Source organism: Gemmatimonadota bacterium (assembly GCA_016720805.1).
Taxonomy (GTDB): Bacteria; Gemmatimonadota; Gemmatimonadetes; order Gemmatimonadales; family GWC2-71-9; genus Palsa-1233.
This window is the reverse complement of sequence record JADKJZ010000012.1, coordinates 1-56,661: the sequence shown is the minus strand read 5'-3', so window position 1 is coordinate 56,661 and position 56,661 is coordinate 1. Positions and strand designations below refer to the sequence as shown.

Here is a 56,661-nt window from a genome sequence, read left to right as displayed (position 1 = left end):
CCCCGCGCTTGATCTCCACAGCGACGCGGCTGTCACCACGGTGCTGGCGAGTGCCGGCTACCCGGAGTCGAGCCGGAAGGGCGACGCGATCACCATCCCTGCCGACCTCGGCGAGGGCGTCACCGTCTATCACGCCGGCACGGCGCAGCAGGGCAACGGCACGCTCGTCACCAACGGCGGTCGGGTGCTCGCGGTCACCGCCGTCGCGCCGACATTCGCCGAGGCGCAGGCGCGGAGCCGCGCGGCCGCCGAGGCGATCCAGTTTGCAGGGAAACAGTACCGACGCGACATCGGCTGGCGCGAGGCGAATCGATGATCGATCATCGATCATCGATCATCGATTCAGATGCCTGAACTGCCAGAAGTCGAAACCCTCGTTCGCCAGCTGCGCGCCCGCCTCGTCGGGCGACGCATCGAGTCGGTGGCGCTCCGCCACGACAACGTCCTCGACGGGGTGACGAAGGGCGTGCTGCTTCGCGGCCTCGCGGGGCGCACGATCAGCGACGTGACCCGCCGCGCGAAGCACGCCCTCCTCCACACCGACACCAAGCTGCTCGCCGTGCAACCGGGGATGACCGGCTCCCTGCTCGTGTACGACCGGCCAATGTCGGAGGATGAGGATCACTACGCCGTGCTGGTGTGCACGCTCGACGACGGCTCGCTGCTGGTCTACCGCGACGTGCGCCGCATCGGGACGCTGCGCTGGTGCGATGCCGCCGCGTGGGCCGCCTACGAGGCGCGCCTCGGCCCCGAGCCGCTCGACCCGGCGTTCACGCCAGCGTTGTTTGCCGCTCGGCTCGCGAAGTCGCGCGCGGCGATCAAGAAGGTGCTGATGGACCAGCGCGTCGTGGTTGGGGTCGGCAACATCTACGCGACCGAGGCGCTCTTCGCGGCCGGGATCGATCCATCGAAGCCCGCGAACAAGGTCCCGGTCGAGAAGCTGCGCGCCCTCCACGGCCACGTCGTCCGGATTCTCGACGCCGCCATCGCCAGCGAGGGGACCACCTTCCGCGACTACGTCTCCTCCACCGGCGCCCCGGGCAACTTCCAGTTGGAGCTCTACGTGTACGGCCGTGAAGGGGAGCCGTGCAAGGTCTGCGGCACCCGGCTCGTGATGACCCACGACATCGATGCCCGGGGGACGGTGTTGTGTTGGAGGTGTCAGACGTAGGCGGCGAACGGCGACCAGCGAGCGGCGAGCGGCGGAGGGGCCCGGTTCGCGGTTCGCAGTTCGCTGTTCGCTATCTTCAGGCATGCGCTCCCTCGCGCTTCCCCTCCCCGCCACCGACCTCGAGGCGCTGCGCTTCCGGGTCAAGCGGCTTGCCGACGATCGTCCGGGCACTTACCGGATGCTCGGCGCCGATGGCCGCGTGTTGTACGTCGGCAAGGCGAAAGCGCTGCGCACCAGGCTGCTGTCGTACTTTCGGGCATCCTACCCCGAAGACAAGGGGGCCCGCATTCTCCATGCGGCGAGTGATATCCGGATCGATCCCACCCCGAGCGAATTCGCCGCCGCGCTGACGGAACTGGAGCTGATCCGGAAATTCCGGCCGCCCTTCAACGTGGCGATGAATCGCAACAAGGCCGCCGGCTTCCTGGTGGTCACCGACGAACGGGCACCGCGGCTGGTCTCCACGGCGGCTCCCGAGCGCTATCGCGGCCGCATCTACGGCCCCTTCCCGTCGCGCGCCCGCACCCTCGACGCGGCGCGAGTCCTGACAGACCTCCTCGGCATTCGCGACTGCCGCGCCGACATGCCGGTCCACTATGCCGACCAGCAGGATCTCTTCACCGATCCGATTCGCGCCGCGTGCCCGCGCTTCGATTTTGGCACCTGCCTCGGGCCCTGCGCAGGGCTCGTCTCGGAGCCGGCGTATCGGACGCGGGCGGACCTGGCGGCGGCGTTCTGTGAGGGGCGCAGCATCCAGCCGATCGATCGGGTGGTCGTCTCGATGACGGAGCGCGCCGACGATGGCGACTTCGAGCGGGCGGCGTACTGGCGTGGGAAGTTCGAATCGCTGGAGTGGTTGATGGCGGCGGTGGCGCGCAGCCGAGCGTCGCTCGAGGCGCTGTCGTTCGTCTATCGCGACCCGGGTGCGCGCGGCGATGCCCGGGCCTTCGTGATCGTCCGCGGCGAAGTCCGTGCCTGCTACCCCGACCCGGTCTCCCCGATCGAGCGGGAGGCTTTTGCCGGAGTGGTGACGACGGAACTCGCCAAGCCGCCGGAACCGATCGGCCGAGTGTCGCCTGAACGCCTGCATCAGCGGCTACTGGTGATGTCCTGGTTCCGGAACCGACCGAATGCGTGGCGATGGACGGTGCCACTTGGTGAATGGGGAGGAATGGCGATCGATGATCGATGATCGATCATCGATGATCGTATCAGTTTCAGGATGAAACCGGAGTCGGCCCCCACTCGTCGTGGGACCACCTTCAACCGGACCGACCCTGATGCGCTTCCTCGCCCCCGCCCTGCTGCTCCTCGCCGCCGCCCACTCGCCGCCGCTCCACTCGCAGCCCAGACCCCGGCCCCGGTCGCAGCGGTCGCCGCTCCGGCCCCGAAGCTCACCGCTGAGCAGGAAGCCAGGCTCACGGCGCTCGGGAAGACCTACACGCGCTGGTTTTTTGCCGGACTGGCCGACTCCTTGGCCGGCGCCTTTGACGCTGGCATGCTCGCCAAGGCAGAGGGCGTGGCCGGTATCACCGCCATGATGCAGCAGATCTCCGAACGTGCCGGTTTCCCGACCAAGGTGCTGGTCGAGAAGCTCACCTACCGGAACGGCATGCCGCAGTACTGGTACGAGGCGGAATTCAGCGAGTTCGCCAATGAGCCGGTGGTGGTCCGCTGGGTCATGAACGCCGAGGGAAAGGTCATCGGGAGCGGGCTGAACCCGAAGAGCAACGCGCCCAAGCCGGATGGAATGTGAAACCCACGACTGGCGCTATTTGACGCCCGATTGACGACTGGCGGGGCATATTGAGTGGTCTGATGTCATGGACCCGACCACTCGAGGCTCTCCCTGCCCAGCCAGCCGTCCGTCAATCTCGCGTCACTGCGACTCCGCTGCTTCGGGACGCCTTCACTCATCGTCGAGGGCGATCGTGGCGAGTCGCAACTCCTCCTCCCCGCTGGCAAGCCACTCCTGATCCTGGTCTACCTGACGGCTCACCTTGAGCGCGGCGCGAGTCGTGAGACCCTGACGGCCCTTGGGTGGGGTGAGCGGGACGATGCGAACGCGAAGGCTTCGCTGCGGCAGACCCTCTATCGGCTGCGCCAATTCTTCGGCCCGCGGAGAGGGGACAACGATCCGCCTGCTCGCGATGCAGTGATTGGGCGACGTGGCGATGGCGAGGGTGCCACGGTGGCTCCTTGGGCTGGGACCACGGGCAAGAGTTGGCGGCGGGGGTGAATCGGCGGTGCCCCGGCCCCCGGGCCCGACGATGAGGGCGCTCGCTGGCCGAACGCTCGCGGCGTCTGCCCCCCCTCTCGCCCCCCCCCCCCCCCGCCCCCCCCCCCCCCCCCCCCCCCCCCCCCCGCCCGCCGGGGGGCGCCCGGCGGGCCGGGCCCCGCCCGGGGGCCCCCCCCCCCGGCCCCCCCCCGGCCCCCGCCCCCCCGGGGCTGGCGCCTGCTGGCCGCGGCTCCGCCGCTTCGAGCACGGCGACCCGCCGAGGCCCTCCGCCCCCCCCCCCCTCAGCAACCTGTTGCGCCTGCCTCCTCAGGAGCCTCGACGGATCATCGCCGTGGGGCAGGCTTCGGCAGAGTCGACTGCTGCGCGAGTCGACGGCGGCAGACCAGCCCGTGATGGTGTCGGTCGACGAGGCCACGACGCCGTCACCCTGCTGAACCGGATCGTCGATGCGTTGACGGAACTCCCCGAGGCACTCGGGATCGACCCGGCGGAGGCCGAGGTGCTGGTCGCGGCGAATCCACGGCTCGCCACGCGATTCGGCAGGCACGACCGCACGGCACCGGAGGCCCCCACCCGCGCTGCGCTCGCCGACGCGCTCGACGAGCTGGTCAGTGCCGTGAGTGAACGCCAACCGCTCCAGCTCGTGGTGGACGACGCGCAGTGGGGCGATGAAGCCTCGCTCACGCTGCTTGCCACGGCCTCGGGCGGGCACGGGACAAGCCGTCTGCCTGTTCGCGACGCGAGACCTGACCGCCGCGATGTCCTCCCAGTGGTTCACGCTCCACCTTTCCTCCCTGACGGCCGACGACATCGCGACGCTGCTGGCCACGGAGTTGCCCTCGTTGCCGGCCACGGTCCACCCCAAGGCGGCGGAGGCCGTGCTCCTCGTCACGGGCGGTGTGCCGATCTACGTCATGCGTGCGCTGCAGCGACTCAATGTCCTCGCGGCCGAAGGAACCCGCGGCGATGACCTCCTCGCCGTCATTCCCTCGCTGGTGCTGCATCGTGACCCGGCATTCCCCTCGGGCGATCTCGATCGCCGGGTGCTCGGCTACCTCGCGATTGCGGGAGGGACGGTGGTGGAGGCTGAACTCGCGGCTCTCGCCGATGTCGGCTCGCCGTCCGCCGCGCGGGACCGTCTGGCCCGGTTGGAACGATCGGGATGGGTCGAACGAAACAGCATCGGCTTTCAGCTGAGCCACGATCTCGTGCGGCAGCAGGCGATCGAGGGCCTCTCGCCCGACGAACGGCGCGACCTCTCGCTCCAGCACGCCCGCTGGCTCGGCCTGCACGGCGACGGCCTCCACGACCTGCAGCGCGCGGTTCGCATCTCTCTCGCACAGGGGGACGAGGCCGAGGCGGTCCGAGCTGTGCGCCATTGGCGACGTCGCGTCCGCGGCGGACCACGTGGCCGTGCCCTCGCCACGATCGTCCTCCCCGCCGATGCCCCGCGCGGGATGCGCTGGCGCGTCAGCGCGGCGGCGACGCCGGCCTTGCTCCGACTCATGCTGGGGATGGCGGTCCTGCTGGCGCTCGGCGGATGGGGCGTCGTGGAATGGTTGCGTCAACCGGCTCGGCTCAGCCTGGACAACACGCCGAGTGTTCCCGGCATCGACGTCCTGCACCCCGGGCGCGTCAGGCGCAACAGATCCCACCGTCCTTCACCGTCCGCGACCGACTCGGGCGCATCAGCACGGCGCTCGACGGCATGCCGCTCGACATCGCCGGCTGGTCGGGCCCCGTCGACTCGGCACGACTGGAAGCGCCCACGCGCGTCACCAACGGGCAGATCACGGCCACCACCCTGGTGGTCCATGCTGGCCTGCAGGATTCACTCGAGGTCTCGTTCCGCGTGGGGCGACTGCCAGCGCTCCGAGTGACCGTGTTCCGAGGGTTCGACACGCAGTCGCTTGCCATCGTCGGGGGAATGCTCAACGGCCAGCCGATCACGCCGCACCAGCCGGAAGTGGTCGTCGCACCGGGCGATTCACTCGTCGGCTTCGTGCAGCTGCGCTATACGACCCCGAGCCAGGCGGCGCTCTGGATGCTGGCGGGGAGTTCCACGATGCGACCGGCAATCGAAGACACACTGACGGTGATCACCTTGCACACTCGCGCGCGCGATGCGATCACCGAACCCTTTGTCGACCGCCGGGCACCGCTCACGCCAGGGTCTATTGGCTGGTCTGGACCTTTGCCCCGGAGCGCGACGCGGTCTCGATCCTTTCACTCACCAATTGGAACTGCGGCGCACCGCGCTGGAACGACGGCAACGACCTTGCCACCGTGCCCGATAGCGCGCTGCGAAGCGTCTGGGGCGGCGGCGTACTCTGGCTCGCCCGGGACGTCTGCGACGAGGGAGGGCCACCGAAACGGCTGCAAACCATGTATCCGGCGGCGACGGTGCGGGTGGTGGTCGAGAGTCGCTAGGTGGTGGTCGATGATCGATGATCGATGATCGATGATCGACGATCGACGATCGATGATCGATGATCGTTAGGGTCGCAGGATATAGGTGAAACGTGAGAGGTAAAACGTGAGAGGTGAAACGTCTGCCTCACTATGGCACGTTTCACCTCTCACGTTTCACGTCTCACCTTTCATGACTTACGACTTACGACTTACGACTTACGACTTACGACCGCTTCGCCTTCCGCCGCCGCGCCGCCGCCATCCCGGCCAGCCCGGTCGCCAGCAGTGTCATCGTCGCCGGCTCGGGGACGACGTCCTGCTGCCCGCCGACCGTCTGGAAGTCGAAGGAGCCGCTGAACCCCGACGTGAAGGCGAACTGGACCCCGTCGACGGCACCGAGAAAGTTGTCATTCCAGCCACTGCCGATGCCGAAATTGACACCATAGATCAGGGTGCTTGCGCTGAGCGACTTGGTGGTGGCGTTGTCGCAGCCGACGCTGGCGCCTCCGGCATAGCCCTGAATGGTGGGCAGGTTGCCGATGTTGTTGTTGTAGCAGCTCGCGCCCTGCAACCGGAGCCAGAGCGACCCGGAGGTGGCGGAGAAGGCGGACGTCGTCCAGATGTCTTCCGGTGCCGCGTTCGGACCGTTGATATACGGCTCATAGATCAGGAAGCCGGTCGCCGCGAGGACGGGATCGTAAATCATCAGCCGCATCGACGGGGCCGGGGCGACGTCGGGCCCCGACGCGGACGACTTGAGCCAGGAGTACTGGCCGGTCGAGAAGCTCGACAACAGCTGATAGTTGTTGGCGGAGAACAGATAGGTGAGATCGGCCTTGCTGGTCCCGTTCGTCCCTGAGAGGTACACCGATCCCGGCGCACCGTAGGTGAAGGTGCCATCGATACCGATGCTCGACCCGGCGCGCACGTCAGTGCGGTGCCAGGTCTCGATCGCCGCGGGATCGCTCATGCTCCCCGGGCCCGGGTTGACCAGTACGCCGGGGGAGGTCACGGCGGTCTGTGCGGCGAGGGACATGGCGGGCATTGCCAAGGCGAGCGACAGGAGCAAGCGCTTCATGGGGGTATCCTGGAACAGGGTGATGGACTTCCGACGCATGACCTGAGACCTGAGACCTACGACCGCTTCGCCTTCCGCCGCCGCGCCGCCGCCATTCCGGCCAGCCCGGTCGCCAGCAGCGTCATCGTCGCCGGCTCGGGAACGACGTCCTGGCCGCCACTGCCCGGGGAGACGATCCGAAACTCCGCCAACGTCGAGTAGCCGTAGCTGCCGTCATCCACCGTCATCCCGCCGGTGGTCATGTCGTACAGCGCGTTGATCGTCGAGCCGACGGTCGTGCCGCCGAGGCCGGCGAGCAGGCCGACGTTGATCGAGTTCATCGGGGTCGGAGTGCCGGTCGGATTGTAGCCCACGGTCTGCGTGTTGTAGGACAGCACGTAACCGATGTCCTGCGGGAGCAGCCACCCGATCGGTGCGAAGGCGATCTCGAACGCCATGCCGTTGAAGCAGGCCCCTGTCTGATCGCGCCACGCCGTGCCACCCGGGCAGGTCGCGTCCGCCTCGGGGCGGTACGGGATGTACTGGCTGCTGGTGGTCGTGAACAGCTGGGCGCCGAGCGTGCCGCCGGTGCCGTCGAAGATCGTCAGGGTGATCGGGGCCGTGAAGCCGGCGCCGGTGTTCCCCCCGAAGCCGACCCAGTCGCTGGCCTTGGCCCAGCTGCTCATTCCGAAACGGGCCACCTCGAGCGTCCCGCCCGAGCTCATGCTGATCAGGCCGCCGACGGCCTGCACCTGGCAACACTCGAAGCCCTGGCTGACGTAATTCCCCGGCGCGGGATTGTACATGTTGTTGTACACGGTGGTCTGCGCCGCGAGCGGTGTGGCAACGGCGACGAGAACAGCGGAGAGCGCGAAACGCTTCATCGGTAAACTTCCTTGAGGAGAGGAGCGTCCAACATGGCGACGGGGTGTGACAATCACCTCGCGCTACACGCGGGAGTTGTTCCGCTGCAGATGGCCAGCGTCAATTGGCCGTCAACTCACGACCAGCGAACCGCTTGCCGCGCCCACCGCGCCGCGCAATGTGAGCGCCTCCTGATTCGTCGGACCAACACCTGACGACCAGGCGCAACAGCGCGACTCGCCAACGCGCAATCGGCCGGCTCCCCGTACGGGAACCGGCCGCTCTCGACCTCCATCCTCCGATCCCCATCCTCCGACCTACGACCTGCGACCTACGACCTGCGACTTACGACGTACGACCCTCGCGACTCACCACTCACTCCTCATCCGCTCCCGTCAATGGCACCAACCGTCCACGCGGCGGAATCCCTGCCTCCAGTTCCATGATTCCGACCGACGCCGGAATGTCGAAGCGACGCGGACCCGCCCCGCCGGGGTTCATCACCGTCACTACCACGTCGACCAGCTCGAGCTTGGGGATGTGGGTGTGCCCGTGAATCAGGATGTCCGCGGTCGGGTACGCCGCCTGGAATTCCTCGCTCGGCACCCCGCGCCCGAACTGGTCGCCGTGGGTGACGACGATATCGAAGCCGTCCAGCTCGACCCGCGCCACGCGCGGCAGCCGGGCCCGCACGTCGAAGCCGTCGGTATTGCCGAAGACGGCGGTGACCGGCGCGATTGCCTCGAGCTCGGTGATGATGTCGAGCGGGCCGACATCGCCGGCGTGGAGAATGTGATCGACGCCGGCGAAGACCTCGAAGACCTCGGGGCGGAGCAGGCCGTGGGTGTCGGCGATGATGCCGAGGCGCATCTCAGCCTCCCCAGCGCGGCGCGAGGGCGATGTCGACGCCCAGGTGGTCGAGCATCCGCTGCACCATGAAGTCGACCAGCTCGCTGATGGTGGTCGGCTGATGGTAGAAGCCCGGCGCCGCCGGCATCACGGTGGCTCCCGCCTCGGTGACAGCGGTCAGGTTGCGGAGGTGGATCAGCGACAGCGGCGTCTCGCGCGGCACCAGCAGCAGCGGCCGCCGCTCCTTGAGCATCACGTCGGCGGCGCGCTCCACCAGCGACCGCGAGGTCCCGCCGGCAATCGCGGCCACGGTCCCCATCGAGCAGGGGCAGATCACCATCCCGCGCGTCCGGTACGACCCCGAGGCCGGCTTCGCCCCCCGGTCACCATCGTCGTACACCGTGATGCTCGACCAGTCACCACCCGTCGCGGCCTGCAACGCGGCGAGGTCGGCGACCCCCGACTCCGTCTGGAGCAACCGCCAGCCGTGCGACGACACGATCAAGTCCACCGGCACTCGCGCCCGCGCGAGCACGTCGAGCAGCCGCACGGCGTAAGGAGCGCCAGAGGCGCCGGTGATGGCGAGGACGACGGGAAGGGCGGTCATTGCAGAACTCGCATCGAGAGGGGATGATGGATGATGGATGATGGATATGCATGACGGGGCCTCCGGATCTTCATCCACGACCATCCATCATCCATCATCCATCATCCAACAACGACATCGATCAACGCAAACACGAACACCGTCACGCTCATCACCCCATTCATCGTGAAGAACGCCGCGTCGAGGCGGGAGAGGTCGCCTGGCTTCACCAGCTGATGCTCGTAAGTCAGGATGGCGGCCGCCGCGGCGACGCCGACATAGTACCAGACGCCGAAGCCGGCGCCCCAGCCGAAGACGGCGAGCGCGGGGATGGTGATGCCGTGCAGCAGCTTGCCGAAGAAGATCGCGCGCGTCTGGCCCAGGCGCACCACGGCGCTCCGGAGCCCCTGGTCGCGGTCGAAGCCCTCGTCGGGAAGCGCATAGAAGACATCGAAGCCGGCGACCCAGGTCATCACGCCGAGCGTGATCACCAGCAGCAGCCACCAGGGCGTGCTCCACGCCCCGGTCACTGCGAGCCAGCCGCCGACCGGCGCGATCGCCAGCGACAGCCCGAGCCAGAGGTGCGGCCACGAGGTGAAGCGCTTGGCGTACGAGTAGCCCAGCACCCACGCGAGCGCGACCGGCGAGAGATAGAGGCAGAGCGGATTCAGTTGCCAGCTCGCCACCATGAAGAGCATCGCCGCCACCACCACCGCCACCTTCGCCGTGCCGACCGCGATCGCCCCGCTCGGCAGCTCGCGCGCCTTGGTGCGCGGGTTCTCGGCGTCGAAGGCGCGGTCGACGATCCGGTTGAAGCCCATCGCCGCGAAGCGCGCCGAGGAGAAGGCCACCGCCACCCACGCCACCGTCCCCCACGTCACCGGCGCCACGCGGCTCGCGGCGAGCACGCCAAGCAGCGCGAACGGCAATGCGAAGAGGGTATGGGGCAACTTCACGAACGACGCCCAGCGGGCGAGGGCGGAGGGACCGGTGAAGGTCTGGCCTTCGCGATGATCGATCATCGATGATCGATCATCGATCATCGAACAATCCCTAAACTCGCCCACATCTCATCCACCTTCGCCTTCGTCCCCTCATCCATCACGATCTTGTCCGGCCACTCGCGCGTGAAGCCCTCCTCGGGCCACTTCCGCGTGGCATCGATCCCCATCTTGCTGCCGAAGGAGAAGTGCTGCGAGGCATGGTCGAGCACGTCCACCGGCCCGCGCGCGAACTCGACGTCGCGCTTCGGGTCGATGTTGTTGAGCGCGACCCACCAGGTCTCCTCCTGATCCTGCACATTCACGTCCTTGTCGACGATCACCAGCACCTTCGACAGTGACATGAGCCCGGTGCCCCACATCGCGTGCATCACCTTGTAGGCCTGCCCGGGATACTGCTTGTCGATGCTGGCGAAGACGAGGTTGTGGAAGATCCCCGCCGCCGGCATGTGATAGTCGACGATCTCGGGCACGGTCAGCCGCAACAGCGGGAGGAAGATCCGCTCCGTCGCATGGCCGAGCCAGTAGTCCTCCATCGGCGGCCGCCCGACCAGCGTCGCGATGTAGGTCGGCTTCTTCTTCATCGTCACGGCAGTCACATGCAGACGCGGATAGCGATCGGCGAGCGAGTAGAAGCCGGTGTGGTCGCCGAACGGCCCCTCCATCACCAGCTCCTCGCTCGGATCGATGTATCCCTCGATCACGATCTCCGCTTCGGCAGGCACCTCGAGGTCGCAGGTGAGCGCCTTGGCGAGCTCGACCGGCTCACGACGGAGGAAACCGGCGAAGAGGAACTCGTCGATCGCCGGCGGCAGCGGCGCGGAGCCGGAATAGACCGAGGCCGGGTCACCACCGATCGCGATCACCACCGGCATCGTCTCGCCGCGTGCGGCCATCTCGCGCCAGTGCGCCGCGCCGCTCTTGTGGCGCTGCCAGTGCATCGCGAGGTCGCGCTTCCCCTGCACCTGCACCCGGTACATCCCGACGTTGCGGCCGCCGGTCTTCGGATCGCGGGTGATCACCATCGGCAGGGTCAGGTAGCAGCCGCCATCGCCCGGCCAGGTCTGCAGGATCGGCAGCGCCTCGAGGTCGATGTCGTCGCCACGGAGGACAATCTCCTGGCAGGCCGGCTTCCCCGACCGCGTCTTCGGCGGGTACTTGGCCATCTCGGCGAGCTTGGGGAGCATCGACAGCTTCCCCATGATCCCCTCAGGCACCTTGAGCTGCACCATCTCGGCGATCCGGTCGCCGATGGCATCGAGGCGATCGACGCCGAGGGCCAGACACATCCGCTTCCGCGAGCCATAGAGGTTGATCGCCACCGGGATGCTGGACTCGCGGCCATTGGGGAGCACGGGCCGCTCGAAGAGGAGGGCCGGGCCGCCACCGGGGAGCTTCATCGTCCGATCGGCGATCTCCGCGATCTCCAGATGGGTCCGGACCGGCTGGGTGATCCGGACCAGTTCGCCCATCCGCTCGATGGCGGCGATATAGTCGGCAATGGTGTCGAGTGTCATGATTCCTCCCGTACCCCCACGTGCACCGCCACGATCCCGCCCCAATGCGTTTCCCATTGCACCTGGGCAAAGCCGGCCGCCGTCATCCGGGCGGCCAGGGCCGGCGGTTCGGGGAAGGCGAGGACAGACGCTGGTAGCCAGTCGTAGGCGTTCGTATGTTTCGAGACGAGCCGTCCCACCCGCGGCAGGATGTGACGGAAGTAGGTGAGGTAGAGGCTGCGGAGCGGTTGCCACCGCGGCGTCGAGAATTCCAGGATCACGAAGCGCGCGCCTGGCTTCAGCACCCGTGCCGCCTCCCGGAGTCCCGCATCGAGATCCATCAGGTTGCGCACCCCGAAGCCGACCGTCGCCCCGTCGAAGGTGCCATCCTCGAACGGCAGGTGGAGCGCATCCGCCGCCGCCGCGCGGACGCGCGCCGACTTCCCCTTGCCGCGCACCAGCATCGCGGGGACGAAGTCTGCCGCGATGACCCGCCCGCGGAAGGCGGGCCGGTTGCCGAGGTCGGCAGCCAGGTCCTGGGTGCCGGCGCAGAGGTCCAGGTAGGTGCCCTCGGGCGCCCGTTCCCAGCCGAGGCGGTCCACCGCCGTGCGGCGCCAGCGGGTGTCGGCGTTGAGGGAGAGAACGTGGTTCAGCAGGTCATAGCGCGGAGCGATGTCGGTGAAGACTCCGCGCACATACTCGCGCTTGGCATCCCCACCCGTGACCGGTAGCGCCTCGTTGGCAGTTGGCATTGCGGGGAAAGCTACCGGGGCCCCCGATTGGGCGCATCCCTGGATCGGCGGCCCGGCCACTGGGACCCTCGCGTGAGCCCGCAGGGTACCGTGGACTGGAAGGCGCTGACCGATCAGGAAGTGGTGCGTCACGCCGTGGCTGGCCGGGAGGCCGCCTACCGTGAGCTGATCCGTCGCTACCAGCGGCCGGTCTTCTCGCTGCTCTATCGGATGGTGCGCGACCGCGAGCTGGCCGAGGATCTGGCGCAGGAAACCTTCGTGAAGGTCCTCAACGCGGTCGAGAGCTATCGCCCCGAGTTCAAGTTCTCGAGCTGGATCTTCAAGATCGCCAACAACACCGCGATCGATCACCTCCGGCGTCGCAACCTGGACACGCTGTCGCTCGACGGCTCGCCCCACGCCGAAAGCGCCGACGCGGTCGAGGCGACCACGCTGCAGATCAGTGATGGCGCCGAATCCGCCCTGGAAGAAGTGACCGCCCGAGAGCTGGGCAAGCAGATCGAAGTGGCCATCGCCCAGCTCCGGCCGGAATACCGCGCCTGCATCCTGCTCCGGCACGTCGAAGGGCGCCCGTACGAGGAAATCGCCGAGATGCTCGACCTCCCCCTCGGCACCGTGAAGACCTACATCCACCGGGCTCGCAACGAGCTCCGGATCCTGCTCGCCGACACGCGTGACGCCTGAAACTCCCCCTCTGACCCGGACGTAGAAGAGCCAGATGACACAGCCCGCGATGCAGCACCTCTCCGCCGATGAACTCGATGCCCTCGTAGAGGGTCTGAGCTCTCCGCGCGCGCTGTCCCACGTTGCAACATGCCCTCTCTGCGATGAAATGGTTGCCCTCGATCGCCGGGTCGTCGCCCTCCTCGGCGGCCTCCCGGCGATCGACGCATCGGTGGGCTTCTCCGATCGGGTGATGGCGCGGGTCACCATTGCCGACGGGTCGATCAAGGTGGTCACCGCCGCGGTGCGCACCCCACGCGAGGTCGCGGCGAAGCGCCGGATTCTCGGGCTCTCCCTGGTGGGTGGCAGTGCCATTGCCGCGGGCTTTGCCTGGGCCGCGGCGCATCCCGCCACGGCGACGGGATGGAGCGGGGCGGCAGTCGGCGGCGTGGGCGAGTCGCTCTGGCTCTCGGTGCAGGCGCTGGCGGCGAACACCGCCGAGCAGCCCTGGTTCGGGACGGTCCGTGAGGCGCTGACGACGCCCCTCCGTGCCCTCCCCTTCGTTGTCGGTGGGGCCGGGCTGTACGCCATCGGCCTGGCCGGACTGAGCCGACTCCTCGCCGAGCCTGCGACCGATGCGGGCTGGTAACCGGCTCCCGACCCTCTTCGCTGCCGCGCTGCTGCTTCAGGCCGGTCCGCTCTCTGCGGCCTCGATCCCCGGTGCCATCGAAGAGCTGTCCTATCGCGCCCGCAATGCCATCCCGGCGCTCTTTTTCCTGAATCCGACGGTCGCGCCGCAGGCAGTCCCGGCCGCCGCGCCACAGGGCCCGACCGTCAATCCCGCGCATCTCGACAACGCCACCACGCTCGAGCGCGATCTCCGCGCGGCGCTTCGCTCGCCACTCGCGGACACGCGGCTCACGGTGACTGGTGGCAGCGCCCGCCTCGGCGACTATTCCGTCGGCTCGGCCGAACGAATCGCCGGCCACGTCGTGGTGCTGAAGGGCAACGCCGACATCCACGGCCGCATCGAGGGCAATGTGGTAGCGCTCGACGGCGACGTCGTGCTGCACCCTGGTGCGGTGATCACCGGCGACGTGCTCTCGATCGGCGGCCACATTCGGCAACTCGGCGGCCTGATCAGCGGCAGCCAGATGGAAGCCGATGCCGCGCCGACCGAAGCGGCGGTCTCGATTCCCGCCCAGGTGGCGCGACGCGGTGCGGGTCTTCTCGGCGTCGGTCTGACGCTGATCATTCTCGGGCTCGGCGTCGTCACCTTCGGGAGACCGAATCTCGAGATTGTCTCCGACACCGTGGTGCACTCCTTCGGCCGGGCCTTCCTGGTCGGGTTACTGGGCCAGGTGCTGATCCTGCCAACCTTCGGGATGCTGATCGTCGGCCTGGTGCTGACCATCGCCGGCACGGTGCTGGTGCCGTTCGCCGCGGTGGTCTACGTGCTGATCGCGATCATTGCGCTCGTCGGCGGCCTGCTCGCCGTGGCCCACGCGATGGGCGAGACGATCACCCGCCGCCGCATGGCGCAGGGGATCATGATGTCACCGAACGCCTACCGTTACGTGATCACCGGCCTCGCCTCGTTGGCGACGATCTGGCTCGCCTGGGTCGGCTTCGGCTGGGTGCCCGTCGCGGGCGCGTTCGTCTTCGCCGGCGCGGTGCTGCTCACGTGGAGCGTGGCGACGGTCGGCTTCGGTGCGGCGCTCCTCTCGCGTGGCGGCGTGCGCGAACACTTCGCCGGGCGGATCCTGCCCCCCGAACTGATGACCGACGAATATCTCTGGGCCACGCCGCAGTTCGGCGTTCCCGCAGTCAAGCGCCCGACGAAGGACGTGAAGTGAAGACCCCGCGAGCCTTCCTCGCGCTCTGCGGCGCGGCAGTCACCGCCACCCCGCTCGCCGCGCAGTCGATGCGCACGGTGGCCACGTCACGCCCGGTGGGTGGCGAGCGGATCGTGCATGCCATCGTGGAGTTCGGCGCCGGCGTCGTCCACGTCGGTGCGGCCAAGGGGACCGACCTCTATCGAATGCAGCTGCGGTACGACGCCGCGCGGAACACGCCGGTGCATCGCTACGACGCACGCACCGGCACGCTCCGACTCGGTCTCGAGGGGAATGGCAGCGCCGGATTGCGCGTCACGTCGCGCGCGCAGATGTCGCAGCGCGCCGATTTCGACTTCTCCTCCACCGTGCCGATGACGCTCGAAGCAAACCTCGGCGCGAGCGATGCGACCCTCGACCTCGGCGGAATGACGTTGCTGTCGTTGACCGTGCGCGGAGGTGCGAGCCGCAGCACGGTGACCTTCGCGACGCCGAACCGTGGCGAGTGCAGCCGGGCGGACTTCGCGCTCGGCGCCGCCGAGCTCGACGTGACCGGCCTCGCCAACGCCGGCTGCGCCGAGATTCACGTCGATGGTGGGGTCGGGAAGGCCGAGCTCTCGTTCGATGGCGCCTGGCGCCGAGACCTGACTGCCGATGTCTCGCTCGCCATGGGTGGGCTGACCCTGCGGATTCCGCGGGGCACCGGCGTGCGGCTGGTGGCGTCGCGCTTTCTCTCCTCGCTGGACGCCGAGGGGTTCACGCGGGCTGGCGACACGTGGACCACACCGGGCTTCGAGCAGGCCAAGCACAAGCTCACCGTGACGGTGAACGCCTCGGCGGCGGGTGTCACGGTGGCGTGGCTGCCGAAATAACGAAACCGCGGCGTGGGCCGCGGTTCGTTTCACTCCATCCGGCCGCGGCGATCTCGCCGCGGTTTTTTCATTCCAGGATCGGCATCACCACCCCAACTTCGCCGGCCCGATCATGGATCCGGTCGGCAATTTCGCGCAGCATCACGGCGGCGGCTGAGGTCGGTGCGTCCACCATGATCGGCCGGCCGGCATCGGCGGCCTCGACAAGGCCAGGCTGCAGCGGCACTTCGCCCAGCAGCGGGGCCATGATCTCGTCGGCGAGGCGCGCACCGCCGCCCTTGCCGAAGAGGTCGTGCCGCATCCCGGTGACCGGATCGAGGAAGCCGCTCATGTTCTCGACGACACCCAGCACCGGCACGTTGACCTTCTCGAACATCTTGGCGCCACGGAGCGCGTCGCCGACGGCCACTTCCTGTGGCGTCGTGACGATCACCGCGCCACTCACCAGCACCTGCTGCACCAGCGAGAGCTGCGCGTCGCCGGTGCCCGGCGGCATGTCGACGATCAGGTAGTCGAGCTCGCCCCACGCCACATCGTGCAGGAACTGGTGGATGATCTTGGTGATGATCGGGCCGCGCCAGATGGCGGGCGCATCGCGGTCGACGAGGAAGCCGATCGACATCAGCTTGACGCCATAGGCATCGAGCGGGATGATGCGGCTGTTCTCGACCATCGGCCGTTCGTAGACGCCGATCATCCGCGGGAGATTCGGGCCGTAGAAGTCGGCGTCCATGATGCCGACCTTGAAGCCGCGCTCGGCGAGGGCGATCGCCACGTTCACGGCGACAGTCGACTTGCCGACGCCACCCTTCCCTGACGACACCGCGATCACCTTGGCGATCCCCGGCACTTCCATCGGCGTCGGGGCCGGCACACCGGCGGCCGCGCTCTGTGGCGGCTGGTGCGTGGTCGGCGCAGGGCCGGCCGGATCGGTCACCTTGATCTTCGGCTGCGGATAGCCGGCGTTGCCGAGCGCCTGACGCGCATGGCGCACCAGCGTGGCGGGGTCGTCGCGGCGCAGCATGAAGGTGAACGACGCCTCCTTGGTGGCGGCGTCGACGGTGAGGTCGTGGATCATCCCGGACGCGACGAGTCCTTTCCCGGTGCGGGGGTTCTGCACCTGGTCGAGGACTGCGCGGACTTCGTCTGCCTGCGTGATGCTCATTGTCGCGTCCTGTATGTGCTCAGACTGCCTCGACCGTGCGGACCTCGGGGACCGACTGCTTGAGGCGCGTCTCGATGCCATGCTTGAGGGTGATGGTGGCCGCGGCGCAGCCCTGACAGGTGCCGCCCATGCGCAGCAGCAGATGCCCCTCCACCGGATCGAAGTCGACCACCTCGACCGACCCCTTGTGGGAGGCGATGTAAGGCCGGATGCCCTCGAGGGCCTCCTCGATCCGTTCCACGATGTCCACGGCTGCTCCACTGCTAATTCCGACTACGGTGCTCGGCATTTCGAAAGGTACCATGCCGCCCTGCCGCTACAACCCGCCCACGGCCGCCGGCGTGCCGAGAAGATAGGCACGTGAGGCCGCGAGGATGGTCTCCTGGACGTCGCTCAGCGTTCCGGCGATGGCGACCCCGGCCGCCTTGGTATGGCCGCCTCCGCCGAACTGGCGGGCCAGCGCGGCCACGTCGACCTTCCCGACGCTCCGGAGCGAGACCTTGACCCGCCCCCCGGACATCTCGCGGAAGAGCAGCGCCAGCCGCACCCCCTTCACCGAGCGGGCGTGCTCGACGATCCCGTCGAGGTCGTCGGGGTCGACGTCGTGCCGCTCCAACGCCCCCGGCGGCACCGTGACCCACGCCAATCCGCTCTCCTCCTCGACCACCAGCGTCTGCAGCACCTCGGCGAGCAGCCGCGGCCGGCCGATCGGTGCCGAGGCATAGATGTCGAGATAGGTCTGCTCGGTGTCGACGCCGCACTCGAGCAGCGCGGCGGCAGCGCGCAGCGTGGCCGGCTTGGTATTCGAGAAGCGGAAGCCGCCGGTGTCGGTCACCAACGCGACATACATCGCGCGCGCGGCTTCGGGGGTGATGGTCCAACCGAGCTCGGTGGCGAGGCGATGGATCAGCTCGCCGGTCGCCGCGGCGGTCGGATCGACGTAGCGCGGCCCGGCGGGGAGGTCGCCCTTGCTGACGTGGTGGTCGATGCAGCCCACCGGCACGCCGCGCTCGCGCACCGTCTCGGCGAGGATGCCGAGGCGCGAGAGATCGGCGATGTCGAGGACGAGGATCGCATCGGCGCGCCGCAACTCCTTCACGGCCTTGTCGCTCTTGTCGACGCCGGGAAGGTCCGCAAAGAGGAACGCAAAGCGATCCGGCGTGGCGGTCGGGTTGGTGATGATGGCGTCGACGCCGAGGCCGCGGAGGAGGTGGACCATCGCCACCTCGCTGCCGAGGCCGTCGCCGTCGGGATTCACGTGGGTCGTCAGGCAGAGACGCATGCCGGGACGCCACAGCGCCGCCACCTCGAGGGCAGCGGCGCTGGACGTGATCGTGTTGGGGGTCGCTGAAGTCATGCGACCAAAATAGTCGAACCGCGGGCTGTCAGGAGTCCCGCAACCGCGAGTGACGGATGCCGTAGCCGAAGTAGATCAGGAGACCCAGGGCCATCCACACCCCGAGCCGGATCCAGGTATCGATTGGCAGGCCGTACATCATGTAGCCGCACACGGCTATGCCAAGCATCGGCACCAGCGGCACCCACGGCGTCCGGAAGGGGCGCTCAAGCTCCGGTCGCCGGACGCGCAGCACCCAGATGCCGCCACAGACAATCACGAACGCCAGCAACGTGCCGATCGACACGAGCTCGCCCAGGAGGGCGATCGGGAACATCCCCGCCACCGCGGCGGCGACCACACCCGTGATGATGGTGGCGATCCACGGCGTGCCGTACTTCGGGTGCACCTTGCCGAAGACCTTCGGCAGGAGACCGTCGCGCGACATCGCGTAGAAGATGCGCGGCTGACCCATGAGCATCACCAGCACCACCGAGGCGAGGCCGGCAATGGCGCCGACGTTCACCAGGAAGCCGAGCCAGGCGAGTGCCGGGCCTGCCTTCTGGATGGCGACGAAGACCGGGTGCGAGACGTTGAGCTCGCTGTAGTGCGCCATCCCGGTCATCACCAGTGCCATGGCGATGTAGAGGACGGTGCAGACCGCGAGCGACCCGAGAATCCCGATCGGGAGATCGCGCTGGGGGTTCTTCGCTTCCTGCGCCGCGGTCGAGACGGCATCGAAGCCGATGTAGGCGAAGAAGATCACGCCGGCACCGCGGAGGATGCCGCTCCAGCCGAAGTGACCGGTCTCGCCGGTGTTGGGCGGGATGAACGGATGCCAGTTGGCGGTGTTGACGTACTTGATGCCGAAGGCAATCACCAGGAAGACGATCGCCAACTTGACGAAGACGATGATGTTGTTGAAGCGGGCCGATTCCTTCATCCCGATCACCAGCAACGCCGTGACCATCAGTACCAGCACCATTGCGGGGAGATTGATGATGCCCTGATGCACTTCGAAGCCGCTCGAGACGCAGCTGCCGATCGCGACCGCGGTGCGCGTCACGGCATCGACGGCGACGCCGCCCGTGGCTGGGTCCACGCACAACTGCGAGCGCACCAGCGTGTGCGTCCCCTCGACCGAGAACGGTGCCCCGGCGAAGGCGGCCGGGATGTGCAGGCCGACCGACGACAGGAACGCGGTGAAGTACCCCGACCAACCCACGGCCACGGTCGACGCGGCGAAGAGGTATTCGAGGATCAGGTCCCAGCCGATGATCCAGGCGACCAGTTCACCAAGGGTCGCGTAACCGTACGTGTACGCCGACCCGGCCACCGGAATCATCGAGGCGAACTCGGCGTAGCAGAGTCCGGCAAAGAGACAGCCGAGTCCGGCAATGATGAACGAGATCACGACGGCCGGCCCGGCGTATTGGGCGGCCGCCGTGCCGGTCAGCACGAAAATTCCCGCGCCGATGATGGCGCCAATCCCGAGGAGCACGAGATTGGACGCCGTGAGCGACCGCTTGAGGGTCGGCTCACCGTCCTCCGGGAGGAGGGCGGTGAGCGACTTGGTGCGAAACAGGCTCACGGGATCGAGCCTGCCGGCGGCAACTTCTCGTTCTCGGGCGTTGCCATCAGCTTCCGGAACGACCAGAGCATCAGGCCGAGCACGAAGGTCCACGCCAAGGCCACGAAGATGAAGGCGTTGGTCCCGAGGGTGTTGGGCGGCAGCGTCCCTGCCGCAGTGGCGAGCGTATCCATCAGGCGGTCCCTCCCTTGAGGGCCTTCTTCGCCCAGGCCTTCTTGATCAGCCAGAGCTCGAAGACGAGGATCAGCAGCATCAGGCCGCGCGACGCCCACTTGATCGGGACATTCTCGGCCGGCACACCGGTCATCATCAGCGTGGGAATCGCGTCCTGCACCGTCCACCAGAGCATCATGATGATCAGGAAGAGCGGCGTCACGTAGGTGATGATCGGCTTGTAGAACTTCGGAATCTGCCAGGCGGCGCCCTCGTGGAGCTCCTTCCAGGCGTTGTCCGGCCCGAAGATCCAGACGAAGATGACCGTCTCGACCAGCGCGAGGATCACGAGGCCGAAGGTGCCGGCCCAGTAGTCCCACTCGTCGAGGAAGCCACGCGTGTTGTAGACGATGTGCAGACAGCCGAGAAGCACAGCCACTGCGGCGAGCGTCCAGGCGCTCCGCTTCCGCGTCCAGCCGAAGTTCTCCTCGATGAACGCCAGCGCCGGCGTCGCCATCGATACCGACGAGGTGATGCCGGCGAAGAAGAGGAGGCCGAACCACATCACGCCAGCGATCGCGGCCACCACCGGCCCGCCCGGGAGGTTATTGAACACCAGCGGCATCGAGATGAAGCCGAGGTCGAACGAGCCACCCTTCGCCACCGCCACCGCACCCGCCACACCGAAGAACGTCACCACCGCCGGAATCGCCAGCGACCCACCGAGCACGACTTCGGCCGTCTCGTTCGTCGCGGCCGTCGCGATGCCGGAGAGGGTGAGGTCGTCCTTCTTGGTGAGGTACGACGCGTAGGCCTGCAGCGAACCCATGCCGACCGAGAGGGTGAAGAAGATCTGCCCCGTCGCGGCGAGCCACACCTTCGGCGACCCGAGCGCCGACCAGTCCGGCGTGTACATGAAGCGCAGGCCGTCCATCGGTCCCTGCGTCGTGGTGATGCCATCGTGGGTGATGGTGACCGGATCGAGCGTCAGCACGCGGACCACGAGGATCGCGGCAAAGATGAAGAGGATCGGCATGCCGATCTTCGCCAGCTTCTCGATGCCCGCCGTGAGACCCTTGCTGACGACCCAGAAGTTCACCGCCACCGTGGCGAAGAAGAAGCCGAACGGCACCCAGAAGCCGTGCACGGTGCCATTCTGCAGGTCAACGTACGACTTGAAGAACGAGGCCATCCCGGCCTGGTCGAGCCCCTGCGTCTGGCCCGTGGCCGAGAAGAAGGTCCACGCCAGCGTCCACGACTCGATGTAGCAGTAGTAGATCAGCACGATGATCGGCATGAAGAGGCCGAGGACGCCGAGATACTTGGCGACCGGGTTCTTCCAGAGGGCGTCGAACATCCCCGGAGTGCTTCCCTGTCCGCGCACGCCGCCGTACCGACCGACACCCCACTCGATCCACATCAGCGGGATGCCGACGAGCAGGAAGGCGATGAAGTACGGGATCATGAACGTCCCGCCGCCGTTGTCGACCGCCTGGCGCGGGAAGCGGAGGAAGTTGCCGAGCCCGACGGCATTGCCTGCCATGGCGAGGATCAGGCCGATGCGCGAGCCCCATTGCTCGCGTTGCACGGTTTCAGCCACAGAGGCCTCTGGGGGTTAGGGAAGACGCAATGGTGGAGGAAACAGGGGTGGTACGCAATCCTACGGAGCTGCGTTGGCAACCATCGAGGATCGATCATCGATGATCGATCCTCGCTGGCCTACTTCTGGTAGTTGGGTGCTTCTCGCGTGATGGTCACGTCGTGCGGGTGCGACTCGCGCAGGCCGGCCGAGGTGATCTGGATGAACTCGGTCTCGCTGCAGAGCGTGACGATGTCGCCGACGCCGCAGTACCCCATCCCGCTCCGCAACCCGCCGACCATCTGGAACAGGACGTCGGCGACCGGACCCTTGTAGGGGACCCGCCCCTCGATCCCCTCGGGGACCATCTTCGAGGCCGAGACCTCGCCTTCCTGGAAGTAGCGATCGGCGGAGCCATCCTGCATGGCGGAGAGCGAGCCCATGCCGCGGATCATCTTGAAACGGCGCCCCTCCGCGAGGATGCTCTCGCCCGGACTCTCTTCGGTGCCGGCGAGCATCGAGCCCATCATGACGGAGGCCGCGCCGGCGGCGAGTGCCTTCACCACATCGCCCGAATACTTGATGCCGCCATCGGCGATGACCGGCACGTCACCCGCGCCGCGCACTGCATCGATGATCGCCGTGATCTGCGGCACGCCGACGCCGGTGACGACGCGCGTGGTGCAGATCGAGCCCGGGCCGATGCCGACCTTGATGCCATCGACACCGCGCTCCACCAGCGCCCGGGCGCCCGCTTCCGTCGCAACGTTGCCGCCGACGAGCTGGGCGTCGGGATAGGCGTCGCGCAGCGCAGCGATGGTCTCGAGCACACCCTCCGAGTGACCGTGGGCCGAATCGACCACGATCACGTCGGCGCCGGCGTCGAGCAGCGCGCGCGCACGGACCATCGCCTCTGCACCCGCGCCAACCGCGGCGGCGACGCGCAGGCGCCCATGGCTGTCCTTGTTGGCGTCGGGGTGATCGCGCCGCTTGAAGATGTCCTTGACGGTGATCAGGCCCTTGAGCACGCCGGTCCCATCGACGACCGGCAGCTTTTCGATCCGGTGCCGCGCCAGGATGGCCTCGGCTTCATCAAGCGTGGTGCCGATCGGCGCCGTCACCAGCCCGTCGCGCGTCATGGCCTCGGCGATCGGCCGATCGAGCGCCCGCTCGAACTGAAGGTCGCGATTGGTGATGATGCCGATCAGGCGGCCGTCGCCATCGACAATCGGCACGCCGGAGATCTTGAAGCGCCGCATCAGCGCGTGCGCCTCGCGGATCGGACGATCGGGCCCGAGCGTGATCGGGTTGAGGATCATCCCGCTCTCGCTGCGCTTGACGCGGTCCACCTCCGCAGCCTGTCGATCGATCGACATGTTCTTGTGGATCACGCCGATTCCGCCCGCGCGCGCCATCGCCATCGCCATCTCGGATTCCGTGACGGTATCCATCGCGGCGGAGAGGAGCGGGATGTGGAGGGGGATCGCGCGGGTGAAACGGGTGGCGGTCGAGACCTGCCGCGGGTGCACCAGCGAGTGGCGCGGGACCAGCAGGACGTCGTCGAACGTCAGGCCTGGGGTCGAGCGGATGCGGCTCACGCGTCGCCTGCCGGAGCCTGCAGCATGCAGGAGGGAATCATCCCGAAACCTAGCGCCCCGCGCCGGGTTCGATCAACCCGGCCCGGCGCGCTCTGGCGGCACGGCGGGCGGGTTGTCCTTGGGTGCCGACGGTGTCGTAAGGGTCTGCGCGGTCTTCGAGGCCTCCTCGACCACCGCAGATGCCGCCGCCGAGAGCCCTTTCACCACCTTGGAGGCCGAATCGAGGAAGCCGACGGTGCCCGAAATGGCGTCGAGCGGCAGCTTCCCGGCGCGCATCGTGTCCTGGACGCTGTCGCTGAAGCGGGCGAAGAGGTTCGAGGGCGCCGAGCGCTCGGCATACTTGCTCTCGAGAAACTCGACATAGTCGAGCAGCTGCAGGCCGCGCTCGTCAGGCAGCGTGTCGAGGCGACGGAGGATCCGGTCGCGGAGTTGTTCGTTCACGGGCCCCTCCGGGGCTCAGTCGAGCCGGCGCACGAAGGTGAGCACCGGGGTCGGGAGGAAGCGGCTGCGGCCGGCACGAATCGTCGCCCGGATGCGAAGCTTGGCGAGTGGTTCCATGGCGCGGAACTGCTCGGCGTCCTTGGCACTGACGACCAGGTAGACGAATCCGGTTTCAGGGATCGGCCCCCGCGCCAGCACATAGGGCTGGCCGGGGGGAAGCTCGGGCCGCAGCTCGTCCGCCTTCTGGATCGAGAGGATCTGGATGGTCCATTCGACCGTCTGCCCGAGGTACCGATCAGGATTGGCGCGAATATCGGCCGCCGATGGTCCCGTGCCCCCGAGCCCCTCGCCCAGGCTTCCCTCGCGGACCCACCCCTCGAGCTGGACCTTGGCCCACCCCCCCTTCCGTTCCAGCACCGTGACCGGAATCGGGGCTTCGAGGGTGGCCACCGGGGCACCGCCGGAGGTCGCCGAGAGGGTGGCCGCAGCGCTGAGTGTCGTGACGCCAGGCTTCCCGCTCGAGTCGACCTTGGGCACCAGCGCGGGTGCGGGAGTCGCCGCAGCCGCGGGTGGCGTGACAGCAACCTTGGAGTCCGCCGCTTTGAGCGCACTCTGGAGAAGCCAGGCGCTACGCTGCACCCGCACCCATTCGCCCTTGGTCTCAAGCCGCTTCAGCAGGGCGCCGGCCCGTACCGTCGCCACGGTGGCGCCGTTGCCTGCCGCGCCGCGCAGCGTGCTCCCCGCAGAGAGCGCCACCGCCACGTCGTAGCCGTCCCGACGGTCATCGCGCAGCGCCTTGGCGGCGATCCACCCGTCAAAGCGGACTTCGGACCAGTTGCCCTTGGTGCCGAGCGTCGTGACCGTCGTCCCGACCATGACACGGCCGAGGACGGCCCCATTCGGTTCCTTCTGGAACTCGGTCTCGGTACCGATCCGGGCCGCTCCAGACGCCTGCGCGGCCAGCGGCGCCGAGGGGCACGCCAAGGCGGCCCACAGCAGCAACATGCAGGCTGGTAGGCAGATTCTGGCAGGGGTAGATTGCGGCGCGCCGATCACGGATTGAGAGTGTAGACGTCGCGGAGGAGCATGTCAAACGCCCGCAAGCAGTCCGCGCCCGTGGTGCTGGTCGTCCTTGACGGCTGGGGATGGCGCGAGGAGACCTACGGCAACGCGATCGCGATGGCGAACACCCCGACCTGGGATCGCCTCGTGGCCCGCGCCCCGCGCACCTTGCTGAATGCCAGCGGCCTCGCCGTCGGGCTCCCCGAAGGGCAGATGGGGAACAGCGAAGTCGGCCACCTGAACCTCGGGGCCGGCCGGGTCGTCCCTCAGGATCTCGTCCGGATCAACCAGACCATCGCCCGCGACCAGTTCATCGCCCTCCCGGCCTTCGCCGCGGTCTGCGCGGCCGTGGTTCGCGCCGACAGCACCCTGCACCTGGCTGGCCTGCTGGGCTGGGGCGGAGTCCACGCGATCGATGGCCACCTGCGGGCCGCCATCGATGCCGCCATCCGCCTCGGCGTCCCCCGCATCGCCATCCACGGATTCCTCGACGGCCGCGACTCTCCCCCGAATTCGGGCATCGAGGTGGTGGCGGGGTTGCAGCAGGACATGGCGAAGTTCGGTGGCGGGCGCACCGTCCTGGCCTCATTGGTTGGCCGCTACTTCGCCATGGACCGCGATCGACGCTGGGAACGGCTGAAGCTGGCGTACGATGCCATGGTGCATGGTGTCGGACTCCACGTCGCCGATCCGCTCGCGGCGGTGCGCGAGGCGTATGACCGCGGCGAGACTGACGAGTTCATCAAGCCGCTGGTGATGACCGCGAACGGCGCACCGGTCGCGACGCTCCGGAATGGCGACGGGATCTTCTTCGTCAACTATCGCTCCGATCGGATGCGCCAGCTCGTCGGTGCGCTCTGCATCCCGAGCTTTGATGGCTTCGACGTTTCCGATCGGCCGCAGCTGACCGCTGCCACGATGACGCAGTACGACCAGACATTCCCGATTCCCTCCGCCTTTCCACCGTTTTCGATGGCGAAGATTCTCGCGGAGACGTTGAGCGAGATCGGGCGCACGCAATTCCGCACCGCCGAGACCGAGAAGTACCCGCACGTCACCTACTTCTTCAACGGCGGCAATGAAGTGCCCTGGGCCGGGGAAGAGCGCGAGCTGGTTCCGTCGCAGAAGGTGGCGACCTACGACCTCGCCCCGGAAATGAGCGCCGCCGGCATTGCCGAGGTGCTCTGCCGCGCCCTGGGTCGTCGCGAGCACGACTTCTTCCTCGCGAACTTCGCCAACGCCGACATGGTCGGGCATACCGGGGTGATCCCCGCCGTGATCAAGGCCGTCGAAACGGTCGATCATGCGTTGACGCAGGTGCTGGCGGCGGCCGACGCGGTGGGCGCCCGAGTCCTGGTCACTGCCGACCACGGCAATGCCGAGATGATGATCGACCCGGTCACCGGGGGGCCGCACACGGCCCACACGACCAACCTCGTTCCGTTCCTGACCGTCGGGCACGACGCCCCGCTCCGCGCCGCAGGTGGCGCGCTCTGCGACGTGGCGCCTACCATTCTCGGATTGCTCGGCATCGACCAGCCCGCCGAGATGACCGGCCGATCCCTTCTGCTCGCCTGAGGTGTAGCTTGGTGCTGATGCGCTCAACCCGTCGCCGTTCCGCCCTGATCGCCCTCGCGGCGCTCTGCCTTCCCGCCGCCTCGGCCGTGGCACAGGTGGGGTACCTCCCTGCCGAGTCGCCGTTCCGCGAGATCCGCTTCGGCCAGACGCTCGAACTCCAGGGCGGCCAGCTCTTCGGCAATGGCGGGCCGCTCAAGGTCGGGCCGCAGGACGGCCGGATCATGGGGGCGCGGCTGAACTTCCGCGGCAATCACTCGCTGCAGCTTGCGCTCGGCGCCTGGACGGCGTCCGCGCAACGCTACATCGTGGACGCCGACAAGTCGCCCGCGACGCGGGTGTCAGGTCCGATCGACCACCGCCTCATCGGGGGCGAGTTCACGCTCCAGCTGAATCTCACTGGCGGCAAGACGTGGCGTGGTTTCGCTCCATACGCCGGCGTCGGCCTGGGGCTGGTGCACGGGGCGAAGACGCCGGCGGCGGACACCTCCGGCTATGCCTTCGGCACCAAGCTCTATTTCGCGCCGAATGTCGGGTCGCGGCTGATGCTCGGCCAGCGGCTGTTCCTGAAGGTCGAGGCGCGTGCGTACCTCTGGAACCTCAAGTACCCGAACTCCTACGCCGACGAACCGGCGCAGGCACCGGGCACCACCGACAATCCGAACGCCGTGAACCCGACCGGCAAGAGCGGCGAGTACACGCCGGTGCCCGCGTTGCTCTTCGGCTTGGGGATCAAATTCTGACGATCGACCGATGCGCTGCTCGCTGACGCGGGTACTCAGCTTTCACGCCCGCCATCGCTACCACAAGCCGGCGTGGAGCGAGGCCGAGAATGCGCGGCGCTTCGGCTGGACCAGCGCCGCTCCCGGACATGGGCACCTCTATCGCGTCGAGGTCACCGTCGCCGGTCCGCTCGACCCCGACACGCAGATGGTGATCGACCTGCCGCTGCTTGACACGATCCTTACCGAAACAGTCGCGGCCCCGTTGGCGGGCCGCCATCTTGCTGAGGCGGTCCCGACGTTCGCGCCGGGTGCGCAGTTGCCGACCTGTGAGGCGATCGCCGCGTGGTGCTTTGCGCGAGTCGCCGAACGTCTCCCGGCTGACGTGTCAGTGGAGCGCGTGCTGGTGGCCGAGGACGCCACCCTCTGGGCCGAGTGCCGCGGACCCGCCTGAACCCCTGCCTTTGTCGAGCTCGATCTGTCGTTCCCCCCGGAGGCTGCGATGCGTGATCTTCCCTCGAGGCAATTCGCCCTGTGCGGTGCGTTGCTCGCGCTGCTGGCGTTGCCCCCGGTGCGCGCCGCGGCGCAGGCAACCGGCGACCAGAGTCGACTCGTCATCGGTGTCGCTGCCGGGTGGATTGGTGGCACCGATCTCTGGTCCGTCCCGGCGCAACCGATTCTCACCACCACCGAAGCGGTGGACGTCTTTGGCTTGAAGCGACGCATCCGGTCGAACATCACCTTTGCAGGGACCGGCACCTGGTATCCGAAGGGCAATCTCGGGGTCACCGCGGAGGTGAACTACCTTGGCCTCGGTACGGTGGACGACTGCACCCTCGTCACGGCAAGTGGTGACCCGCTCAATCGACTCGTCTGCACCACGCTGCGGAACTACGAACGTCCGGCCTCCGCGGTCTCGCTCGCGGGCGGGCTGGTGTTGCGCCCCGTGAGCCGCGGCTGGATCCAGCCGTATGTGCGCGGCGTGGCAGGCGTGGCGCTGGCGCTCCGCGGGACGGTGCGGACAGTGGCCACGATCGGCGCCTTCGGCGACACCGCCTTCACCATCTATCCCCAGGCGGGCGGCGGCCAGTTGCGGCCCACCGGCTCGGTGATGGTCGGGATCGCGACCTCGTCCTCACCCGGGTACCAGTTCCGCGCCGAGCTGCGCTACACCGCCCTGCGACTGCCGGTCGTGACCGGGCCCTCGATCTATCAAGGTGCGCCACCGCAGACGGGTTCGGTCTGGAAGACGCTCCCCTCGATTCTCGTCGGTTTCGACATCGTGCTCGAGAAGCGACGAGGCCGACGGTACTGAGGGAGTGATGGCTGCCATTCGTCTGAGCGTCGACGACGCGGTCGCGGCGATTCTCGCCGAGGTCGCGCCGTTGCCGAGCGTGCCTGTGCCGCTGGCGGAGGCACTCGGCGGTGTGCTCGCCGAGGACGTCACGGCACCGTTCGCGCTGCCGCAATGGACCAACGCCGCGATGGATGGCTATGCCGTGCACGGCGAGGACGTGCGCGGAGCCTCGCAGGACCACCCCGCCACGCTACCGGTCGTCGCGCACATCGCGGCCGGGGCCACCGCGCCGCGGGCACTCGCCCGCGGCGAGGCGATGCGGATCTTCACCGGTGGTCCGGTGCCGGAGGGTGCCGACACGATCATCCGCCAGGAAGACACCGATCGCGGAGCGGAAGTGGTGCGCATCCACGACGACCGTGATCTCGGTCGGCATGTGCGCCGTGCCGGCAGCGACGTCGCGGCCGGCGTGGTCGTGTTGCCGCGTGGCCACGACATCGGACCCGGCGAGATCTCGCTGCTCGCCGCCCTCGCGATCACCACGCCACCCGTGCACCGACGCCCCTTCGTCGCGATCATCAGCAGTGGCGACGAACTCGCCTCGCTCGACGACCCCGCACCGGTCCGTGCTGGCAGCCGACTCGCCGACAGCAACACGCCGACCCTCGCCGCGCTGACCCATCTCGCCGGGGCGACGCCCCTGCCACTCGGCCCCGTCCCCGATGACCCCGATGCGCTCATCGCCGCCATCGGCCACGCGGCCAGCGCGGAACTGCTCGTCACAGTGGGCGGCGTCTCCGTTGGCGATCACGACCACGTGCCCGCGGTCCTGGAACGGCTGGGCGCGCGCCTCCTCTTTCGGCGAGTCCTGCTGCGGCCGGGCGGGCCGACCACGGCGGCACGACTGCCAGATGGCCGCGTCTGGATCGCCCTCCCCGGCAACCCGGTCTCGGCCATGGTGACGTTCACCCTCTTCGTGCGGCCGACGATCCGCCGACTCCTCGGTGACACCGCCCCCCGACGGCCGGCGCTCCCCGTCACGCTGGACAGTGACGTGGAACGGGACGCCGTACTGGACCTCTATTTCCGCGCCAGTCGCCAGGGAGCAGGCCACCTCGTGACCCCCCTGCTCCGGGCCACGGGGCCCGTCGGGTCCGCGCTGATGACTACGATGCGGGGGGCCGAGTTCCTGGTGTGCGTCCCGGCGGGCCAGGGTGTGGTACCCGCCGGAACCGCGCTGGAGGCGATCTCGTTCCCTTGATGGAGTTGATTGGCGAGGTCCCCGCCCTTAGCCTTCACCGCTCAGAAGGGGAGTAGCCCAACCGCCGGAGTTCAGGCGGTCGGCGGCATCGTCAAGACTGCACACCTCCGGTGTGCACGGTGCCCCGGGAAAGCCAGTACGGCTGTTCAGGCGAGACCTTCGTCACCACCCGTTCGAACGGGGGCGGCGAAGTCTCGCCTTCGTTCATTTGCAGGAGGAAGCACCATGGTCAACAGTGCCAAGACGTTCATTCTGCTGGCCGGCCTCATCTCGATCCTGATGGTGGGCGGGCAGCTGGTGGGTGGGACCACGGGCCTGATGTTCGGCGGGTCGATCGGCGTCATCATGGCGTTCGTCTCGTTCTGGTTCTCCGACAAGATGGTGATGCGCGGGTACGGCGCGCGGATCGTGACGTCCGCCGAGGCGCCCGACCTGGTCGCAATGGTCGACGAACTTCGTCAGCGCGCGGGACTCCTGATGCCGCGCGTGGCGCTGATTCCGTCGGCGCAGCCGAATGCCTTCGCGACCGGTCGTTCCGAGGCCAAGGCGATCGTCGCCGTCACCGAGGGGATGTTGAAGGCCCTCCCGCGCGACGAGCTCGCCGGCGTGATCGCGCACGAGCTGGCGCACATCAAGAACAAGGACATGCTGATCCAGACCATCGCGGCCGGGATCGGCTCGATGATCGGCGTGCTGCCGTGGCTGGCGGGCAGCGTGATGCGGCGCAATGACGACGATGGTGGCGGGATCGGCGACATCGCCTTCATGATCCTCGCACCGTTCGTCGCGATGATGCTGCAGTTCGCGATCTCGCGGCAGCGCGAGTTCGCCGCCGACCGGACCGGCGCCGAGATCGTCGGCAAGGCGCGCCCGCTGGCGCAGGCCCTCACCCGGATGGACGCGATGGCGAAGCAGCTGCCGCTGCCGGTCTCGCCCTCGCTGGCGGCGCTGGCGATCGTCAATCCGCTGAAGGCCGGCGGACTGGCGAAGCTCTTCAGCACCCACCCGCCGACCGAGGAGCGCGTCGCAGCGCTCCTGGCGTTTGATGCGGAACGGGTAGCAGCATGACCGACCTGAGCGTCCATCCGCCAGCCGTCTGGATCGGCTTCACGCTGGTCATCCTGGTGCTGCTGGTGCTGGACCTCGGGGTCCTGAACCGCCATTCGCATGTCCTCACCACGCGCGAGGCGACCCGCTGGTCGGGCTCGCTGGTCGCCCTCGCGCTGCTCTTCTGCGGCTTCCTCTGGTATCGCGAGGGCTCGGCCCATGGCCTCGAGTTCCTCACCGGCTACCTGATCGAGCTGTCGCTCTCGGTCGACAACCTCTTCGTCTTCATCCTGGTCTTTCAGTACTTCGCCGTGCCGTCGGAGTTGCAGCCGAAGGTGCTGAAGTGGGGCATCGTCGGCGCGATCATCATGCGGGCGATCATGATCGGGCTCGGGGCGCTCCTCCTCCAGCGCTTCACCTGGATCATTTACGTCTTCGGCGGCATCCTCATCATCACCGGGATCCGGATGTTCCGGAGCGACGGCGAGGACCGGATCGAGCCGGAAAAGAACCCGATCGTGAAGCTGGCGCGGAAGCTCTTTCCCTTTACCGCGGCCTATGACGGCGAGAAGTTCTTCACGCGCAGCCACGCGCGGTGGTATGCCACGCCGCTGTTGCTGGTGCTGCTGGTGGTCGAGTCCACCGACCTGGTCTTCGCGATCGACTCGATCCCCGCTGTCTTCGCGGTGACCAAGGATCCGTTCATCGTCTACTCGTCGAACATCTTCGCGATCCTCGGTCTCCGCGCGCTCTTCTTCCTGCTGGCCGGCATGCTCGACCGCTTCCACTACCTCAAGGCCGGGGTGGCACTGATCCTGGTCTTCGTCGGCATCAAGATGACGATTTCCGGCTACGTCCACCTGCCGATCGTGGCCTCCCTGGCCGTGATCGTGGTGACACTGGCGGCGTCGGTGTGGTTGTCGATGCGGAAGACGGCTTCAGAAGCGGCGTGAACGGGGAACGGGTTTTCAGCCGCGCATGTCAATGCGCGGTGAGGGGTGAGGGGTGAGCATTCCGGAGCAATGTCATCCTGAGCGGAGCGGGGGCGAAGCCCGCGCGAAGTCGAAGGACCTGCTCCTTAGGAAAGCGCCGTCGCACGTGGCCGCCGCCGAGGTCAAGCGGCGCCAACGAGCGCCCCAACCATCGCCGCCGCCAGCAACAAGCTTCCGCCCCACAGGTACGTGACGATCGTTTCGCCGATCCAGTACTTCGCGTAGGCGCGCGGGTCAGTCAGGGTCGCAACGAGCGTGCGGCAGGCAACGAGCAGCGGCGCCGCAAGTGTACCCATCAGGCCGGCGCCAAGCACCATGCGATGCACGCGAGCAGCGGGATTCGGCTCGTGCGGGAAGCACGCCAGGCTCGGCGGACCTCGGAGAAGAACCGCCATAAGCACCACACCCAGCGCCAGCCAGGGGAGAATGTCGGTCGAGAGCCACCCCACCGACATCGCGAGGGCGGTGAACGCAGCGAACGGAATCGTCAGGTCACGGACGATTCCCGGCGTGACCTTCCGGAACCCCAGCGCCGACAGCAGGGCGATCAGGGTGAGGAGATGGGCTCCCGTCGGGAAGGTGAGCAATCCGAAGCTCCACGACGAGAACAGGGATGCGGCATCGCCACCCTCCGCCCTCCGGCCATCCAACTCCGGCCAGATCACGATCGCAGTGGCATACATCAGGGCAGCGGCCAGCACGGCACCCCAGGCGATGCCGGCCGCGTAGGCTGCGTCGCGGAAAGTTTGCCGAAAGGGCTGGGGGATACGAGCTACCTAGGTTGGTCGCGACTTGAATTCCATCCCGACACCGTGAAGAAGAATTGCCCTGGAATCTGCATATGGTGCCACACGAGCCGCTCCGTCAGCCACTCGCGGTAGGGGACCGAACCCTCTCCGTTCCACCCTCGCAGCGATCTCGCCCGAACATATGAGCTCTCTCGTCCGATGACGATCGAGTCGAGGTGCACGATCGTCCGATACGCACCGGTTGGTCGGGGGAGGGGACCACACTGTGGCTCGCGCACAATCGAATCGGCCCAGCGTCTCTCCGCAGCCATCTTGACCCACTCGCCCGTTACGGGGATGTGAGGGTTACAAACGACCGTGACGAATTCCTCCGGAATAGCGGACTGACGGAGCCGAAGAAAGTTGCCCAACAGCATCAGTGCGTTCGGATAGTTGCGGAGCCGAAGCCGTTCGATGTCCGTCTCGGCAACCGCGTCGGGAGTACGTGCGGGAGGTCCCGCCTGCGAGCAGCCTAGGGCGACAGCTAGGACGACGAGCGCAAAACTCCATTTCACGTGACGGGAATGAGGCATGAGTTCGGCCCGGCGACCTCGATAAACTTGAAATACTCAAACGTGGCATACGCGGGATTGGGGTTGTTCTTCGGACCGTGGCCGCCTATGACGCCGGCTCCGCTTTGACCCTCGCGGGGGGCTATGATCGCATGCACGGCCTCGTGCAGGAGGCTTTGGAACAACAGCCAGCGTCCCCCAACATTCTTCCTGTTCGCGCTCCAGTAATCCGGATCAAAGTGCATGACTCCGCTGCCGTCATATCCCTGAGCATTGTGTCGGAGGTCGCCCTCCGACACCGTCGTGTCCCGGCCCAGAAAGATTCCTCGGTTGGCGATCAAGGTGTCGACGGCGTTGAGGATCGCTCTGCATTGACGCACCGCAGATGTATCTGTCATTGACTCCTGCGAGCGTAGATAGGCATTCGCCTCCGTCCGCATGGTCGTCACCGTCGTCCATTGGGAATCTTCGAGAATTTGCAGGCATTTCAACTTGTTCAATGCAGCTCGCGCGGAATCGCCGAGTCCGGTCGGGGCGTACGGCGGATCATCATTGGGATCACACGTCGTCATGGAGTCCGAGACGCCGGCGTTCGCGGTATCCTGGGCAATCGGAGTCACAGAGTTGCTTCCGCCGCCGCCAGGCCCCCCGCTACCACCTGGCAACGGCAGCCGCGGCCACTCCCGCCACTCCTCCTCCCCCGATCCTCCATCTGCGACGTATGTGTATGTCAACTTCATGACGCAGGCGTCCAAGGTTCCGTTCGGCGGAAGGTACCATGTCCCGTCGGACTGCCACCAGCCTGCAGATGGCACACACCACTCGCGCCAGATCGGCCAGAAGACCCCAGCCATGAGGAAGGCATCACCCTCGGCCGCGATCGCGGCGTAAAGATATCGGCGCGTTGCTGCCTCGACAGAATCAGTGGCAATGCCCGCGCAGTCGAACAGCTGGGGTCGGCCCGAGCGCGGGGCGAACCGAATGGTCGTGGAATCGCCTGCAGCCGTGGCGACTCGGCAGCCGACCCCCAGCATCGCTCCTGCCGGGTCCTCTGCGGTCCGACCAATCGTCCGAATCGACCGGTACCCCTCAACCGGCGGCGAGACCACAGTCTCGCTCCCGCATGCCGTCGACAGCACGAGAGCGAGGATGGCAAAGAATTTCTTGGAAACTGGAACGGTTGGGCGTAGGTCGGGCGTTTCGGAGCCGACGGAAGGAAGCTTGGCCAATGAGGAGTCCTGGGGAGGAAGGGGGTCGCGTCATGGGCGACTGCCGACTACTCTACCCCCCCCCGCTGCGCTATTCGCAAGTGAATGGCGCCATATCAGGGCCCCATGGCCTCGACGCGGGCCGACAGGGTACTCCCACCGTATTCGCAAGATCGTGCTGACGCTGGCGTCCTCCGAGAGGTCCTTCGACTTCGCCCGCTGCGCGGGCTTCGCTCAGGATGACACTCCTCGTTTCGTCCCCCTCACTCCTCACCCCTCACTCCTCGTTGCGCCCCCCTCACTCCTCACCCAGCGCGGCCTTTGGCCGCGCCCCCGTTCACCGTTCGCCGTTGACCGTCCACGGTGTAGCTTCTCTCCATGACCAAGCTCCCCGTGGCCATCCTCGGCGCCACTGGCACCGTCGGCCAGAAGTTCATCGCGCTCCTCGCGGAGCATCCCTGGTTCGAGATCGTCCAGCTGGCCGCCTCGGCGGCGCGCGACGGCAAGCGCTTCGGCGACGAAGTGCGCTGGCGCGAGCTGACGCCGCTCCCCGAGCATATCGCCGAGATGCGGCTCACGACTGTGGCGCCAATTGCCGGCGTCCGGATTGCCTTCTCGGCCCTCGACGCTTCCGTGGCACGCGAGGTGGAGCCGGCCTTCGCGCACGCGGGCGTCTTCGTGGTGAGCAATGCGTCCGCGTTCCGGATGGCCGATGACGTCCCGTTGCTGATCCCCGAGGTCAACGCCGACCACCTGTCGCTGCTGGCACGTCAGCAGCGTGAACGCGGATGGACCGGTGCGATCGTCGTGAACCCCAACTGCTCGACCGCCGCGCTGGTCACGGCGATCGCGCCGCTGCACCGTGCCTACGGGCTCCGCAAGGCGGTCGTCGCCACGCTGCAGGCCGCGTCGGGCGCGGGATATCCGGGGGTGCCGTCGCTCGACCTGCTCGGCAACGTGATCCCGTTGATCGGCGGCGAAGAGGAGAAGATCGAGGCGGAGCTGCGGAAGATCCTGGGCCGGGTGGACGGGGAGCGGATCGTCGAGGCGGAGATCGTGACCAGCGCGATGGTGCATCGCGTCCCGGTGGTCGATGGCCACATGGTGAGTGCGTCGCTGGAATTTGAAACCGCACCGACGCCGACCGAGGCGATCGCGACGCTGCGCGCCTTCCGAGGGGCCGACCCGGTGCCGACGCTGCCGAGCTCGCCGGCCCTGCCCGTGGAAGTGGATGACCGCCCGGACCGGCCGCAGTCACGGCTCGATCTCGATCGGGGCCGCGGGATGACCGTCACGGTGGGACGCGTGCGGCCCTGCCCGCTGCATCATCTGCGGCTGGTCGCGTTGGGGCACAATCTGGTGCGGGGCGCGGCCGGTGCCGCGGTCCAGAATGCCGAGCTGCTGGTGGCGTCAGGCCTGCTCGAAGAGTGACAGCATCCCTTCGGTGCCGGGACCGACGACCCGGTTCCGGCCCGCTGCCTTGGCCTCATACAACCGGGCATCGGCGATTTCGAGCAAGCCGTCCATCGTGCGTGCATCGACACCCCATGCCGCCATCCCGATCGAGACCTGGACCCGCGCCGTCCCGCCCTTCGGCAGCGTGATGTCGGTGAGCCCCACGGCCACGCGCACCTGATCGAGTGCGTCGAGGGCGCTCTCGACATCGGCACCCGGCAGCACGATCAGGACCTCCTCCCCGCCATAGCGTGCCACCATGTCGCTGCGCCGCAGCCGGTCCTTCAGCACCGTCGCGAGCGTGCGGAGCGCGGCGTCACCGGCGGCATGGCCGTGGCTGTCGTTGAACTCCTTGAAGCGATCGACATCGAGCAGCGCCACCACGAGGGCGTTCCGCGTGCGCGCCGTCCGCAGGACCTCGTTGACCAGGTACTCCTCGGCGTAGAGCCGGTTGAAGAGGCCGGTGAGTCGGTCGTTGGTGCTCATCCGCCGCAGGCGCTGCGTGCGGCCGACAATCGAGAGCGCGACGACGGTCATCGCGCCGATGATCACCAGTCGCGACACCTGCGCGGCCCAGGAGAAGGCACCGTACTCCTCGCTGCCCACGAGCAGGCCGTCGCCGCGGTGCGTGGCCCAGGTGAGCACCGACAGGCCGATGTGCTGGGCCGCCGCCATGATGCCGGTCACCAGCGTGACGCGCTGGTCGTAGCGCAGCGCCGAGGCGGCAATGGCGATCAGGTACGCTTCCCAGACCACGCGCGAGTTGGTGGTGATGATCGGGCGCTGCACCAGCCAGAACGCGAAGAGCGACATCGACACCAGCGAGACGTCCACGGTGGACGAGACGAAGGCGATCCCCTGCCGATAGGTGTGGCTCTGGATGAACCGCTCGAGCACGACGGCCACGGCGACCGCAATGAGCGTGACGCCGAGCCCGACGTAATGCTGCGCGTCACCGGGCTCGAGGAAGAGCGAGAGGATCGGGGCGAGCAGGAGGAAGAAGGTGAGCCAGGTGCGCACGCGCGCCACCAGCAGCTCGCCGTCCCGTGCCGCATCGGCAAAGGCCTCGTCGGGCGGGGAGGTGATCCACGCGCCGAGTCGGGCCAGCGTGCTGCGCCGCGCGACCGGTGTGGTCACATCAGCCGGTACTTGGGGCCGCTGCCCCCTTCGCGTGGCGTCCACCGCGGGCCGAGCACGTCGGTGGCCTTGCAGTCGACACAGTTCGGGGCGTTGACCCGCAGCGTGTCGCCATCGCGCTCGTAGACGCCGGCCGGACAGAGCGCGGCATAGAAGTCGGCGACCTCACCCGTCACGTCGCGCCCGACGATCAGGTGCGACGGAATCGAGTCGCGCGTGGCGTTGCCCGACTTGAAGACGGCGTCGACCTTGCTGAAGGTGAGGACGTTGTCGGGCGTGAACGGCACGCCAGGGCCACTGGCGCGCGGCGCCTCCGCATCGGCCGGCATCGCGATCCGTCCACCGGGGAACGCCCCGCCCGTCACCGTCATCAGCCCCGCCTTGATCGCACCGGGAATGAAGCCGTCCTTGAAGGCGAGGCGCATGTTGCGCGTCTTGTGCATGTCCTTCACGATCCGCGACTGCCGCACGGCAACGTCATAGCCGGCGAGCCGCTCGGCCGGCACGCGTCCCTCGGTGGCCAGCGCCTGGACGATCGTCGTCGCCGCCAGCATCCCCGACTCCATCGCGTAATGGATCCCCTTGAGCGATGGGACGTCGACGAAGCCGGCGGTGTCGCCGATCATCACCACGCCGTCGCCGAAGAGCCGTTCGGGAAGCGAATAGAAGCCGCCCTCCGGAATCGTCTTGGCGCCCCACTCCAGCATCGTGCCGCCGGTGAGGATCGCCTTGAAGAGCGGGTGCAGCTTCATCCGCTGCAGCGACTCGTGCACGTCGAGCGAGGCGTCGTGATAGTCGAGGCCGACGACGAGTCCGATCGAGACCTGATTCGGCCCCATCGGATAGCACCACGAGCCACCGAAGGCGTTGCTCGGCAGCGGCCAGCCCAGCGTGTGGATGACGCGGTCGAGCGGCTTGGTGACCTCCCAGACTTCCTTCACGCCAAGCGCGAAGATCTGCGGATTCGGCGAGCTCACCCCCTGCCACTCGCGCCATGCCTGCGACAGCGGACCCCGCGATCCCTCGGCGAGCACCACCACGCGCGCGGTGAGGTCGGTCGTCTCCTGAAAAACATCCGTCGGTTGTCCGTCACGATCCAGGCCGCCCGGCGTGGTGCGCACGCCGATCACCTGCTTGCCGTCGACCAGCAGCGACTCGGCCGGGAAACCGGGGAAGATGTTGATCCCCATCGCCTCCGCCTTGTCGCCGAGCCAGCGGACGACCTCGGAGAGCGAGCAGACGAAGTTGCCGTGGTTCCTCATCGTCGGCGGCGTCGGCAGCTTGGTCGCGCCCCCCTCGGTCAGGTAGTAGACCGCTTCACCGGCCACGGGCTGGCGGAAGGGAAAGTCCGCATCCTTCAGGTCGGGAAAGAGGGCGCGGAAGGCCGAGGGGTTGATGACGGCACCGGAGAGCGAATGCTCCCCCAGGGCGCCAGCCTTCTCGAGCACGCCGATGGCGAGCTCCGGATTCGCCTGCGCCAGCTTGATGGCGCACGACAGCCCCGCGGGGCCGGCCCCGACCACCAGGACATCGAGCTCGATCGCCTCGGGATGGGGCGTCTCCGCCCGGATCATGGTGGCGGGGAGCGACGGCTGGTGGCGAACGGGGAGGACAACGCCCACGGGGGGAGCTCCGGAACAGGGTTAAGCCGTAAATATAGGGGCGATTCGATGATCGATGATCGACCATCGATTATCGATCATCGAATTTCCAGCCCCAGATCCGCCCCCACCACCGAATGCGTCAGCGCCCCGGTCGACACGAAGTCCGCCCCGGCCAACGCATAGGCCCGGATCGTGGCGAGGGTGATGCCCCCGGTGGCCTCGATCTCGAGGGTGGGGCGGACGGCGCGGGCACTGGCGGCCCATTCGCCCACCGTTTCCGGGGTCTGGTTGTCGATCAGGAGCCGGGTCGCCCCGGCCCCGACCGCCTCGTCGAGCTGCTCGATCGATTCGACCTCGACCTGGAGCCCGGTCACCCCGCCAGCCGCCGCCTCGGCCAACGCGCCGGCGAGACTCCGCCCCGAGGCGCGCAACGCCTGCCAATGATTGTCCTTCACCATCAGGGTCGTGGCCAGGTCCGTGCGGTGCAGCGCGCCACCGCCGGCGAGCACCGCGGCGACCTCGAAGGTGCGGAGTCCCGGAGTGGTCTTCCGCGTGTGGAGCACCCGGCAGTTCGTCCCTGCGACGGCGTCGACATACTGCCGCGTCATCGTGGCGATGCCGCAGGCGCGCTGGAGCAGATTGAGCAGCGGACGCTCGGCGCGGAGGATCGCACGGAGCGGACCGCGCATCGTGCCGAGCACCATGGGCCCGGCGAGGCGGTCGCCATCCGTGACGGACCAGGCAACAGGATCGAGCCCGCACGCCGCGACGACGGCATCGGCGTACGCCTGGCCGGCGACCACCAGCGGCGCACGGCCCTCGATCACGCCGACACCGTGCTGTCCCTCGGCGATGGTGACGCTGGAGGTGACATCCACGATGCCATCCTCGGCCAGGGCGAGCGCGGCGACGCGCGCCGCGTCGGCGGCCACCACACCCGGCGCGCGGGGATCACGCACCGAGCGCCACCATCCGGTCGATGGCGAGCTTCGCGCGGGTACGAATCTCGGCCGGCACGTCGATCTCGTACTGGTGATGCCGCAACGCATCGCGCACGTCCTGCAGCGTGATCGTCTTCATGTAGGCACACTCGGCGGCGCGATCGGCCGCAACGAACGTCTTCCCGGGTGCCATCTGTTCCATCCGGTGGATGATCCCCGTCTCGGTCGCGATGATGAAGGTGTCGGCCGCGAGCGTCTTGGTGAGCTGGATCATTCCTTCCGTCGAGGCGATGTGGATCCCCTCGGGCGGCAGGTCGCCATCGGCCATCCGATAGAGGAGGCGCGAGGCACAGCCGCACTCGGGATGCACCAGCACTTCGGCGCCGGGGTGCGCGGCGCGCGCCGCCTCGAGGTTGGCGATGTCGATCCCGGCGTGCACGTGGCACTCCCCCATCCACACCTCGACGCGCCGGTGCGGGCGCATCCGGCGGACATGCGCCCCGAGAAACATGTCGGGGAGGAAGAGTATGCCCTTCTCCTCGGGGATCGCGTCGATCACCTCGAGGACGTTGCCGCTGGTGCAGCAGTAGTCGAGTTCCGCCTTCACCGCCGCGGTGGTGTTGACGTACCCGACCGCGACATAGTCCGGAAAGTCCTGACGCCAGCCACGCACTTCCTCCGGCGTGATCGTGTCGGCGAGTGAGCAGCCGGCATCGAGGTCCGGCAGCAGCACCGCCTTCTCCGGTGCCAGCACCTTGGCCGTCTCGGCCATGAAGTGCACGCCGCAGAAGACGATCACATCTTCGGTGACGCCGGCGGCACGCCGCGAGAGGCCGAGCGAGTCGCCGACGAAGTGCGCCACATCCTGGACCTCGGCCCGTTGATAGTTGTGGGCGAGGATGATCGCGTGCTTCTCGACGGCAAGGGCGCGAATCTCCGCCTGGAGGGCGACGATCTGCTCGGGCGAATCGGTGCCGGCTTCGATGACGGGCAAGGCCTTCGTCACGAGGTACTCCGCGGGTTCGGGAAGTCGGTGCGGCGATGCCCACCGCGACTCTCGCGGCGGCGGCGTGCGCCCCGCGCGATCAGCAGGGCGATGCGAAGCTGGTCGGCGACGTGCCAGGCGCCTGGCGGCACGGCGTCGCGCAGGTCGGCCAGCGCGAGTTCCGCTTCGGCGAGTCCGTGCTCGGTGCGCAACAGGCCGACATCGTGCGTCATGCAGCGACGCATTGCCGTCAGCAGCGCGCCACCGCCCTGCTCCGGGCCATGGTCGGCATCGTCGGGTGCCGGAGCGAATGACGCCGGGCGCCAGGCCCGTGCCGCCAATTCGGTGCTCACGGCACGGCCGGCACGATCGGCGAAGACCAGCCCTTCGAGCAGGGAGTTGGACGCGAGTCGATTGGCGCCGTGCACACCGGTCTGGGCACATTCGCCAACGGCCCAGAGTCCCGGGACGGTCGAGGCGCCATCGAGGTCGGTCCGGATGCCCCCCATGGCGTAGTGCATCGCGGGCGCGATCGGCAGGAGGTCCGCGCTGAGCGAGAGGCCGTGGTGGGCCACCAGCGCCGCGACGCCGGGGAAGCGCGACTCGACGTCGGTGATGTGCCGCGCGTCGAGGAAGGCCTCGCCCCGCAACGACGGACCGGCCACGGCGCGCGCCACGATGTCGCGCGGGGCGAGTTCACCGCGCGGGTCGGCATCGAAGGCGAAGCGTCGCCCGGCGCCATCGACCAACAAGGCGCCGGCACCGCGCAACGCCTCGGTGAGGAGCGGCGCCGGATTGACGCCCGGCAGGTGCAATGCGGTCGGGTGGAACTGCAGGAACTCGATGTGCTTCAGCTCGGCGCCGACCGCCGAGGCAAGGGCCCAGCCGTCGGCGGTCGCCACGGGCGGATTGGTGGTCACCTCGAAGAGCTGCCCCACGCCGCCGGTCGCGAGAATCACGGCGGGCGCGGCCACCGCCGTGGCGTCACCATCGGTGTCGAGGAGGATCGCCCCGATCACGCGACCTTCGTGCATCACCAGGCGGCGGACGCGGGTGGACTCGCGCAGCTCGATGCGCGGGTCGGCGCGTACCACCCGACTGAGCGCCGCCACGAGCACCGCCCCCGTCCGATCGCCCTCGGCATGGATGATCCGCGCGTGCGAGTGGGCCGCCTCCAGCCCGAAGCGGAGCGACCCATCGGGCGCCCGATCGAACTCGGCACCGAGGCCAAGCAGCTCGCGAATGCGATCGGGGCCTTCATTGACGAGGACGTCGACGGCCTCCGGATCGGTGAGCCCGCCGGACGCGGCGATCGTGTCGGCCGCATGCGACGCGGGGGAATCGCCGTCGCCCATGGCAACCGCAATTCCCCCTTGGGCCCACGCCGTGTTCGAGTCGGCCAGCGTCCCCTTCGTCACCAGGAGGACCGCATGGCCCTCCGAAGCGAGTCGCCAGGCAGACCAGAGCCCGGCGATGCCGGTGCCGACGACGAGGGGACGCGACAACCGCTACTGCCCCTTGGCTGCCTTCACCGCCGCGGTCAACGCGGGAACCACCTCGAAGAGGTCGCCCACGATGCCGTAGTCGGCCACCTTGAAGATCGGTGCGTCCTTGTCCCGATTGATCGCGACAATCGTGCGCGCCGTGCGCATCCCGGCGAGGTGTTGAATGGCGCCCGACACGCCGACCGCGATGTAGAGCTCGGGCGCGACCGTCTTTCCGGTCTGGCCGACCTGCGCGCCATGCTCGATCCAGCCGGCATCGACCACCGCACGCGACGCGCCGACGGCGGCCTCGCCCCCGAACGCCGCAGCCAATGCCTCGAGCAGCCCGAAGTGCTGCGGCTCGCCGAGGCCGCGGCCACCGGCCACCACCACGCGCGCCTCGGCCACATCGAGCGTCGCCTTCTCCGGCGCGGCGATACCGGTCACCGTGAGCCGCGGCGTGAACGCCGGCACCGCCACGGACTCCACGGCGCCGGCCTTGCCCGAGGCGGCGGCGGGATAGGCGCCCGGCCGCACGGCGACCACGGCGGTGCCGCTGAACTCGAGCGTCTGGATCGCCTTGCCGGCATAGACCGGGCGCACGACGCGCACGGCGCCGTTCACCGCGGTCACGGCGGTCACATCCATCCCGCACGGGGCGTCGATCGCGGCGGCGAGGCGCGGCGCGAGGTCCTTGCCGGTCGCCGTCGCGGCGAGGAGCACCGCCGCGTACTGCCCGGCCACCGACTGCACCGTCGCGACGATCGCCTCGGGCGCGTACTGCGCAAAGGCATCGTGCGAGGCGGTGAGGACACGGTCCGCGCCTGCGGCGCCGAGGGCGTCGATGCCATTGACGCTGCCGACACCGCAGACCAGCGCGTCGACGCGCCCACCGAGCTGGTCGGCGAGCTGGCGCGCCGCCGTGAGGAGTTCATTGGCGCCCTTCCGGACCGCGCCGCCCCGCTGTTCGATCACACAGAGAATGTCGGCCATGGTCAGAGCACCTTCGCTTCAGTCGTGAGTGCGGCCATCAGGGCCGGCACGGCGGCCGCCCCTTCGCCGACGATCCGCCCCGCTTGGCGCTCCGGCGGCAGCGCGAGCGAGACGATGGTGACGCGCGAATCACCGGCCGTGGTCGGCACGATGTCGAGCGGCTTCTTCTTGGCGGCCATGATCCCCTTGAGGCCGGGGAGACGCGGCGTGTTGAGCCCCTTGTCACAGGTGAAGACAGCCGGCAGCGCGCAGTGCGCCGACTCGACCCCGCCCTCGACCTCGCGCGTGACCTTTGCGGTGCCGCCCTCGACGACGAGCGCGGTGATCGCGGTCGCACAGGGCCGGCCAAGCAACTCGGCCACCATGGCGCCGGTCTGCTGGCCATAGTCATCGACGGCGACCTTGCCGAAGAGGATCAGGTCGTAGCCGCCGTCCCGCAGGTGGTCGGCGAGCACGCGCGCGTTGGCGAGGCCGTCGGCCGACGGCGTCCCCTGCAGGTGCACGCCACGGTCCACGCCCATCGCGAGCGCCGTCCGCATCGTCTCCTGCACGGCGTCGCCGCCGAAGGCGATCACGACGGTCTCGCCGGCACCCGCGGCATCACGCAGCGCGATTCCGGCCTCGAGGGCGTATTCGTCATACGGATTCGGGACGAACTTCACCCCGGTCTCGTCGATCGACGTGCCGTTCGACGCGATCGCGATCTTCGCGGTCGTATCGGGGACGCGGCGGAGGCAGATGGCAATTTTCACGTGCGTGGAGCTCCCTGCTGAAAGAAAGTCGTTAGTCGTTAGTCGTTGGTCGTTAGGGGTGTCATTCTGAGCGAATCCCGCGAAATGAGGGGACCACTCCAATGACCAACGACTAACGACTAACGACTCTTACTGAACCATCAGTATGCAGCGATCCCCGTAATCTCCTGCCCCAAAATCAACGAATGCATGTCGTGCGTCCCCTCGTACGTGTACACGCTCTCAAGGTTCGCCATGTGACGCATCGAGTGATACTCGACCAGGATGCCGTTGCCGCCGAGCAGGCGGCGGGCTTCGCGGGCGCACTCGCACGCCATGTTGACGTTGTTGCGCTTGGCGAGCGAGACGCGGGACGGCGTGGCCTTCCCCTCGTCCTTGAGGCGGCCGAGCTGCAGCACGAGCAGCTGCGCCTTGGTGATCTCGGTCAGCATCTCGGCCAGGCGCTCCTGCTGCAGCTGCGTCCCGGCGATCGGCTTGCCGAACATCACCCGGTTCGCGGCGTAGCGGCGCGCCTCGTCGTAGCACGCCATCGCCGCGCCGACCCCGCCCCAGGCGATGCCGTAGCGCGCCTGCGTGAGGCACATCAGCGGGCTCTTGAGCCCACCGGAGTTCGGCAGCAACGCCTCCTTCGGGACGTGGACGTCCTGGAGGTGCAGCTCGCTGGTGTCGGAGGCGCGCAGCGAGAGCTTCCCCTTCTGGTCCTTCGCCGTGAAGCCGGGGGTGTTGGTCGGCACGATGAAGCCGCGAATGCTCTTCTGGTCGTCGATGTCGCCGGTCTTGGCCCAGATGATCGAGACGGTGGCCTGCGAGCCGTTGGTGATCCACATCTTGGTGCCGTTGAGCACCCAGCCGTCGGCGGTCTCGCGCGCAGTGGTGATCATCCCGCCGGGGTTCGAGCCGTAGTCGGGCTCGGTCAGCCCGAAGCAGCCGATCTCGGTGCCGGCAGCGAGCTTCGGCAGCCAATGCTTCTTCTGCTCCTCGCTCCCGAAGGCGTAGATCGGGTACATGACCAGAGCACCCTGCACCGAGGCGAAGGAGCGGATGCCGCTGTCGCCCCGCTCGAGCTCCTGCATGATCAGGCCGTAGGCGACGTTGTTCAGCCCGGCGCAGCCGTATTCCTCGGGCAGATTGGCGCCAAAGAGCCCCAGCTCGGCCATCCCGGGGATCAACTGCTTCGGGAACCGGCCCTCGAGGTAACACTCCCCGATGACCGGCATCAGCTGGTCGTCGACCCAGGAGCGCACGGTATCGCGCACGGCGCGCTCTTCCTCCGAGAGGAGGGCGTCCATGTCGTAGAAGTCGACCCCAGTGAATTCCGACGAACCTGCCATGAAATACGGCCTCCGAGAGGGTGCGGGGGCCAATTTAGTCGGGTGAGGGGTGAGGGGTGAGGGGGGCAACTCGGGACGTGAAACGTGAACGGTGAAAGGTGACCCACGATTGCGTTTCAGTGACGCACGTTTCACATCTCAACGATAGGCGGGGATCCCGGTCAGCTCCTGCCCCACGATCAGCGTGTGCATGTCATGGGTCCCCTCGTAGGTGTAGACGCTTTCGAGGTTGGCCATGTGGCGCATGGCGTGCCAGCCGCCGAGGATGCCGTTGGCCCCCAGGAGGCGGCGGGCCTCGCGGGCCACGTCGCACGCCATGTCGACGTTGTGCCGCTTGGCGAGCGAGACCTGCACCGGGGTCATGGCGTCCTGGTCCTTGAGGCGGCCCAGCTGCAGCGCGAGCAGCTGTCCGTTGGTGACCTTCGTCGCCATCTCGGCGAGCCGCTCCTGCTGCAGCTGCGTGCCGGCGATCGGCTTGCCGAACATCTCGCGCTGCAAGGCGTACTGGAGCGCCTCGTCGAAGCAGGCGAGGGCGGCACCCAATGCGCCCCAGACAATCCCGTAGCGCGCCTGGGTGAGGCACATCAGCGGGCTCTTCACCCCGCCCGAACCCGGAAGGAGGGCGTCCTTCGACAGCTTCACCTGGTCGAAGGTCATCGCACTCGACTCCGAGACGCGGAGCGAGTGCTTGTCGTCGACGCGGTGCACCGTGACCCCGGGCGTGTTCGTCGGGACGAGGAAGCCACGGATGCTCTTCGGGTCGTCGGAACCGTTCGTCTTGGCCCAGACCACGGCCACATGCGCCGACGGCCCGTTGGAGAGCCACTTCTTGGTGCCGTGCAGCGTCCAGCCGTCGGCAGTCTCGTCGGCGTTGACGATCATTCCGGCGGGATTGCTGCCGAACTCCGGCTCGGTGAGGCCGAAGCAGCCGATGACTTCACCACGCGCCATCCTCGGCAGCCACGACTGCTTCTGTGCTTCCGACCCGAAGGCCCAGATCGGATACATCACCAGCGAGCTCTGCACCGAGGCAAACGAGCGTATGCCGGAGTCGCAGCGCTCGAGTTCCTGCATGATGAGTCCGTACGCCACGCCCGACAGCCCCGGACCGCCGTACTCCGCCGGGATGGTCGGTCCGAGCAGCCCGAGCCCGGCCATCTCGCCAACCAGGTGATGCGGGAAGACGCCGTCGAAGTACCACTGCGAAATGTTCGGCATCAGCGCCGTGTCGACCCAGGCGCGAACCCGATCACGGAGGGCGCGCTCCTCCGCGGTCAGCAGCGACTCGGTGTTCATCAGGTCCACCTGCCGGAAAGCCGGCAGGGGCGCGGGATGGAGCGGGGCGAGCGGCTTCATGCAATCGTTCCGTAGAGATCGAGATGCGAGGGATACCCCGCCGGCGCCGTGGCGTTCGGTCGGATCCCCACTTCCTTCGCCTTCCGGCGGAAGGAGACGCCGTGGTCGAGCGGGTGGCCTGTCTCGCACTGCCATTGGTGCACCATCTCGTGCAGCAGCGTCTCGGTCGCGGCGGGCCAGCCGTCGCGGCGGACGTGACGCCGGGAGAGGGTGATCTCGACGGGGCGACCGTCGTGATCGGCGCGGAACTCACCCAGGCGCGTCGACATCCGGTCGGAGAGGCGGATCGGGATGGTGCCGAGCGCGCCCTGGAAGTGCCGGGCGTTGAGGATCTCGTGCAGCCGCATCAGCCGGCCGATGATGACTTCGTGTTCCGGCGCGACGGGGCGCGGGCCACGATGCGGCGTGACCCGCGACGGCGCGTGGCGGTCGACGGGAAAGGCGAGGAAGCGGCGCCGCGCGACGAGGCGTTCCGCCTTCGAGACGCGCGGTCGCAGGAAGGTGAGGATCGCCGAGAGGACGTCATCCGGTGCCCACGCATAGCCCGCGTGCAGCCGGAGCCCGTAGCGCGGATGATGGCTCACCAGCACGGTGCGATTGCGCGTCAGTGTGACCATGGTGCCGGGCGCAAGACCGAGGCGGAAGAGACGATCGGGCAGCGCGCGTTCGGGATCGACATCGAGTCCGAGGGAGAGCTGTGGCTCGGCGGCGAGGCTTCCGAGACGTTCGGCGACCTCAGCCACGGGCGGCAGCGGGGTCGGCGACGCGTGGCCGAGCAAAGGCGTGTTCGGGGCCGGGCTGGAAGAGGCCGAGGGCCGCTTCCCAGAGATAGTGACGCACGGTGATCGACTCGTCGTCGGCGGTGATGACGTTGCAGGCCGACGGACGATGACCGCGGGTGCGTGACGTGTGGGTACTCGAGGTGGCGACGATGACGCCGTTGGGCAGCGTGCCGGCGCCCTCTTCATGATCGTGACCGCAGAGCACCAGGTCGGTGCCGGCGCCCATCACCTGGCGCCAGGCCGCGCGCCAGCGGGCCAGTCCCATGCGCTGCGAAATGCGGCCGCGCAGCAGGTTCTGATGCATGACCATGACGCGCAGCAACTCCGGGCCTTCTTCCGCGAAGCGGGTGCCGGCGCGTTCGGTTTCCCGCGCCGGCAGGTGCCCCTTCACCGCCATGTCGTTCAGGTTGTACGTCATCGAGCCGGCGGTGACGCCGTACGAGGTCAGCACGCCGCAGAGCACCGCGCCTTCGATGACCAGCGTCGGCGTGAGGTCGACGCCGAAGTAGCGGGTGTACTTCTCGTACTTCGCGGCCGCGCCGATGACGTCGAATGGTGTGGTCCACCACTCGACATCGTGGTTGCCGGGCACCACCAGCGTCGGGGCGATTCGGCGCATCGCTTGCACGAAGTCGAGCGCGCGCTGGAACTCACCGTGCCGGGCACGCTGCGTCAGGTCGCCGGCGATGACGACCGCCGACGGCGACAGGGCGGTGGCCAGGGCTTCGAGCCCGGCCACCTGTGCCAAGTCGGCGTCCCGACCGAAATGCAGGTCGGAGCACTGCAGCAGCGTGATGGGGGTCACCAGACCACGCGCACGCGGTAGGTCAACGTCGCCTTCCCCTTGGCCGGCACCGTCACCGGGAAGACGGCGCGGGTCGCCGAGCGTTTCTGCACCGGCACCGAGCTCTCGACGATCGACCACTCGCCGCCGCGATCCTCGCGCACCTCGACCACCACCGCCGAGTCCTTGGCGTTCTGCAGGTCGACGCGATACGACGCCATCGCGATGGTGCGATTGGTGTTTGGCGCCGTGCTGCGCGTGGTCGTGAACGCCGTCTGCGTCCGCTTGGCCGTCACGTCGAACGCGGTCCCGGTCGAGACGTTGAGCTCCTCTCCAGGTGCGGTGTGGCCGATCGCACCCATCCCGATCAACTGCAGCCGCCCCGCCTTGTCGGTGTCGAAGACCTGCACGCCGCCACCGGGAGCGGGAGGTCGCCGAAGGTCGTGCCGAGCTTCCGCTCGAGGCGGTACGTGACCGCGACCGGCACCTCGCGTTCATCCTCTTCCTGCGCGAAGCCGCCCCAGAACGGAATGCCGCCTGACACCGTGAAGCGCCGCTCGGCGCGAGCCGGCGTCGGGTCGAAGAGCGGCGTGACCAGCTGCGTCCCGGGCGTGAAGGTGATCCGCCCCGGCAACGTGTAGAGCCGCGCCTCGCCGACCGCTTCCTGAGACGGCGCGGACATCGTCGAAGGCGTTGATCGTGCGACCCGCGACCCTTGGCCGCCATCGCGTACGCCTGAGGCGACCGGCTCGGTGCCTGCACACCAATGTCCCCGGCGAGCAACTGCACCTCGGCATTCGCCAGGTCGAGCGTACCGCTCATGATCGACGCCGCCCCTTCGATCCGACCGGCCGCGCCGAGGATGAGCGAGTAGGAGACGCCCCACGACGCGCCGCTCGTGGCGTACATCATCTTCACGCTGCTGCGCGCCCGGTCACTGGTGAGCGTCAGGTCGCTGACCGGCGTCGCCGGCACGCGGGACGGTTCCCAACGGATCTGGCCGGGGCGCCCGAAGACGATTCGCGCCGCCGACCTGCCACCGCTCCGGCTGCAGTGCGATCAACCCGGCGCGGAGTGATCCAGAGTGCCGTTCCCATCTGCGCTCGAACTGGAACTCCTCGCCGATGTGCCGCCGCAGCAGCGCCTCTTCCGTCGACGCACCGTCGAAGGAGACGCGGCCGAGCTTCACGCCCGGCTCGAGGAGCATCAGCGATGCCGGCTCGAAGATCCCGAGCGGCAGCGACACCGTCGACGTGCCGGCGGCGATCGCGGCCGGGAGCGTGCGACGGATCAGCACGCGGCCGGAATTGAAGAGGGTGACGGAGGGGGGGCATCCGCCGGTTGTTGCGCCACCAGCGTCGCGGGCGCCACCAGCGCCAGCATCGGAAATCGCAGGGATCGGGTCATCGCAGCATCTCCTCGGCCACGCGGCCGGCAATCTTGTAGACCAGGACGGCGACCACCGGAACGGCGGTCACGGCATACCACTGGCCTTCGGGAGACGTCGCTGGGCGTATCAGGCTCCACGCCGCCGTGACCGCCCCACCAACCAGGGCCGCACGACGGGCCACCCCGTGACCCGACGCCGCCAGCGCTTCTGGCAATCCGGGCACCGTTCGTTGAAGTCGATGTCGGGCACCCGTCGCCCGCAATCGCTGCAGGGGACCTCAGGCCACCCGAGCGGCGACGGCACGGCCGAACTCCTGGGTGGATGCGCTGCCGCCGAGGTCGCAGGTGCGGACCCCGTCGGCGACGATCGTGGCGACGACCAGCGCGCGCGGACTCGGTCGGCCGCCACCTGTTCGCCAATATGGTCGAGCATCATCGCCGCGGCGAGGATCAGCGCCGAGGGATTGGCGAGCCCCTGCCCCGCGATGTCCGGGGCCGAGCCATGCACCGCCTCGAAGATCGCCGCCGTCTCGCCGATGTTGCCGCCCGGGGCGAGGCCAAGGCCGCCGACCAGGCCGCTGATCTCGTCCGAGAGGATGTCGCCGAAGAGATTCGTCGTCACGATCACGTCGAACTGCTCCGGCTTGAGCACCAGCTGCATCGCGGCGTTGTCGACAATCAGGTCGTTGAACGCGATGCGTCCCTCGTACTCCTTGGCGATCTCGCGGCCGATCTCGAGGAAGAGGCCAGTGGTGAACTTGAGGATGTTCGCCTTGTGCACCAGCGACACCTTCTTGCGGCCATGGCGCACCGCGTACTCGAACGCGTACCGAATCACCCGCTCCGAGTTGGCGCGCGTCACGATCGCCACCGACTCCGCCTGGCCGTGCGGATCGCCGTTGACCTCGACGTAGCGCTCCTGCCCGATGTACAACCCCTCGAGATTCTCGCGCACCAGCACGATGTCGATGCCGTCGAAGCGGCCCCCGGGGACGATGGTCTTCGCGGGCCGCACGTTGGCGAAGAGGGCGAACTCCTTCCGGAGCGCGACGTTGACCGAGCGGAAGCCGCCGCCGACCGGCGTGGTCAGCGGGCCCTTGAGCGCGAGGTTGGTGCGACGGATCGAGTCGAGCGTCGCCTCGGGCATCGGATCGCCGGTGGCCTCGACCGCGGCCATCCCGCCAAGCTGCCGGTCCCACGCGAACGAAAGGCCGGTGGCCGCGAGCACCTGCAGCGTGGCATCGGTGACTTCGGGGCCGATGCCGTCGCCGGGAATGAGCGTGATGGAATGCGTCATGAACTCAGTTGAAATCGGGAGGATCCTGGCGACGGCGGCCGCGAGGGCAGCCGACGGCGTGGCCGCAATCGCGAACGGCGTGCTGCGCCAGAGCAGCGCACCGCTCCGGGCATCAGCCAGCACCAGCACCACCTCGGCGCGGATGCCGGCCGGCATGGCCTGGAAGCGGACCGCTGCAGGCACCATCACCTGGCGGCCGTTGGTGAGCGCGGCGAGCATCCGCATCTGCGAGAAGAGCGGATCGGGATGCGCTTGAGGCCGTCGGCCCGGGCATCGCCTGTCCCATCTTGTCGGGATCGTTGATGGTGCCCGGCGCGCGGCGCGCGATGCGGCGCAGTTCCTCGCCCAACAGCCACGTCACCTCGGGGCCGCGCATCTGCAGCACCTCGCCGATGAGCGAGTCGGCCCAGCGCAACCGGCTGTGCAGATCGGTCGGCATGCCCGAACCCGCTGCCGAATCGACGACGAGTAGGTCACCGGCAGCACCGGAATCGACTGCCCGGCGAGCGGCGACAACAACAGCGCCGGGGCCGGCGCGAGCTTCGGTTCCTTCGCTTCCTTGGTGGCCTGTGCGCAGGCTGGCGCCGCCACGCAGAGGAGCATGGCAGCAAGAAGCAGCGCAGGATGGTGGGAGGCGGGGAATTTCACCGCGGAAAGCTATTCCAGCGAGAGCCCGCCGTCTACGGCGATGACTTGCCCGGTCACGTGGCGTGCCGCATCGGAACAGAGGAAGGCGATGACCGCGGCGACGGTCCTCCGGCTCCGCCAGGCCGGCCCAGCACGGCGCGCTTCTGGGCCCGCTCAATGACGTCCGAGGGCAGCTCGTCGAGGCGCTCGGTGTGCACGAAGCCCGGGGCGACCGCGTTGACATTCACATTCGAGGGGCCGAGCTCGACCGCGGCCGCCCGCGTGAAGCCTTCCAGCGCTGCCTTGCTAGCCGCGTAATTGGCGACCCCGAAGCCGGGACGCGCGGCCTGGTGCGCCGAGATGTTGACGACCTTGCCCCAGTGCTGCCGGCGGAAGTGGGGGGCGCAGGCCGCCACGCAATGGAAGGCGCCAGCCACGTTGGTGTCGAAGACGGTGGTCCACGCCTCGTCCGTCATCCGCCACAGCGCGCCATCGCGGGCGATGCCGGCATTGTTGACCAGGCAATCGACCGTGCCGAAGCGGCGCACCACCTCGGCGATGAACGCCTCGACCTGGGCACGGTCGCGCACGTCGCACCGCGCCGCGTAGACCTCGCACCCCATCGTCGTGAGCGTCGCCTCGGTCATCAGCGCGGTGGCCTCGACATCCCGCCCGCCCATCTCGAACCAGCAGAAGGCGACGCGGTACCCCAGCCGGCCGAACTCGAGGGCGATGGTGCGTCCCAGGCCGGTGGCGCCGCCCGTGACCACGGCGACTCGCCCCGGCGTCACGGCCTCGGCGGCCGCGGGGCGGGGGTTCAGTCTCGGGGGTCGGCTCGGCGACCGACGCGGCAAGGGCAGCCGACCAAGGATCGGGGGCGGCGCCAGGATACGGGGACATATCCAGCGAAGCTACGGGCCGAGGCGGCGGGGGGCAACGGCAGGCAGCGCCGAGGGGGACTGAAGAACGCCGTGGGGTCAGGCCACCCCGCCAAAGCGTGCCTCGAAGGCGTCGCGGTAGGAGCGGGTGAGAACCAGGCGGCCGCCGCCCTCCAGCAGGAGCTCCTGGTCGCCGTCGCCCAGGGGGCGCAGCTCACGGACCAGCCGCAGGGCGACGATGGCGGAGCGGTGGATCCTGGCGAAGCGCTTCGGGTCGAGGAGGGCCTCGAGATCGCGCATGGTCCGGCAGGAGAGGTGGACGCCCTCTGCGGTATGCAGCCGGACGTAGTTGTCGGCCGCTTCGATCCAGCGAATGTCGGCGACCTCAAGGACGGTCGTCGGCGGCCGACCCCACGCGCCGCGATCCGTTCGAGGTACTCCACCGGGGCGACCAACTGCCGTGCGGCGAGCCCGGCGATGCTCCGTGCAGGGCCTCGCCCTGATCCCGGCCGATCCGCCCCGCACCCGATCGACCGCCTTGGCGAGCCTGGCGGGGTCGAAGGGCTTCAAGAGGTAGTCCACAGCCTGTGCCTCGAACGCCTGCACGGCATACTCATCGAACGAGGTTACGAAGACGACGGCAGGGGCGTGGGCGGGGTCGAGTTCGGCGACGACGCCGAGGCCGTCGAGCCCCGGCATGCGGATGTCGAGGAAGAGCGCATCGGGGTGAGTGCGGTCGACGAGGTCGAGGACTTCGAGGCCGTTCTTCGCCTCACCCACCACCGTGACGTCGGGCTGGCGCGGGGAGGAGGCGCACGAGGTCGGCGAGCAGCAGTGGCTCGTCGTCGGCGGCCACGACGCGCATGGTGCTCACGCCGGGAGCTCGATGACCGTCTCGACGCCACCCGCCTCTGAACCGCGCGGAGCGTCAGCGAGCCCGCGACACCGTAGCGTGCGGCGAGTCGCTCCCGCGTCGTCGCGAGACCCGACCCCCTCACGCGGCGTCGCAGGGGGCGGCGCGCCGTCGTTCCAGACGATGAGCCGCAGGCACTGCGGCTCGCGCGTGGCGGTGATCCGCAGCCGACCACCCTCGGGGAGGACCGCGAGGCCGTGGCGCAGCGCATTCTCGACGATCGGTTGCAGCAGGAAGCGCGGCACCATCACCGCCTCGGTGTCGGGCGCGACCGCCCACTCCACATGCAGCCGATCGGCAAAGCGCGTCTCCTCGATCGCGAGGTAGCGCCCGGGACCGACGCTCCTCGTGCACCCGACACCTCGCCCGACTCGGGCGCGGCGAGGGCATCGCGCAACAAGTCGCCGATCTGGGCCAGCATGGTGCGGGCGCGCGCCGGGTCGCTGTCGATGGGCGCGCTCACCGATTGCAGCGCGTTGAAGAGGAAGTGCGGTTCGAGCCGCGCGGCCAGCGCGTCGAGTCGGGCCTGCGTCGCGGTGGCTTCGAGCCGCGAGGCCTGCAGTTCGCGGAGCCGCAGCGCCTCACGCGTCAGCAGCACGTGGTCGGGTCTGGGATGGTGACGTAGGTGAAGATCGCCAGCGAGAGTCGCGACGAGGTGAGGAGCGTGCGCGTGATCATCTCGCGCGTCAGGGCTTCTGTTGGCGACAGGAGCTGCAGGGAGATCCAAATCAGCACGAACACCGAGACGACGTAGCAGACGGTCATTGCCAACGTATGGACCACCGTCGCACGCAGCCACGTGGTCCGGCTGAACGGGACCCGTCGACCGAGTGCGATGATCAGCGGGGCGGCGCAAAACCAGCCGACCCAGGTCGCCGCCCCGACGGCGAGGACATCGCCGAGCTTCGCCGCCTCGCCCGAGGCCTTGCGCGGGAGATGGCCCTGAGCCGCCGTCAGCAGCGTGGTCGCGCCGAAGACGACCGGGAGCAGCGCCGGTGGCGGCGCGGGGCGCAGGGGGAGGCGTTCGGGGAGGCCATGCGAAGAAACTAGCGCCGAAATGAGGCCGGTCGGGCCGCGGTTCGCCCCGCGAGGACGCGATCTCGCCAAGGCGCGTTGGGCCGAGCGGTCGAGGCGTCGAGATCTCGCCCACCGAGGACCAAAAACAAAAACCCGGACCCCCCCTCGGTCATGGTCTGTCGTTGGTCACCTTCTCCCCTTGAGGCCCCATGGCGACGCACCGCCCTGCTCCTGAGGTTGCTTCTTGTCGGAATGCCGTTCGTCGGACTCGGCGCAGGTGCCGGCACCTGCCGCCGCGCTCTCGACCGCACCATCGCCCGGATGGGTGGCGGCTCGGCGCTCCGCGGCATCCGCTCGCTTCGGCTCGGCATGATGACGCAGTGAGCGCGCACCACCTTCGCGGATCGCCAATTTGCGGACCTGCCGTCGTACGAGCGGAATGTCGAGCTGCGCGACTACACCACCCGCGCCTGGCGCAACACACGCCAGTTCCTCGGCGGCGGACCCGCGACGGCGATCGTCGACGTGGTGCGCGACACCATTGCCGTGCGACTGATGCCAGCGGCGCCGAACGCCGCCCCGGCGTGGGGCCCGCTCAACCTCGCGTATGTCGACGAACGCCGCGAGCTCTTTGCCTTCGCACCGGAGCGGCTGGTGTTGCAGCTGCGCCATGATCCCGCCTTGCGCCAGTTGGCCGACACCACGATCGACGGCGCGGCGCACGCGCGACTGCGAGGCTACCGTCGATGGCTGGCCCGCAACGCTCTTCGTGCGTCGCGGCGATGCCTTGCCAGCCATGGTGCGCTTCCACGCTGAAACGGGGTCGCCGACTTCGGCCTCGCACCGTGGGGCCGCCACGAGGTGGAGTTCTGGTACCTCCGGGTGGCAGCGCATCGCTTCCGGCGCTGCTGCTGCCGCGTCAGCGCGATGCACCGGCTCGGCGTGCCATACAAGCGGATGACCGTCCTCGCCATGGCGGTCGACGCCCCTGCCCCAGCCGACTCCTTTGCCATCAGCGATTCGGTCGCGCGGGTCTACCTCGCCACCGAACAGCGGCCGATGTGGCAGGTCGATCTCGCCTCGATGGGAAACTCGTGCGTGAGCGCTTCGCCACCACGCCGCCGACGCTGGGCACCCCGGGCGCGGTGTTAGATCGGCGGGCAGTGGGTCTGATGGAGACGGCACAGCACGAGGGCGCGGTCGGGCTGGTTACCGCGTGGCTCGCGCAGGTGGCACCGGGTGTCCCGGTCGGCGCCGGCATCGCGACGATCCCGTCCCCCGCGAATGGCGGCGCGCGGTGGTTCACCGGCACAGAGCAGCCGCTCTGCGTGGCGCGCCGGGCGCGCGCCGATCATCCGGCGCGTGACCGGGCGCGCCGCGTCGGACGGTCGTGACCACGCCGCGCTGGATTCGGGTGGGCAGCGACTCGCTTTGGCTCGAGCCGTTCACGGCGCCCGACCTCGTCGGCGCGATGGCGGTCTACTCGCCGACGCTCAAGTGGCTTTACCTCCCGGCGGCGGGCGCCCCGACGCATCAGGTCGAGCAGGCGGCGCTGATCGCACGGCTCGCGGCACGGGGGATGGCCGTGGAGTGGATCGGCTCCGCGCGAGGCCTCGTCACGGCGGTGTCGCCGGCGAAGTGAACCGGTGTGGTCGGGGTCGGGGAAACCCGGCCCCGACCATTGCCGTATCCTTCGGGCATGACTCCTCTCCTGCTCCTCGCGCTCGCCACGCTCGCCCCGCAGGACACGGTCGAGCGCACCCTGCAGGCCCGCCTCGACAGCTATCGCACCGCCACCGGTGTCCCCGGGGCGGTCCTGGGAGTCGCCTTCCCCGATGGCCGGGTCGTCGCCATCGCCAGCGGCATAGCGGCCGCCGCCCTGAAGCGGCCGCTGCGCCCCGATGCACGCCTGCTCATGGGGAGACGTCGGGAAGGCTTCGTCGCCGCCGTCGCGATGCGGCTGGTGCGCGAGGAAAACTCTCGCTCGATGCGCCGGTGAGCCGATATGTGGGCGGTCAAGGGTGGTGGGACTCGGTCGCCAACGCGTCGAGCATCACCGTGCGGCAGCTGATGACCCACACGTCGGGGATTGTCCGCTACGAATTTCGCCCCGAGTTCACCGCGACGCTGACGTCCGATCCCGGGCGCGTCTGGGATCCGCGCGACCAGGTGCGCTACCTGCACGGCGCCACGCCACCGTTTGCCCCCGGTGCCGGGTGGGACTACTCCGACACCAACTGCATGGCTGCTCGCGCGGGTGCTGGAGCGGATCACCGGGAAGCCGATCGACGACGAAATCCGCCGCCGCTTCCTGGTGCCGATGAAGTTGACCAACACGCTCCCCTCGGATTCACGGACGCTTCCCGGCGTGGTGCAGGGCTATGCCGGTGCCCAGAATCCCTTCGGCGGCCGCGACGCGATGCTCGACGGTGGCGTGATGATCGTCAACCCGCAGTTCGAGGGGGCCGGTGGCGGCTATGCCGCAAGCGCGGCCGATGCCTTCCCGCTGGGGCAGCAGCGTATTTCGGCGGCGCGATTCACGGCGACTCGCTGCTCGCGCGGGCGACGCGTGGCACGCCGGCGCGGATGCTCGGTGCGGGCACGAACTACGGCCTCGGCATGATCCTCCGCGACAGCACCGCGGCGGGTCCGGTGCGTGGGCACAGCGGCTTCTTCCCGGGCTATCTCACGGAGTTGCGCTATTACCCCGCGTCGAAGATCACCGTCGTCCTGATGGTCAACGCGTCGGCCGTGCGGATGCGCCCGCCGATGGCGCGCTGGGTCGACGAGACGGTGGCGGCACATGACGGCG

General features: G+C 68.5%; 64 protein-coding genes and 1 pseudogene (1 of these 65 only partly in view). 25 read left to right on the top strand and 40 right to left on the bottom strand.

Features of this window, described 5'->3' with window-relative positions; translation table 11 throughout:
* The 6 genes from purD to IPP98_10000 form a co-directional block, all read left to right on the top strand.
* A protein-coding gene (gene purD, locus IPP98_10025) for a phosphoribosylamine--glycine ligase (protein ID MBL0179446.1) crosses the window boundary here: on the top strand, positions 1–316 show its final stretch. Its footprint begins 953 nt before the window's first position; 316 of the gene's 1,269 nt are visible here — the last part of the coding sequence; the start codon falls outside the window, past its left edge; the stop codon is at positions 314–316.
* A 30-nt stretch (positions 317–346) separates the two neighbouring features.
* On the top strand, positions 347–1,171 hold the full coding sequence (mutM, locus tag IPP98_10020) for a bifunctional DNA-formamidopyrimidine glycosylase/DNA-(apurinic or apyrimidinic site) lyase (protein MBL0179445.1): 825 nt from the start codon (positions 347–349) through the stop codon (positions 1,169–1,171).
* 82 nt (positions 1,172–1,253) lie between these two features.
* Positions 1,254–2,363, top strand: coding sequence for a nuclease (locus IPP98_10015; GenBank protein MBL0179444.1), 1,110 nt, complete (start codon positions 1,254–1,256; stop codon positions 2,361–2,363).
* Between the two features lie 30 nt (positions 2,364–2,393).
* The gene (locus tag IPP98_10010) at positions 2,394–2,927 is read left to right on the top strand and encodes a hypothetical protein (GenBank protein MBL0179443.1); all 534 of its coding nucleotides are present in this window, start codon (positions 2,394–2,396) and stop codon (positions 2,925–2,927) included.
* Positions 2,928–4,168: 1,241 nt separating this feature from the next.
* A complete protein-coding gene (locus IPP98_10005) occupies positions 4,169–5,290 on the top strand; it encodes a hypothetical protein (protein MBL0179442.1) in 1,122 nt (373 codons plus the stop codon).
* 406 nt (positions 5,291–5,696) lie between these two features.
* Positions 5,697–5,840: a hypothetical protein gene (locus IPP98_10000; GenBank protein ID MBL0179441.1), complete on the top strand. Its 144-nt coding sequence runs from the start codon at positions 5,697–5,699 to the stop codon at positions 5,838–5,840.
* A gap of 205 nt (positions 5,841–6,045) precedes the next feature.
* On the opposite strand, the gene IPP98_09995 is transcribed toward IPP98_10000, so the two are convergent.
* The 7 genes from IPP98_09995 to IPP98_09965 all read right to left on the bottom strand — a co-directional run bounded on the left by IPP98_09995 (position 6,046) and on the right by IPP98_09965 (position 12,427).
* The gene (locus IPP98_09995; GenBank protein MBL0179440.1) at positions 6,046–6,537 is read right to left on the bottom strand and encodes a PEP-CTERM sorting domain-containing protein; all 492 of its coding nucleotides are present in this window, start codon (positions 6,535–6,537) and stop codon (positions 6,046–6,048) included.
* Positions 6,538–6,956: 419 nt separating this feature from the next.
* Positions 6,957–7,763: a PEP-CTERM sorting domain-containing protein gene (locus tag IPP98_09990; GenBank protein MBL0179439.1), complete on the bottom strand. Its 807-nt coding sequence runs from the start codon at positions 7,761–7,763 to the stop codon at positions 6,957–6,959.
* A gap of 355 nt (positions 7,764–8,118) precedes the next feature.
* Positions 8,119–8,613 carry a metallophosphoesterase family protein gene (locus IPP98_09985; GenBank protein ID MBL0179438.1) on the bottom strand — a complete coding sequence of 165 codons (495 nt, stop codon included), beginning with the start codon at positions 8,611–8,613 and terminating at the stop codon, positions 8,119–8,121.
* A 1-nt stretch (position 8,614) separates the two neighbouring features.
* Complete coding sequence (locus tag IPP98_09980) at positions 8,615–9,199, bottom strand: UbiX family flavin prenyltransferase (protein MBL0179437.1); 585 nt, start codon at positions 9,197–9,199, stop codon at positions 8,615–8,617.
* 101 nt (positions 9,200–9,300) lie between these two features.
* The gene (locus tag IPP98_09975) at positions 9,301–10,200 is read right to left on the bottom strand and encodes a UbiA family prenyltransferase (protein MBL0179436.1); all 900 of its coding nucleotides are present in this window, start codon (positions 10,198–10,200) and stop codon (positions 9,301–9,303) included.
* A gap of 17 nt (positions 10,201–10,217) precedes the next feature.
* Positions 10,218–11,696: a menaquinone biosynthesis decarboxylase gene (locus IPP98_09970; GenBank protein ID MBL0179435.1), complete on the bottom strand. Its 1,479-nt coding sequence runs from the start codon at positions 11,694–11,696 to the stop codon at positions 10,218–10,220.
* Positions 11,693–12,427, bottom strand: coding sequence for a ubiquinone/menaquinone biosynthesis methyltransferase (locus IPP98_09965; GenBank protein MBL0179434.1), 735 nt, complete (start codon positions 12,425–12,427; stop codon positions 11,693–11,695). Before IPP98_09965 ends, IPP98_09970 begins: the two co-directional genes overlap by 4 nt.
* A 72-nt stretch (positions 12,428–12,499) precedes the next feature.
* On the opposite strand from IPP98_09965, the gene IPP98_09960 reads away from it, so the two are divergent.
* The 4 genes from IPP98_09960 (at position 12,500) to IPP98_09945 (ending at position 15,797) form a co-directional block, all read left to right on the top strand.
* Positions 12,500–13,111 carry a sigma-70 family RNA polymerase sigma factor gene (locus IPP98_09960; GenBank protein ID MBL0179433.1) on the top strand — a complete coding sequence of 204 codons (612 nt, stop codon included), beginning with the start codon at positions 12,500–12,502 and terminating at the stop codon, positions 13,109–13,111.
* A 148-nt stretch (positions 13,112–13,259) separates the two neighbouring features.
* Positions 13,260–13,739 carry a hypothetical protein gene (locus IPP98_09955; GenBank protein MBL0179432.1) on the top strand — a complete coding sequence of 160 codons (480 nt, stop codon included), beginning with the start codon at positions 13,260–13,262 and terminating at the stop codon, positions 13,737–13,739.
* Positions 13,726–14,946, top strand: a complete 1,221-nt coding sequence (locus tag IPP98_09950; GenBank protein ID MBL0179431.1) for a polymer-forming cytoskeletal protein — start codon at positions 13,726–13,728, stop codon at positions 14,944–14,946. Before IPP98_09955 ends, IPP98_09950 begins: the two co-directional genes overlap by 14 nt.
* Positions 14,943–15,797: a hypothetical protein gene (locus IPP98_09945; GenBank protein ID MBL0179430.1), complete on the top strand. Its 855-nt coding sequence runs from the start codon at positions 14,943–14,945 to the stop codon at positions 15,795–15,797. The genes IPP98_09950 and IPP98_09945 overlap by 4 nt, the downstream gene beginning before the upstream one ends.
* Positions 15,798–15,864: 67 nt before the next feature.
* On the opposite strand, the gene IPP98_09940 is transcribed toward IPP98_09945, so the two are convergent.
* The 9 genes from IPP98_09940 to IPP98_09900 form a co-directional block, all read right to left on the bottom strand.
* Positions 15,865–16,962 (bottom strand): Mrp/NBP35 family ATP-binding protein, encoded by a 1,098-nt coding sequence (locus IPP98_09940; GenBank protein MBL0179429.1) that lies wholly within the window; start codon positions 16,960–16,962, stop codon positions 15,865–15,867.
* A 19-nt stretch (positions 16,963–16,981) separates the two neighbouring features.
* On the bottom strand, positions 16,982–17,212 hold the full coding sequence (locus tag IPP98_09935) for a NifU family protein (protein MBL0179428.1): 231 nt from the start codon (positions 17,210–17,212) through the stop codon (positions 16,982–16,984).
* A gap of 66 nt (positions 17,213–17,278) precedes the next feature.
* A complete protein-coding gene (locus IPP98_09930) occupies positions 17,279–18,319 on the bottom strand; it encodes a bifunctional oligoribonuclease/PAP phosphatase NrnA (protein ID MBL0179427.1) in 1,041 nt (346 codons plus the stop codon).
* 28 nt (positions 18,320–18,347) lie between these two features.
* Positions 18,348–19,889, bottom strand: coding sequence for an amino acid permease (locus tag IPP98_09925; protein ID MBL0179426.1), 1,542 nt, complete (start codon positions 19,887–19,889; stop codon positions 18,348–18,350).
* Entirely contained in the window at positions 19,886–20,062 is a 177-nt protein-coding gene (locus IPP98_09920; GenBank protein MBL0179425.1) for a hypothetical protein, read from the bottom strand. The genes IPP98_09925 and IPP98_09920 overlap by 4 nt, the downstream gene beginning before the upstream one ends.
* The gene (locus IPP98_09915; protein MBL0179424.1) at positions 20,062–21,642 is read right to left on the bottom strand and encodes a sodium:calcium symporter; all 1,581 of its coding nucleotides are present in this window, start codon (positions 21,640–21,642) and stop codon (positions 20,062–20,064) included. The genes IPP98_09920 and IPP98_09915 overlap by 1 nt, the downstream gene beginning before the upstream one ends.
* A 119-nt stretch (positions 21,643–21,761) precedes the next feature.
* Entirely contained in the window at positions 21,762–23,219 is a 1,458-nt protein-coding gene (gene guaB, locus IPP98_09910) for an IMP dehydrogenase (protein MBL0179423.1), read from the bottom strand.
* A gap of 72 nt (positions 23,220–23,291) precedes the next feature.
* Complete coding sequence (locus IPP98_09905) at positions 23,292–23,660, bottom strand: hypothetical protein (GenBank protein MBL0179422.1); 369 nt, start codon at positions 23,658–23,660, stop codon at positions 23,292–23,294.
* 15 nt (positions 23,661–23,675) lie between these two features.
* Positions 23,676–24,665 carry a hypothetical protein gene (locus tag IPP98_09900; GenBank protein MBL0179421.1) on the bottom strand — a complete coding sequence of 330 codons (990 nt, stop codon included), beginning with the start codon at positions 24,663–24,665 and terminating at the stop codon, positions 23,676–23,678.
* 81 nt (positions 24,666–24,746) lie between these two features.
* Here IPP98_09900 and IPP98_09895 point away from each other — a divergent pair, with 81 nt between their 5' ends.
* The 7 genes from IPP98_09895 (at position 24,747) to IPP98_09865 (ending at position 31,577) form a co-directional block, all read left to right on the top strand.
* On the top strand, positions 24,747–26,300 hold the full coding sequence (locus IPP98_09895; protein MBL0179420.1) for a 2,3-bisphosphoglycerate-independent phosphoglycerate mutase: 1,554 nt from the start codon (positions 24,747–24,749) through the stop codon (positions 26,298–26,300).
* 17 nt (positions 26,301–26,317) lie between these two features.
* Positions 26,318–27,040 carry a hypothetical protein gene (locus IPP98_09890; GenBank protein MBL0179419.1) on the top strand — a complete coding sequence of 241 codons (723 nt, stop codon included), beginning with the start codon at positions 26,318–26,320 and terminating at the stop codon, positions 27,038–27,040.
* A gap of 10 nt (positions 27,041–27,050) precedes the next feature.
* Positions 27,051–27,473, top strand: coding sequence for a 6-carboxytetrahydropterin synthase (locus IPP98_09885; protein ID MBL0179418.1), 423 nt, complete (start codon positions 27,051–27,053; stop codon positions 27,471–27,473).
* Between the two features lie 48 nt (positions 27,474–27,521).
* Positions 27,522–28,334, top strand: coding sequence for a hypothetical protein (locus tag IPP98_09880; GenBank protein ID MBL0179417.1), 813 nt, complete (start codon positions 27,522–27,524; stop codon positions 28,332–28,334).
* Between the two features lie 7 nt (positions 28,335–28,341).
* The gene (locus IPP98_09875) at positions 28,342–29,577 is read left to right on the top strand and encodes a molybdopterin molybdotransferase MoeA (protein ID MBL0179416.1); all 1,236 of its coding nucleotides are present in this window, start codon (positions 28,342–28,344) and stop codon (positions 29,575–29,577) included.
* Positions 29,578–29,802: 225 nt separating this feature from the next.
* Positions 29,803–30,645, top strand: a complete 843-nt coding sequence (locus IPP98_09870) for a M48 family metalloprotease (GenBank protein ID MBL0179415.1) — start codon at positions 29,803–29,805, stop codon at positions 30,643–30,645.
* The gene (locus tag IPP98_09865; protein MBL0179414.1) at positions 30,642–31,577 is read left to right on the top strand and encodes a TerC family protein; all 936 of its coding nucleotides are present in this window, start codon (positions 30,642–30,644) and stop codon (positions 31,575–31,577) included. Before IPP98_09870 ends, IPP98_09865 begins: the two co-directional genes overlap by 4 nt.
* Before the next feature lie 161 nt (positions 31,578–31,738).
* On the opposite strand, the gene IPP98_09860 is transcribed toward IPP98_09865, so the two are convergent.
* The gene (locus IPP98_09860; GenBank protein ID MBL0179413.1) at positions 31,739–32,317 is read right to left on the bottom strand and encodes a hypothetical protein; all 579 of its coding nucleotides are present in this window, start codon (positions 32,315–32,317) and stop codon (positions 31,739–31,741) included.
* 598 nt (positions 32,318–32,915) lie between these two features.
* Complete coding sequence (locus IPP98_09855; GenBank protein ID MBL0179412.1) at positions 32,916–34,145, bottom strand: hypothetical protein; 1,230 nt, start codon at positions 34,143–34,145, stop codon at positions 32,916–32,918.
* 357 nt (positions 34,146–34,502) lie between these two features.
* Between IPP98_09855 and asd the strand changes: the two genes are divergently transcribed.
* Positions 34,503–35,555: an aspartate-semialdehyde dehydrogenase gene (gene asd / locus IPP98_09850; protein MBL0179411.1), complete on the top strand. Its 1,053-nt coding sequence runs from the start codon at positions 34,503–34,505 to the stop codon at positions 35,553–35,555.
* On the opposite strand, the gene IPP98_09845 is transcribed toward asd, so the two are convergent.
* The 22 genes and pseudogenes from IPP98_09845 to IPP98_09740 all read right to left on the bottom strand — a co-directional run bounded on the left by IPP98_09845 (position 35,535) and on the right by IPP98_09740 (position 53,939).
* Positions 35,535–36,716, bottom strand: a complete 1,182-nt coding sequence (locus IPP98_09845) for a GGDEF domain-containing protein (protein MBL0179410.1) — start codon at positions 36,714–36,716, stop codon at positions 35,535–35,537. The genes asd and IPP98_09845 overlap by 21 nt on opposite strands.
* The gene (locus tag IPP98_09840) at positions 36,713–38,338 is read right to left on the bottom strand and encodes a 4Fe-4S dicluster domain-containing protein (protein MBL0179409.1); all 1,626 of its coding nucleotides are present in this window, start codon (positions 38,336–38,338) and stop codon (positions 36,713–36,715) included. Before IPP98_09840 ends, IPP98_09845 begins: the two co-directional genes overlap by 4 nt.
* A 77-nt stretch (positions 38,339–38,415) precedes the next feature.
* A complete protein-coding gene (gene nadC / locus IPP98_09835) occupies positions 38,416–39,279 on the bottom strand; it encodes a carboxylating nicotinate-nucleotide diphosphorylase (GenBank protein MBL0179408.1) in 864 nt (287 codons plus the stop codon).
* Positions 39,272–40,216: a quinolinate synthase NadA gene (gene nadA / locus IPP98_09830; GenBank protein MBL0179407.1), complete on the bottom strand. Its 945-nt coding sequence runs from the start codon at positions 40,214–40,216 to the stop codon at positions 39,272–39,274. Before nadA ends, nadC begins: the two co-directional genes overlap by 8 nt.
* Before the next feature lie 47 nt (positions 40,217–40,263).
* Positions 40,264–41,751 carry an L-aspartate oxidase gene (nadB, locus tag IPP98_09825; GenBank protein MBL0179406.1) on the bottom strand — a complete coding sequence of 496 codons (1,488 nt, stop codon included), beginning with the start codon at positions 41,749–41,751 and terminating at the stop codon, positions 40,264–40,266.
* Between the two features lie 3 nt (positions 41,752–41,754).
* On the bottom strand, positions 41,755–42,723 hold the full coding sequence (locus IPP98_09820; GenBank protein MBL0179405.1) for an electron transfer flavoprotein subunit alpha/FixB family protein: 969 nt from the start codon (positions 42,721–42,723) through the stop codon (positions 41,755–41,757).
* A 2-nt stretch (positions 42,724–42,725) separates the two neighbouring features.
* A complete protein-coding gene (locus IPP98_09815; GenBank protein MBL0179404.1) occupies positions 42,726–43,475 on the bottom strand; it encodes an electron transfer flavoprotein subunit beta/FixA family protein in 750 nt (249 codons plus the stop codon).
* Positions 43,476–43,615: 140 nt separating this feature from the next.
* On the bottom strand, positions 43,616–44,806 hold the full coding sequence (locus tag IPP98_09810; GenBank protein ID MBL0179403.1) for an acyl-CoA dehydrogenase family protein: 1,191 nt from the start codon (positions 44,804–44,806) through the stop codon (positions 43,616–43,618).
* 138 nt (positions 44,807–44,944) lie between these two features.
* On the bottom strand, positions 44,945–46,102 hold the full coding sequence (locus tag IPP98_09805) for an acyl-CoA dehydrogenase family protein (protein MBL0179402.1): 1,158 nt from the start codon (positions 46,100–46,102) through the stop codon (positions 44,945–44,947).
* Positions 46,103–46,158: 56 nt separating this feature from the next.
* Positions 46,159–46,905, bottom strand: coding sequence for a SprT-like domain-containing protein (locus IPP98_09800; protein MBL0179401.1), 747 nt, complete (start codon positions 46,903–46,905; stop codon positions 46,159–46,161).
* Positions 46,898–47,749, bottom strand: coding sequence for a metallophosphoesterase (locus tag IPP98_09795; protein ID MBL0179400.1), 852 nt, complete (start codon positions 47,747–47,749; stop codon positions 46,898–46,900). The genes IPP98_09800 and IPP98_09795 overlap by 8 nt, the downstream gene beginning before the upstream one ends.
* Positions 47,746–48,138: a hypothetical protein gene (locus tag IPP98_09790; GenBank protein MBL0179399.1), complete on the bottom strand. Its 393-nt coding sequence runs from the start codon at positions 48,136–48,138 to the stop codon at positions 47,746–47,748. Before IPP98_09790 ends, IPP98_09795 begins: the two co-directional genes overlap by 4 nt.
* On the bottom strand, positions 48,096–48,410 hold the full coding sequence (locus IPP98_09785; GenBank protein MBL0179398.1) for a hypothetical protein: 315 nt from the start codon (positions 48,408–48,410) through the stop codon (positions 48,096–48,098). Before IPP98_09785 ends, IPP98_09790 begins: the two co-directional genes overlap by 43 nt.
* 252 nt (positions 48,411–48,662) lie before the next feature.
* Positions 48,663–49,025, bottom strand: a complete 363-nt coding sequence (locus tag IPP98_09780) for a hypothetical protein (protein ID MBL0179397.1) — start codon at positions 49,023–49,025, stop codon at positions 48,663–48,665.
* 106 nt (positions 49,026–49,131) lie between these two features.
* Positions 49,132–49,299, bottom strand: coding sequence for a hypothetical protein (locus tag IPP98_09775; GenBank protein MBL0179396.1), 168 nt, complete (start codon positions 49,297–49,299; stop codon positions 49,132–49,134).
* A gap of 96 nt (positions 49,300–49,395) precedes the next feature.
* Positions 49,396–50,429, bottom strand: a pseudogene (locus IPP98_09770) (isocitrate/isopropylmalate dehydrogenase family protein).
* A gap of 642 nt (positions 50,430–51,071) precedes the next feature.
* Positions 51,072–51,152 (bottom strand): SDR family oxidoreductase, encoded by an 81-nt coding sequence (locus tag IPP98_09765; protein MBL0179395.1) that lies wholly within the window; start codon positions 51,150–51,152, stop codon positions 51,072–51,074.
* Positions 51,116–51,832, bottom strand: a complete 717-nt coding sequence (locus IPP98_09760) for an SDR family oxidoreductase (protein MBL0179394.1) — start codon at positions 51,830–51,832, stop codon at positions 51,116–51,118. Before IPP98_09760 ends, IPP98_09765 begins: the two co-directional genes overlap by 37 nt.
* Positions 51,833–52,018: 186 nt before the next feature.
* On the bottom strand, positions 52,019–52,699 hold the full coding sequence (locus IPP98_09755) for a response regulator transcription factor (protein ID MBL0179393.1): 681 nt from the start codon (positions 52,697–52,699) through the stop codon (positions 52,019–52,021).
* A gap of 90 nt (positions 52,700–52,789) precedes the next feature.
* Positions 52,790–53,080: a hypothetical protein gene (locus IPP98_09750; protein MBL0179392.1), complete on the bottom strand. Its 291-nt coding sequence runs from the start codon at positions 53,078–53,080 to the stop codon at positions 52,790–52,792.
* Entirely contained in the window at positions 53,080–53,430 is a 351-nt protein-coding gene (locus IPP98_09745) for a histidine kinase (GenBank protein MBL0179391.1), read from the bottom strand. Before IPP98_09745 ends, IPP98_09750 begins: the two co-directional genes overlap by 1 nt.
* Positions 53,421–53,939, bottom strand: a complete 519-nt coding sequence (locus IPP98_09740; GenBank protein ID MBL0179390.1) for a hypothetical protein — start codon at positions 53,937–53,939, stop codon at positions 53,421–53,423. Before IPP98_09740 ends, IPP98_09745 begins: the two co-directional genes overlap by 10 nt.
* A 438-nt stretch (positions 53,940–54,377) precedes the next feature.
* On the opposite strand from IPP98_09740, the gene IPP98_09735 reads away from it, so the two are divergent.
* The 7 genes from IPP98_09735 to IPP98_09705 form a co-directional block, all read left to right on the top strand.
* A complete protein-coding gene (locus IPP98_09735; protein ID MBL0179389.1) occupies positions 54,378–54,665 on the top strand; it encodes a hypothetical protein in 288 nt (95 codons plus the stop codon).
* A 66-nt stretch (positions 54,666–54,731) separates the two neighbouring features.
* Positions 54,732–55,001: a hypothetical protein gene (locus tag IPP98_09730; GenBank protein MBL0179388.1), complete on the top strand. Its 270-nt coding sequence runs from the start codon at positions 54,732–54,734 to the stop codon at positions 54,999–55,001.
* On the top strand, positions 54,944–55,243 hold the full coding sequence (locus IPP98_09725) for a hypothetical protein (GenBank protein ID MBL0179387.1): 300 nt from the start codon (positions 54,944–54,946) through the stop codon (positions 55,241–55,243). The genes IPP98_09730 and IPP98_09725 overlap by 58 nt, the downstream gene beginning before the upstream one ends.
* On the top strand, positions 55,240–55,491 hold the full coding sequence (locus IPP98_09720; protein ID MBL0179386.1) for a hypothetical protein: 252 nt from the start codon (positions 55,240–55,242) through the stop codon (positions 55,489–55,491). Before IPP98_09725 ends, IPP98_09720 begins: the two co-directional genes overlap by 4 nt.
* 57 nt (positions 55,492–55,548) lie before the next feature.
* Entirely contained in the window at positions 55,549–55,848 is a 300-nt protein-coding gene (locus tag IPP98_09715; GenBank protein MBL0179385.1) for a hypothetical protein, read from the top strand.
* Between the two features lie 138 nt (positions 55,849–55,986).
* Positions 55,987–56,472: a serine hydrolase gene (locus IPP98_09710; protein MBL0179384.1), complete on the top strand. Its 486-nt coding sequence runs from the start codon at positions 55,987–55,989 to the stop codon at positions 56,470–56,472.
* Positions 56,469–56,661, top strand: a 193-nt coding sequence (locus tag IPP98_09705; protein MBL0179383.1) for a hypothetical protein, incomplete at its 3' end; no start/stop codon positions are given. The genes IPP98_09710 and IPP98_09705, both read left to right, overlap by 4 nt.

Excerpts from the sequence above, each read along its gene's own strand:
- IPP98_09995 (MBL0179440.1), bottom strand. The coding sequence starts at position 6,537 with ATGCGGCTGATGATTTACGATCCCGTCCTCGCGGCGACCGGCTTCCTG.
- IPP98_09865 (MBL0179414.1), top strand. The coding sequence starts at position 30,642 with ATGACCGACCTGAGCGTCCATCCGCCAGCCGTCTGGATCGGCTTCACG.
- IPP98_10010 (MBL0179443.1), top strand. The coding sequence starts at position 2,394 with ATGAAACCGGAGTCGGCCCCCACTCGTCGTGGGACCACCTTCAACCGG.
- IPP98_09985 (MBL0179438.1), bottom strand. The coding sequence starts at position 8,613 with ATGCGCCTCGGCATCATCGCCGACACCCACGGCCTGCTCCGCCCCGAG.
- IPP98_09715 (MBL0179385.1), top strand. The coding sequence starts at position 55,549 with ATGACTCCTCTCCTGCTCCTCGCGCTCGCCACGCTCGCCCCGCAGGAC.
- IPP98_09750 (MBL0179392.1), bottom strand. The coding sequence starts at position 53,080 with ATGGTGCCGCGCTTCCTGCTGCAACCGATCGTCGAGAATGCGCTGCGC.
- IPP98_09900 (MBL0179421.1), bottom strand. The coding sequence starts at position 24,665 with ATGTTGCTGCTGTGGGCCGCCTTGGCGTGCCCCTCGGCGCCGCTGGCC.
- IPP98_09940 (MBL0179429.1), bottom strand. The coding sequence starts at position 16,962 with ATGAGCATCACGCAGGCAGACGAAGTCCGCGCAGTCCTCGACCAGGTG.
- IPP98_09890 (MBL0179419.1), top strand. The coding sequence starts at position 26,318 with ATGCGCTCAACCCGTCGCCGTTCCGCCCTGATCGCCCTCGCGGCGCTC.
- IPP98_09785 (MBL0179398.1), bottom strand. The coding sequence starts at position 48,410 with ATGTCCGCGCCGTCTCAGGAAGCGGTCGGCGAGGCGCGGCTCTACACG.
- IPP98_09980 (MBL0179437.1), bottom strand. The coding sequence starts at position 9,199 with ATGACCGCCCTTCCCGTCGTCCTCGCCATCACCGGCGCCTCTGGCGCT.
- IPP98_09930 (MBL0179427.1), bottom strand. The coding sequence starts at position 18,319 with ATGACTTCAGCGACCCCCAACACGATCACGTCCAGCGCCGCTGCCCTC.
- IPP98_09955 (MBL0179432.1), top strand. The coding sequence starts at position 13,260 with ATGGTTGCCCTCGATCGCCGGGTCGTCGCCCTCCTCGGCGGCCTCCCG.
- asd (MBL0179411.1), top strand. The coding sequence starts at position 34,503 with ATGACCAAGCTCCCCGTGGCCATCCTCGGCGCCACTGGCACCGTCGGC.
- IPP98_09965 (MBL0179434.1), bottom strand. The coding sequence starts at position 12,427 with ATGCCAACTGCCAACGAGGCGCTACCGGTCACGGGTGGGGATGCCAAG.
- IPP98_10005 (MBL0179442.1), top strand. The coding sequence starts at position 4,169 with ATGTCCTCCCAGTGGTTCACGCTCCACCTTTCCTCCCTGACGGCCGAC.
- IPP98_09820 (MBL0179405.1), bottom strand. The coding sequence starts at position 42,723 with ATGGCCGACATTCTCTGTGTGATCGAACAGCGGGGCGGCGCGGTCCGG.
- IPP98_09970 (MBL0179435.1), bottom strand. The coding sequence starts at position 11,696 with ATGACACTCGACACCATTGCCGACTATATCGCCGCCATCGAGCGGATG.
- IPP98_09875 (MBL0179416.1), top strand. The coding sequence starts at position 28,342 with ATGGCTGCCATTCGTCTGAGCGTCGACGACGCGGTCGCGGCGATTCTC.
- IPP98_09870 (MBL0179415.1), top strand. The coding sequence starts at position 29,803 with ATGGTCAACAGTGCCAAGACGTTCATTCTGCTGGCCGGCCTCATCTCG.
- IPP98_09895 (MBL0179420.1), top strand. The coding sequence starts at position 24,747 with ATGTCAAACGCCCGCAAGCAGTCCGCGCCCGTGGTGCTGGTCGTCCTT.
- IPP98_09805 (MBL0179402.1), bottom strand. The coding sequence starts at position 46,102 with ATGAACACCGAGTCGCTGCTGACCGCGGAGGAGCGCGCCCTCCGTGAT.
- IPP98_09990 (MBL0179439.1), bottom strand. The coding sequence starts at position 7,763 with ATGAAGCGTTTCGCGCTCTCCGCTGTTCTCGTCGCCGTTGCCACACCG.
- IPP98_10015 (MBL0179444.1), top strand. The coding sequence starts at position 1,254 with ATGCGCTCCCTCGCGCTTCCCCTCCCCGCCACCGACCTCGAGGCGCTG.
- IPP98_09885 (MBL0179418.1), top strand. The coding sequence starts at position 27,051 with ATGCGCTGCTCGCTGACGCGGGTACTCAGCTTTCACGCCCGCCATCGC.
- IPP98_09975 (MBL0179436.1), bottom strand. The coding sequence starts at position 10,200 with ATGATCGATCATCGCGAAGGCCAGACCTTCACCGGTCCCTCCGCCCTC.
- IPP98_09810 (MBL0179403.1), bottom strand. The coding sequence starts at position 44,806 with ATGGCAGGTTCGTCGGAATTCACTGGGGTCGACTTCTACGACATGGAC.
- IPP98_09950 (MBL0179431.1), top strand. The coding sequence starts at position 13,726 with ATGCGGGCTGGTAACCGGCTCCCGACCCTCTTCGCTGCCGCGCTGCTG.
- IPP98_09880 (MBL0179417.1), top strand. The coding sequence starts at position 27,522 with ATGCGTGATCTTCCCTCGAGGCAATTCGCCCTGTGCGGTGCGTTGCTC.
- IPP98_09920 (MBL0179425.1), bottom strand. The coding sequence starts at position 20,062 with ATGGATACGCTCGCCACTGCGGCAGGGACGCTGCCGCCCAACACCCTC.
- mutM (MBL0179445.1), top strand. The coding sequence starts at position 347 with ATGCCTGAACTGCCAGAAGTCGAAACCCTCGTTCGCCAGCTGCGCGCC.